General features: G+C 74.8%; 55 protein-coding genes (2 of these 55 only partly in view). 32 read left to right on the plus strand and 23 right to left on the minus strand.

Annotated elements, in window-relative coordinates:
- Nucleotides 1-161, plus strand: partial view of a LacI family DNA-binding transcriptional regulator gene (locus ACFYVJ_RS26365; protein ID WP_388896143.1) — the final stretch only. 901 nt of this gene lie to the left of the window's left edge; the window shows 161 of its 1,062 coding nt (coding positions 902-1,062); its start codon lies off the left edge, out of view; its stop codon occupies nt 159-161.
- A 48-nt stretch (nt 162-209) separates the two neighbouring features.
- Here ACFYVJ_RS26365 and ACFYVJ_RS26370 read toward each other — a convergent pair whose 3' ends face one another.
- The gene (locus ACFYVJ_RS26370; RefSeq protein ID WP_388896146.1) at nt 210-1,085 is read right to left on the minus strand and encodes a hypothetical protein; all 876 of its coding nucleotides are present in this window, start codon (nt 1,083-1,085) and stop codon (nt 210-212) included.
- A 258-nt stretch (nt 1,086-1,343) separates the two neighbouring features.
- Here ACFYVJ_RS26370 and ACFYVJ_RS26375 point away from each other — a divergent pair, with 258 nt between their 5' ends.
- A complete protein-coding gene (locus tag ACFYVJ_RS26375) occupies nt 1,344-1,526 on the plus strand; it encodes a hypothetical protein (RefSeq protein WP_388896149.1) in 183 nt (60 codons plus the stop codon).
- 23 nt (nt 1,527-1,549) lie between these two features.
- Here ACFYVJ_RS26375 and ACFYVJ_RS26380 read toward each other — a convergent pair whose 3' ends face one another.
- The 5 genes from ACFYVJ_RS26380 to ACFYVJ_RS26400 all read right to left on the minus strand — a co-directional run bounded on the left by ACFYVJ_RS26380 (nt 1,550) and on the right by ACFYVJ_RS26400 (nt 5,734).
- Nucleotides 1,550-1,720, minus strand: coding sequence for a hypothetical protein (locus ACFYVJ_RS26380; protein ID WP_281619878.1), 171 nt, complete (start codon nt 1,718-1,720; stop codon nt 1,550-1,552).
- Nucleotides 1,721-1,839: 119 nt separating this feature from the next.
- The gene (locus ACFYVJ_RS26385) at nt 1,840-2,775 is read right to left on the minus strand and encodes a cytochrome c oxidase assembly protein (RefSeq protein WP_388896153.1); all 936 of its coding nucleotides are present in this window, start codon (nt 2,773-2,775) and stop codon (nt 1,840-1,842) included.
- A gap of 108 nt (nt 2,776-2,883) precedes the next feature.
- Nucleotides 2,884-3,612, minus strand: a complete 729-nt coding sequence (locus ACFYVJ_RS26390) for a type 1 glutamine amidotransferase (RefSeq protein ID WP_388896156.1) — start codon at nt 3,610-3,612, stop codon at nt 2,884-2,886.
- A 28-nt stretch (nt 3,613-3,640) separates the two neighbouring features.
- On the minus strand, nt 3,641-4,879 hold the full coding sequence (locus ACFYVJ_RS26395; protein ID WP_388896159.1) for a MurT ligase domain-containing protein: 1,239 nt from the start codon (nt 4,877-4,879) through the stop codon (nt 3,641-3,643).
- Nucleotides 4,880-5,059: 180 nt separating this feature from the next.
- Nucleotides 5,060-5,734: a TetR family transcriptional regulator gene (locus tag ACFYVJ_RS26400; protein WP_388896161.1), complete on the minus strand. Its 675-nt coding sequence runs from the start codon at nt 5,732-5,734 to the stop codon at nt 5,060-5,062.
- Nucleotides 5,735-5,891: 157 nt separating this feature from the next.
- On the opposite strand from ACFYVJ_RS26400, the gene ACFYVJ_RS26405 reads away from it, so the two are divergent.
- The 3 genes from ACFYVJ_RS26405 to ACFYVJ_RS26415 all read left to right on the plus strand — a co-directional run bounded on the left by ACFYVJ_RS26405 (nt 5,892) and on the right by ACFYVJ_RS26415 (nt 8,876).
- Nucleotides 5,892-7,118 carry an acyl-CoA dehydrogenase family protein gene (locus ACFYVJ_RS26405; protein ID WP_388896163.1) on the plus strand — a complete coding sequence of 409 codons (1,227 nt, stop codon included), beginning with the start codon at nt 5,892-5,894 and terminating at the stop codon, nt 7,116-7,118.
- Nucleotides 7,119-7,205: 87 nt separating this feature from the next.
- Nucleotides 7,206-7,913, plus strand: a complete 708-nt coding sequence (locus tag ACFYVJ_RS26410; RefSeq protein WP_388896166.1) for a lysophospholipid acyltransferase family protein — start codon at nt 7,206-7,208, stop codon at nt 7,911-7,913.
- Nucleotides 7,914-7,934: 21 nt separating this feature from the next.
- Nucleotides 7,935-8,876, plus strand: a complete 942-nt coding sequence (locus tag ACFYVJ_RS26415; RefSeq protein ID WP_388896168.1) for a TIGR02452 family protein — start codon at nt 7,935-7,937, stop codon at nt 8,874-8,876.
- A 171-nt stretch (nt 8,877-9,047) separates the two neighbouring features.
- Here the strand turns inward: ACFYVJ_RS26415 and ACFYVJ_RS26420 are convergent, their stop codons facing one another.
- The 6 genes from ACFYVJ_RS26420 to ACFYVJ_RS26445 form a co-directional block, all read right to left on the minus strand.
- Nucleotides 9,048-9,740 carry a response regulator gene (locus ACFYVJ_RS26420; protein WP_388896171.1) on the minus strand — a complete coding sequence of 231 codons (693 nt, stop codon included), beginning with the start codon at nt 9,738-9,740 and terminating at the stop codon, nt 9,048-9,050.
- Entirely contained in the window at nt 9,737-11,032 is a 1,296-nt protein-coding gene (locus tag ACFYVJ_RS26425; RefSeq protein ID WP_388896173.1) for a sensor histidine kinase, read from the minus strand. Before ACFYVJ_RS26425 ends, ACFYVJ_RS26420 begins: the two co-directional genes overlap by 4 nt.
- A 5-nt stretch (nt 11,033-11,037) precedes the next feature.
- Entirely contained in the window at nt 11,038-13,272 is a 2,235-nt protein-coding gene (locus tag ACFYVJ_RS26430) for an MMPL family transporter (protein ID WP_388896176.1), read from the minus strand.
- 191 nt (nt 13,273-13,463) lie between these two features.
- On the minus strand, nt 13,464-13,982 hold the full coding sequence (locus ACFYVJ_RS26435) for a cupin domain-containing protein (RefSeq protein WP_388896179.1): 519 nt from the start codon (nt 13,980-13,982) through the stop codon (nt 13,464-13,466).
- Nucleotides 13,983-14,110: 128 nt separating this feature from the next.
- The gene (locus ACFYVJ_RS26440; RefSeq protein ID WP_388896182.1) at nt 14,111-15,337 is read right to left on the minus strand and encodes an RNA polymerase sigma factor; all 1,227 of its coding nucleotides are present in this window, start codon (nt 15,335-15,337) and stop codon (nt 14,111-14,113) included.
- 2 nt (nt 15,338-15,339) lie between these two features.
- A complete protein-coding gene (locus ACFYVJ_RS26445; RefSeq protein ID WP_388896184.1) occupies nt 15,340-15,708 on the minus strand; it encodes a YciI family protein in 369 nt (122 codons plus the stop codon).
- Between the two features lie 191 nt (nt 15,709-15,899).
- Here ACFYVJ_RS26445 and ACFYVJ_RS26450 point away from each other — a divergent pair, with 191 nt between their 5' ends.
- A complete protein-coding gene (locus ACFYVJ_RS26450; RefSeq protein WP_388896187.1) occupies nt 15,900-17,111 on the plus strand; it encodes an MFS transporter in 1,212 nt (403 codons plus the stop codon).
- Nucleotides 17,112-17,199: 88 nt separating this feature from the next.
- On the opposite strand, the gene ACFYVJ_RS26455 is transcribed toward ACFYVJ_RS26450, so the two are convergent.
- Nucleotides 17,200-17,508: a type II toxin-antitoxin system Phd/YefM family antitoxin gene (locus ACFYVJ_RS26455; protein ID WP_101425979.1), complete on the minus strand. Its 309-nt coding sequence runs from the start codon at nt 17,506-17,508 to the stop codon at nt 17,200-17,202.
- An 82-nt stretch (nt 17,509-17,590) separates the two neighbouring features.
- Here ACFYVJ_RS26455 and ACFYVJ_RS26460 point away from each other — a divergent pair, with 82 nt between their 5' ends.
- The 4 genes from ACFYVJ_RS26460 to ACFYVJ_RS26475 all read left to right on the plus strand — a co-directional run bounded on the left by ACFYVJ_RS26460 (nt 17,591) and on the right by ACFYVJ_RS26475 (nt 19,927).
- The gene (locus ACFYVJ_RS26460; RefSeq protein WP_388896190.1) at nt 17,591-18,226 is read left to right on the plus strand and encodes an ATP-dependent Clp protease proteolytic subunit; all 636 of its coding nucleotides are present in this window, start codon (nt 17,591-17,593) and stop codon (nt 18,224-18,226) included.
- A gap of 6 nt (nt 18,227-18,232) precedes the next feature.
- Nucleotides 18,233-18,556 carry a hypothetical protein gene (locus tag ACFYVJ_RS26465; protein ID WP_101425977.1) on the plus strand — a complete coding sequence of 108 codons (324 nt, stop codon included), beginning with the start codon at nt 18,233-18,235 and terminating at the stop codon, nt 18,554-18,556.
- A 103-nt stretch (nt 18,557-18,659) separates the two neighbouring features.
- The gene (locus tag ACFYVJ_RS26470; RefSeq protein WP_388896193.1) at nt 18,660-19,334 is read left to right on the plus strand and encodes a GNAT family N-acetyltransferase; all 675 of its coding nucleotides are present in this window, start codon (nt 18,660-18,662) and stop codon (nt 19,332-19,334) included.
- A gap of 29 nt (nt 19,335-19,363) precedes the next feature.
- Entirely contained in the window at nt 19,364-19,927 is a 564-nt protein-coding gene (locus ACFYVJ_RS26475) for a DUF6328 family protein (protein WP_388896196.1), read from the plus strand.
- A gap of 3 nt (nt 19,928-19,930) precedes the next feature.
- On the opposite strand, the gene ACFYVJ_RS26480 is transcribed toward ACFYVJ_RS26475, so the two are convergent.
- Both ACFYVJ_RS26480 and ACFYVJ_RS26485 read right to left on the minus strand, forming a co-directional pair.
- Nucleotides 19,931-20,881 (minus strand): serine/threonine dehydratase, encoded by a 951-nt coding sequence (locus ACFYVJ_RS26480; protein ID WP_388896199.1) that lies wholly within the window; start codon nt 20,879-20,881, stop codon nt 19,931-19,933.
- Nucleotides 20,882-20,933: 52 nt separating this feature from the next.
- A complete protein-coding gene (locus ACFYVJ_RS26485; RefSeq protein ID WP_388896202.1) occupies nt 20,934-21,362 on the minus strand; it encodes an ATP-binding protein in 429 nt (142 codons plus the stop codon).
- A 240-nt stretch (nt 21,363-21,602) separates the two neighbouring features.
- Between ACFYVJ_RS26485 and ACFYVJ_RS26490 the strand changes: the two genes are divergently transcribed.
- Nucleotides 21,603-22,475, plus strand: coding sequence for a helix-turn-helix domain-containing protein (locus ACFYVJ_RS26490; protein WP_388896205.1), 873 nt, complete (start codon nt 21,603-21,605; stop codon nt 22,473-22,475).
- On the plus strand, nt 22,472-22,735 hold the full coding sequence (locus ACFYVJ_RS26495; RefSeq protein ID WP_388896208.1) for a DUF397 domain-containing protein: 264 nt from the start codon (nt 22,472-22,474) through the stop codon (nt 22,733-22,735). Before ACFYVJ_RS26490 ends, ACFYVJ_RS26495 begins: the two co-directional genes overlap by 4 nt.
- Here the strand turns inward: ACFYVJ_RS26495 and ACFYVJ_RS26500 are convergent.
- Nucleotides 22,732-23,904, minus strand: a complete 1,173-nt coding sequence (locus tag ACFYVJ_RS26500) for an 8-amino-7-oxononanoate synthase (protein WP_388896211.1) — start codon at nt 23,902-23,904, stop codon at nt 22,732-22,734. The genes ACFYVJ_RS26495 and ACFYVJ_RS26500 overlap by 4 nt on opposite strands.
- A gap of 146 nt (nt 23,905-24,050) precedes the next feature.
- Between ACFYVJ_RS26500 and bioB the strand changes: the two genes are divergently transcribed.
- From bioB to purB, 11 genes are all read left to right on the plus strand, one after another.
- Nucleotides 24,051-25,190, plus strand: coding sequence for a biotin synthase BioB (gene bioB, locus ACFYVJ_RS26505; RefSeq protein WP_388896213.1), 1,140 nt, complete (start codon nt 24,051-24,053; stop codon nt 25,188-25,190).
- Complete coding sequence (locus tag ACFYVJ_RS26510) at nt 25,183-26,487, plus strand: adenosylmethionine--8-amino-7-oxononanoate transaminase (protein WP_388896216.1); 1,305 nt, start codon at nt 25,183-25,185, stop codon at nt 26,485-26,487. Before bioB ends, ACFYVJ_RS26510 begins: the two co-directional genes overlap by 8 nt.
- Nucleotides 26,488-26,506: 19 nt before the next feature.
- The gene (gene bioD, locus ACFYVJ_RS26515; RefSeq protein WP_388896219.1) at nt 26,507-27,253 is read left to right on the plus strand and encodes a dethiobiotin synthase; all 747 of its coding nucleotides are present in this window, start codon (nt 26,507-26,509) and stop codon (nt 27,251-27,253) included.
- Between the two features lie 22 nt (nt 27,254-27,275).
- Nucleotides 27,276-27,938: a class I SAM-dependent methyltransferase gene (locus tag ACFYVJ_RS26520; protein ID WP_388896221.1), complete on the plus strand. Its 663-nt coding sequence runs from the start codon at nt 27,276-27,278 to the stop codon at nt 27,936-27,938.
- Nucleotides 27,939-28,177: 239 nt separating this feature from the next.
- The gene (locus tag ACFYVJ_RS26525; RefSeq protein WP_388896224.1) at nt 28,178-28,960 is read left to right on the plus strand and encodes an ABC transporter ATP-binding protein; all 783 of its coding nucleotides are present in this window, start codon (nt 28,178-28,180) and stop codon (nt 28,958-28,960) included.
- A 7-nt stretch (nt 28,961-28,967) separates the two neighbouring features.
- Complete coding sequence (locus ACFYVJ_RS26530) at nt 28,968-31,568, plus strand: FtsX-like permease family protein (RefSeq protein WP_388896227.1); 2,601 nt, start codon at nt 28,968-28,970, stop codon at nt 31,566-31,568.
- A gap of 169 nt (nt 31,569-31,737) precedes the next feature.
- Nucleotides 31,738-32,166, plus strand: a complete 429-nt coding sequence (locus ACFYVJ_RS26535; RefSeq protein WP_388896229.1) for a GNAT family N-acetyltransferase — start codon at nt 31,738-31,740, stop codon at nt 32,164-32,166.
- Nucleotides 32,167-32,223: 57 nt separating this feature from the next.
- A complete protein-coding gene (locus ACFYVJ_RS26540; RefSeq protein WP_388896232.1) occupies nt 32,224-33,615 on the plus strand; it encodes a hemolysin family protein in 1,392 nt (463 codons plus the stop codon).
- Nucleotides 33,612-34,625, plus strand: a complete 1,014-nt coding sequence (locus ACFYVJ_RS26545) for a hemolysin family protein (RefSeq protein WP_388896235.1) — start codon at nt 33,612-33,614, stop codon at nt 34,623-34,625. The genes ACFYVJ_RS26540 and ACFYVJ_RS26545 overlap by 4 nt, the downstream gene beginning before the upstream one ends.
- 61 nt (nt 34,626-34,686) lie before the next feature.
- On the plus strand, nt 34,687-35,448 hold the full coding sequence (locus ACFYVJ_RS26550; RefSeq protein WP_388896382.1) for an SGNH/GDSL hydrolase family protein: 762 nt from the start codon (nt 34,687-34,689) through the stop codon (nt 35,446-35,448).
- Nucleotides 35,449-35,584: 136 nt separating this feature from the next.
- Nucleotides 35,585-37,024 (plus strand): adenylosuccinate lyase, encoded by a 1,440-nt coding sequence (purB, locus tag ACFYVJ_RS26555; RefSeq protein WP_388896238.1) that lies wholly within the window; start codon nt 35,585-35,587, stop codon nt 37,022-37,024.
- Nucleotides 37,025-37,061: 37 nt separating this feature from the next.
- Here the strand turns inward: purB and ACFYVJ_RS26560 are convergent, their stop codons facing one another.
- A complete protein-coding gene (locus ACFYVJ_RS26560) occupies nt 37,062-37,802 on the minus strand; it encodes an ABC transporter permease (RefSeq protein ID WP_388896241.1) in 741 nt (246 codons plus the stop codon).
- A gap of 3 nt (nt 37,803-37,805) precedes the next feature.
- A complete protein-coding gene (locus ACFYVJ_RS26565) occupies nt 37,806-38,552 on the minus strand; it encodes an ABC transporter ATP-binding protein (protein ID WP_388896243.1) in 747 nt (248 codons plus the stop codon).
- Between the two features lie 100 nt (nt 38,553-38,652).
- Between ACFYVJ_RS26565 and ACFYVJ_RS26570 the strand changes: the two genes are divergently transcribed.
- The 3 genes from ACFYVJ_RS26570 to ACFYVJ_RS26580 are packed head-to-tail and all read left to right on the plus strand — an operon-like array spanning nt 38,653 to nt 41,757.
- Nucleotides 38,653-39,891 carry a histidine kinase gene (locus ACFYVJ_RS26570; protein ID WP_388896245.1) on the plus strand — a complete coding sequence of 413 codons (1,239 nt, stop codon included), beginning with the start codon at nt 38,653-38,655 and terminating at the stop codon, nt 39,889-39,891.
- A 4-nt stretch (nt 39,892-39,895) separates the two neighbouring features.
- Nucleotides 39,896-40,555, plus strand: coding sequence for a response regulator transcription factor (locus tag ACFYVJ_RS26575; protein WP_326794399.1), 660 nt, complete (start codon nt 39,896-39,898; stop codon nt 40,553-40,555).
- Nucleotides 40,556-40,599: 44 nt separating this feature from the next.
- The gene (locus ACFYVJ_RS26580; protein ID WP_388896248.1) at nt 40,600-41,757 is read left to right on the plus strand and encodes an ROK family transcriptional regulator; all 1,158 of its coding nucleotides are present in this window, start codon (nt 40,600-40,602) and stop codon (nt 41,755-41,757) included.
- A 111-nt stretch (nt 41,758-41,868) separates the two neighbouring features.
- Here the strand turns inward: ACFYVJ_RS26580 and ACFYVJ_RS26585 are convergent, their stop codons facing one another.
- Complete coding sequence (locus ACFYVJ_RS26585) at nt 41,869-42,606, minus strand: GntR family transcriptional regulator (RefSeq protein ID WP_388896250.1); 738 nt, start codon at nt 42,604-42,606, stop codon at nt 41,869-41,871.
- Nucleotides 42,607-42,773: 167 nt separating this feature from the next.
- Between ACFYVJ_RS26585 and ACFYVJ_RS26590 the strand changes: the two genes are divergently transcribed.
- Entirely contained in the window at nt 42,774-43,520 is a 747-nt protein-coding gene (locus ACFYVJ_RS26590) for an SDR family oxidoreductase (protein ID WP_388896253.1), read from the plus strand.
- A gap of 46 nt (nt 43,521-43,566) precedes the next feature.
- Here the strand turns inward: ACFYVJ_RS26590 and sigJ are convergent, their stop codons facing one another.
- Nucleotides 43,567-44,457 carry an RNA polymerase sigma factor SigJ gene (gene sigJ / locus ACFYVJ_RS26595; RefSeq protein WP_388896256.1) on the minus strand — a complete coding sequence of 297 codons (891 nt, stop codon included), beginning with the start codon at nt 44,455-44,457 and terminating at the stop codon, nt 43,567-43,569.
- Nucleotides 44,458-44,680: 223 nt separating this feature from the next.
- Between sigJ and ACFYVJ_RS26600 the strand changes: the two genes are divergently transcribed.
- The 3 genes from ACFYVJ_RS26600 (at nt 44,681) to ACFYVJ_RS26610 (ending at nt 47,536) form a co-directional block, all read left to right on the plus strand.
- The gene (locus ACFYVJ_RS26600; RefSeq protein WP_388896385.1) at nt 44,681-46,210 is read left to right on the plus strand and encodes an alkaline phosphatase D family protein; all 1,530 of its coding nucleotides are present in this window, start codon (nt 44,681-44,683) and stop codon (nt 46,208-46,210) included.
- 61 nt (nt 46,211-46,271) lie between these two features.
- On the plus strand, nt 46,272-46,781 hold the full coding sequence (locus ACFYVJ_RS26605; RefSeq protein WP_388896259.1) for a DUF1990 family protein: 510 nt from the start codon (nt 46,272-46,274) through the stop codon (nt 46,779-46,781).
- Nucleotides 46,782-46,870: 89 nt separating this feature from the next.
- Entirely contained in the window at nt 46,871-47,536 is a 666-nt protein-coding gene (locus ACFYVJ_RS26610; protein WP_388896262.1) for a GNAT family N-acetyltransferase, read from the plus strand.
- On the opposite strand, the gene ACFYVJ_RS26615 is transcribed toward ACFYVJ_RS26610, so the two are convergent.
- Nucleotides 47,502-48,704, minus strand: a complete 1,203-nt coding sequence (locus ACFYVJ_RS26615; RefSeq protein WP_388896265.1) for a trans-sulfuration enzyme family protein — start codon at nt 48,702-48,704, stop codon at nt 47,502-47,504. The two genes, ACFYVJ_RS26610 and ACFYVJ_RS26615, sit on opposite strands and share 35 nt — an antisense overlap.
- 60 nt (nt 48,705-48,764) lie before the next feature.
- Here ACFYVJ_RS26615 and ACFYVJ_RS26620 point away from each other — a divergent pair, with 60 nt between their 5' ends.
- Nucleotides 48,765-49,235: an Lrp/AsnC family transcriptional regulator gene (locus ACFYVJ_RS26620; protein WP_388896268.1), complete on the plus strand. Its 471-nt coding sequence runs from the start codon at nt 48,765-48,767 to the stop codon at nt 49,233-49,235.
- A 56-nt stretch (nt 49,236-49,291) separates the two neighbouring features.
- Nucleotides 49,292-50,977, plus strand: a complete 1,686-nt coding sequence (locus tag ACFYVJ_RS26625) for a DUF885 domain-containing protein (RefSeq protein WP_388896271.1) — start codon at nt 49,292-49,294, stop codon at nt 50,975-50,977.
- A gap of 94 nt (nt 50,978-51,071) precedes the next feature.
- On the opposite strand, the gene ACFYVJ_RS26630 is transcribed toward ACFYVJ_RS26625, so the two are convergent.
- Together ACFYVJ_RS26630 and ACFYVJ_RS26635 are read right to left on the minus strand one after the other, a co-directional pair.
- Complete coding sequence (locus tag ACFYVJ_RS26630; protein WP_388896274.1) at nt 51,072-54,086, minus strand: AAA family ATPase; 3,015 nt, start codon at nt 54,084-54,086, stop codon at nt 51,072-51,074.
- Nucleotides 54,083-54,676, minus strand: the 3' portion of a protein-coding gene (locus tag ACFYVJ_RS26635; RefSeq protein WP_388896277.1) for an exonuclease SbcCD subunit D. Its footprint extends 576 nt past the window's final position; 594 of the gene's 1,170 nt are visible here — the last part of the coding sequence; the start codon falls outside the window, past its right edge — the gene reads right to left on this strand; it ends in the stop codon at nt 54,083-54,085. The genes ACFYVJ_RS26630 and ACFYVJ_RS26635 overlap by 4 nt, the downstream gene beginning before the upstream one ends.

Consider the following 54,676-nt stretch of genomic DNA (forward strand, 5'->3'; position numbering starts at 1 on the left):
CGCCGCTGACCACCGTGCGGCAGCCGCTGCTGGAGATGGCCGAGGCGGCGGCCCGGCTGGTGCTCGACATCGGCCGCGGCCACGAGCCGGTGACGCGGCGCGTGGAGCTGGCGACGAGCCTCGTCACCCGCAACAGCACGGCCCCGCCGCCCGAGGGCTGACAACGCCCCGAGGGAATCGAAACTTTCGAGCGGACGGCGCTACGGACCTCACCTCCGCGCGGCGGGCTTCGCGGCCTTCGGCCGGCGGGTGACACCGGGGTCGTGCAGGGCGGCCGGCACCGGGCCGGGGCGGATGACGGGCGCCGGCCTGCGGCGGCCCGGGCTCACCGCGAGCGTGTAGCCGACGAGCAGGCCGACCGACAGCACCGCGAGCCGCCCCGCGGCCGGCGGGCTGTCCGGCGGCGGGTCGTAGCCCCCGTCCTCCAGCCCCGCCGCCTGCTCGAAGTGGTTGTACGCGCCGGGGAAGAACACCTCGTCCGCCGCGTACAGCGCGGGAAACGCGGCCGGCCCAGCGAGCAGCGACCCCAGCGCCCACTGGTCGGAGTGGCGCGCCTCGTGCTCCGACAGCTTCCGCGTCCGCGGCGACTGCGTCTCGGCCCGCTGGTCGGTGAGGAAGACGGTGCCGTACATCGTGCCCGCGCGGGCGAACCCGTCGTCGAGGATGACCGCGGTCGTGCCGTTCGCCGCGCAGTGGTACATCTCGCCGCCCTCCCCCGCCGCGTACAGCAACGCGGCGCCGGAGACGGGGGCGTTGAGGACCGTACGGGCCGTCTGCCACAGCCCGCCGCCCTCCGCGCCCGCCGCGCACGGCCGCATCTGGCCGCCGAGCCCGAGCACGGCGAAGGCGCACGCGAGCACCGCCTGCACCACCGTGCCCCACACGACGATCAGCACCCGCCGCCGCGACGGCCGCGCGCCGCGCAGCGTGCCGACGACCGCGAGGAGCAGCCCCGTGAGCCCGCCGCAGATCAGGCAGGCCGCCCACCACACCACTCTGCGCTCGGCCGGTCTCGCCGGGGCCCGCCGCTCGGCGGGGACCGGCAGGGAGGTGGGTCGCTCCAGAGTCGCTGTGCCGGCCGCCATCCGTCACCCCTGTCTCACGCCGACGCACTGGGCTCTGCGCGCCGCCGCGGACCCGGCCACAGCCGAACCCCGCCGTGGCGCGGCGGGGTTCGGCAACCCGAGTCGTTGCATGCAGTCGCAGACAAGTTCTCAGATTACGGTACCGTAACGAATTGACGTCGAACTGGCCTCGAATTCCAGCCGCTTACGACGGGCGGGGTGTGAATGGCTGGGGGGCGGGATCAGCCAGGTGATCCCGTACGGAACGGAAGGGCGCTGATGGGCGACGAGGACGCGCAGGAGCCCGCGACGACGGACGGGCCCGCCGCCACCGGCGCGGCCGAACCCGAGGGCGGGGAATCGGTGTGCTGGCTGGAACGCGTCTGCCCGGAGTGCGGGCGGCTCGCCGACACCGCACCCCCGGTCCGCTGCACCCGCTGCGGCACCCTGCTCACCGGCTGAAGCAGGCCGCGGGAGCTACCCGGCTATCTCCAGGAGCCGCCGGTCAGCACCACACCGAGCGCGGCCAGCCCCAGGACGACCCAGCCGAACCAGAGCCATCCGCTGCTGCCCACCGACACCGTGTACGCCGTGATGACCACGAGACCGGCCACGGTACTCACGACCATGGCCTTCGCAGAACCGGGCTTGTCCATGCCGCCTCCACCAGCCGTCAGCCGACGGCCGTCCCCGCGCGACCGCACGCAACGTCGCCCCCATGGTCCCTCGCCCGGGGCCGGCGCGGTAGTCGGAAGAGCGGCGGGTGTCCGCGCGGCTACTGTTCGCGAGCCTGGAGCGAGGCCAGATAGGCGTTGTACGCCGCCAGCTCCTGGTCCCCGTCGCGGTCCGCGGTGCGGTCGCTGCGCTTGGCGCGGCGCTGCTCGGAGTTGTACCACTGGTAGACCAGCGCGATGAGGACGAGCACCGAGGGGATCTCGCTGAACGCCCAGGCGATGCCGCCCGCGGCCTGCTGGTCGTCCAGGGCGTCGATGCCGAGGGACGCGGGCGGGTTGCTGTAGACGTCCACCATGGGCTCGCTGCCCATCATCAGCGCGATGCCGAAGAAGGCGTGGAACGGCATGCCCGCGAACAGCGTCAGCATCCGCATCACGTGCGTGGGCCGGTTCGGGCCCGGGTCGACGCCCATGATCGGCCAGAAGAAGACCAGGCCCACGGCCAGGAAGTGGATCATCATCCCGACGTGCCCGGCCTTGCTCTCCATGAGCGTGTCGAAGAGCGGCGTGAAGTACAGCGCGTACAGGCTCGCGATGAACAGCGGGATCGTGAACACGGGGTGCGTGATCACCATCAGATAGCGGCTGTGCAGCACCGAGACCACCGCGGAGCGCGCCCGGCCGGTGGGCAGCGCGCGCAGCAGCAGCGTCACGGGGGCGCCGAGGAGCAGCAGGATCGGCGAGAGCATGCTGATCACCATGTGCTGCACCATGTGCACGCTGAACATGACCATGCCGTAGTCGTTCAGGCCCGTGCACATGACGAGGACGATGGTCAGCACGCCGATGGTGAAGGCAGCGGTCCGCCCGACCGGCCAGTCGTCACCGCGGCGGCGCAGCCGGAAGACCCCGTACCCGTAGAGGGCGAGGAGCACGAGGGAGCCGACGAGGAAGACCGGCTCGCCGGTCCACTCCAGCCCGCGCCCCAGGGTGAACGGCGGAAGGTCCAGGTGGCCGCCGTGCCCGCCGTGGTCCATGTCGGTGCCGCTCCTTGTGCCGGTGATGCCCTGACTCAGGCTAGACCCGGCCCTTTCGGCCGCTTCGCCGGGGTACCCCGGCGGGGTGGGCCGGGGTCCGCGGCGGCGTCAGCGGGAGGCGCTGGCGGCGGCGATGCGCTCGTTGCGCAGGGCCTCGTACCAGCGGTCGTCGACCGGCGGCAGGCCCTGGGACTCCAGTGCCAGCCGGATCAGCAGGTCGGCGATCTGCGGGTTGCGGGCGAGCACGGGGCCGTGCATGTACGTGCCGAAGACGTTGCCGTTCCAGGCGCCCTCGGTGCCGTCGCCGGTGCCGTTGCCGTGGCCGAAGCGGACCCGGGCGAGCGGCTTGGCGGTCGGGCCGAGGTGGGTGACGCCCTGGTGGTTCTCGAAGCCGGTGAGCTGGGGCAGGCCGAGCTGCGGGTCGATGTCGCCGAGCACGTCGCCGACGCAGCGGCCGGCCTGGCCGCGGCCGCTGGTGACGTCGAGCAGGCCGAGGCCCGGCTCCTGCCGGTCGAGGTCGTTGATGAACTCGTGGCCGAGGATCTGGTAGCCGGCGCAGACGGAGAAGATGATCGCGCCGTTGCCCGCGGCCCGGTTGAGGCCGCCGTCGCGGCGCAGCCGCTCGGCGGCGAGCCGCTGCGGGCGGTCCTCGCCGCCGCCGACGAGGTAGATGTCGGCGGAGGCGGGCACGGGCTGGTCGGAGCGGACGTCGACGCGCGTGACGTCGTAGCCGCGCTGCCGCGCGCGGCGCTCGACGACGAGGGCGTTGCCCTGGTCGCCGTAGGTGGACAGCAGGTCGGGGTAGACCCAGACGAGGCGCAGGCTGGTGTCGTTCATGCGGTGGCTCCTTGGCGTCTCGTACGGGTCAGTTGCCGACGCGGCGGCGCAGGTCCTGGAACGCGGTGTAGTTGGCGATGACCTCGATCCGGCCGGGCGGCGCGGCGGCGACGGCCTCGTCGACGTGCTCGCAGACGCGGAAGCTCTGGTTCGCCACCTCGAGACGGACGGCGAGGTCGAGCTTGCGGTCGCCGATGACGTACAGCGGGTGTCCGGTCAGCCGGGTGTAGTCGACGTCCCACAGCCAGGAGGTGTCGGTGCCGTCGGCGCCGCGGGCGTTGACGGAGAGCACCACGGGGGTGGGCGGGGGGTCGATGAGGGAGAAGGTCTCCAGCCAGCCGGCCGGGTTCTTCGCCAGCAGCAGCCGCAGGTCGCGGCCGCCGAACTGCACCGTGTCGTACCGCCCGGCGACGGCGGTGACCTCGAACATCCGCTCCAGCGCCGTCTGCGGGTGCACGCCGAAGGCGGCGGCCACGGCGGCGGCGGTGGTGGCGTTGGCCCGGTTGGCCCGGCCGGGGAGCTGGAGGCGGATCGGCCAGGCGGCGCCGTGCGGGTCGAGCACGTGCTCGCCGGAGAGCGCCCAACTGGGTACGGGGCGGCGGAAGCCGCACTCGGCGCACAGCCAGTCCTCGCCGGGGCGCTGGAGCACGCCGCCGCAGGAGGGGCAGGACCAGGCGTCGTCCTTCCACTCCTGGCCGACGGCCACCCAGACGACGTTCGGGCTGGAGGAGGCGGCCCAGACCACGAGGGGGTCGTCGGCGTTGGCGACGACGAGGGCCTTGTTCCCGGCCAGGCCCTCGCGCCAGCGCTCGGCGAGCATGCGGGTCTCGGCGGCGCGGTCGAGCTGGTCGCGGGAGAGGTTGAGCAGGGCGATGGCCTTGGGGGTGACGTCGCGGGCGACGCCGGAGAGGTACTTCTCGTCGACCTCGATGACGCCGTAGCGCGCGTCGGAGCCGCCGGCGAGCGCCGAGGTGATGCCGGCGGGCATGTTGGCGCCGAGGGCGTTGGAGACGACGGGACCGGAGGCGCGCAGGGCCTCGGCGATCAGCCGGGTGGTGGTCGTCTTGCCGTTGGTGGCGGAGACGAGGACGACGTCGAGGTGGCCGGCGAGCCGGCCGAGCAGGTCGGGGTCCAGCCTGAGCGCGACCTTGCCGCCGATCACGGAGCCACTGCCCTTGCCCGCGGCGCGGGACACCGCTGCTGCCGCTTTGCCCGCCGTGACGGCCAGCTTGGACCGTGGCGACAGCGGTTCCGTGTTGCCTGCCATCGTCGTAGCTCCTCCTCGCGTGCCCGTGCGTGGTACGCCGCGGTGCTCCGGTGTCCTTCGTCCGCTGCCCGGCCTGCGGCGCGGCGCGGTAGCGGCCAGCCTACCGAGATCCGCGCCCGGCCCCGAATCGCGGCACGTCGCGGCGCTCGCGGGCGGGTCCCGTAGCGGCCCCGGAGGCCCCTAGAGGCCGGGTCCGCCGGCCTTGTCCGCGGCGGCGGCGAGCCGGCCCCAGAGCAGATCGGCGAGGCTCTGCACCAATTCCGCGCGGGTGCAGGGCCGTTCGTGCAGCCACCAGTCGCCCGCGGCGTGCATCATGCCGACGATGCCGTGGCCCCAGGCGCGGGCGATCACCGCGCCGCCGGGGCCGAAGTCGATGCGGTCGGCTATGACCTGGGCCAGTTCCTCGCCCAGCCGGCGGAGCAGCGGCGCGGAGTGGCGGCCGACCTCGAAGCCGCGCTCGCCCGCCTCGGGGGACGCGGCCGGCCCCGGAACCTCGGCGGCGCCGCCGTCGGCGGGGTGCATGAGGAACCGGTAGACCTGCGGGCGCGCCTCGATGGCCGAGAGGTACGTGTCGAGGGTGGCCTCGACGCGCTCGCGGCGGCCGGTGGGGGCGTCGAGCGCGGCGCGCAGTGCGGCGAGGAGGGCGTCGGTGTGGCGTACGGCGAGCGCGCGGTAGAGGCCGCCCTTGTCGCCGAAGTGGCGGTAGAGGATCGGCTTGGTGATGCCGGCCTCGGCGGCGATCGCGTTCATCGAGGCACCGGGTCCTTCGCGCAGGACCACCCGGTCCGCGGCTTCGAGCAGTTCGCGGCGCCGGTCCTCGGTCGCCTGCTCCCTCTCGCCGCGCCGGTTGTCCATGGAGACCGCTCCCCTGCTGGTCGATGCCCGAATGCCTGCGCAACCTAGCACCCCCGTGGCGGGGCCCCCGCGGGCGTACGGGAGTTGACATCGTCTACTCACGGGTAACAGACTTACGTTACCGACGGTAACGAATTGCGAAGGCTGCGGAGGCGCCATGTCTGAGTTCACGTTCGAGCTCAACGAGGACCAGAGGTCCGTCCAGGAGTGGGTGCACGGCTTCGCCGCCGACGTCATCCGCCCCGCCGCCGCCGAGTGGGACGAGCGCGAGGAGACCCCCTGGCCGGTGATCCAGGAGGCGGCCAAGATCGGCCTGTACTCCCTGGACTTCTACGCCCAGCAGTACTTCGACCCCACCGGGCTGAGCATCCCGATGGTCATGGAAGAGCTGTTCTGGGGCGACGCGGGCATCGCCCTGTCGATCGTCGGTACGGGCCTCGCCGCCGTCGGCGTGCTGGCCAACGGCACCGAGGAGCAGATCGGCACCTGGATCCCGCAGATGTACGGCGACGTCGACAACGTGCGACTGGCCGCCTTCTGCTCCTCCGAGCCGGACGCGGGCTCCGACGTCTCCGCGATGCGCACCCGCGCCGTCTACGACGAGGCCAAGGACGAGTGGGTGCTCAACGGCACCAAGACCTGGGCGACCAACGGCGGCATCGCCGCCGTGCACGTCGTCGTCGCCGTCGTCGACCCGGAGCTGGGCAGCAAGGGGCACGCCTCGTTCATCGTCCCGCCGGGCACGCCGGGGCTTTCGCAGGGCCAGAAGTTCAAGAAGCACGGCATCCGCGCCTCGCACACCGCCGAGGTGGTGCTGGAGGACGTGCGCGTGCCGGGCTCGTGTCTGCTCGGCGGCCGGGAGAAGCTCCAGGAGCGGCTCGCCAGGTCGCGCGAGCGGGCGAAGTCCGGCGGCGAGCGGGTCAAGAACGCCGCGATGGCGACCTTCGAGGCGTCCCGCCCGGCGGTGGGCGCGCAGGCGGTGGGCATCGCGCGCGCGGCGTACGAGACGGCGCTGGAGTACGCCAAGACGCGGGTCCAGTTCGGCCGCCCGATCATCGACAACCAGGGCGTCGCCTTCCAGCTCGCCGACATGCGCACCCACATCGACGCCGCCCGGCTGCTGGTCTGGCGGGCGTCCTGGATGGCCAGCGCGGGCAAGGGGTTCACCTCGGCGGAGGGCTCGATGTCGAAGCTGTACGCGGGCGAGGTGGCCAAGGACGTCACCGCGCGGGCGATGCAGATCCTCGGCGGCAACGGCTTCACCCGCGAGTACCCGGTGGAGCGGATGCACCGCGACGCCGCCATCTACACGATCTTCGAGGGCACGAGCGAGATCCAGCGGCTGGTGATCGCCAGGACCCTGGCCGGCGTCCCGATCCGCTGACTTCGGCCGCCCCTCTCCCCCCGGCGGGCGGCGCGCGGCTACTCTGCGAGCGCACGAGGACCGACCGGGGGGAAAGGCGAGGCCGCGGTGTTCTACCACCTGCTGAAGTACCTGTTCTTCGGGCCGCTGCTGCGGCCGCTGTTCCGGCCGCGGATCGAGGGCCTGGAGCACATACCGGAGGAGGGGGCGGCGATCGTCGCGGGCAACCACCTGTCGTTCGCCGACCACTTCCTCATGCCGGTGATGCTCAAGCGGCGCATCACGTTCCTCGCCAAGGCCGAGTACTTCAACGGCCCCGGCCTCAAGGGGCGGCTGACCGCCGGGTTCTTCCACAGCATCGGGCAGATCCCGGTCGACCGCCGGGGCCGCAAGGCGGCGCAGGCCGCCATCGAAGAGGGCCTGGGCGTGCTGGCCAAGGGCGAGTTGCTGGGCATCTACCCGGAGGGCACGCGCTCGCACGACGGCCGGCTGTACAAGGGCCGGGTCGGAGTGGCGGCGATGGCGCTGCGGGCGGGCGTGCCCGTCATCCCGTGCGCGATGCTCGGCACCCGCGAAGTCCAGCCGCCCGGGCAGAAGATCCCCAGCCTCGGCCGGGTCACCATCCGCTTCGGCGAGCCGCTGGAGTTCTCCCGGTACGAGGGGATGGAGGACCACAAGGCCGTGCTGCGGGCCGTCACCGACGAGATCATGTACGCGATCCTCAGCATGTCGGACCAGGAGTACGTCGACCGCTACGCCCAGGAAGTCAAGGCCGAGCAGGATGCCGCGAAGAAGAACCCGCCGGCCGCGGCCTGAGGCACCCGGCGCGGAAACCCGGTGGTCGCGGCGCGGCCCCGGTGCGTACGGTCCTGGCATGACGAGGACAGCGGACCGCGCCGCCCCGGCGCCCCGCGGCACGGTACGGACCGGCCGCGGCGGTGCCCGGTGAGCGCGCGGCTGCGCGAAGTGGCGCGCGACAACGAGCGGATCCTCGCCGCCGGCGGGTACGAGGCCGCGGGCCGGTGGGTGCCGCTGGGCGAGGCGGCCGCGCGGGCGGCGGACGCCACGCGGTCGTACGGTCCCGGACCGGTCGCCGGCGCCGGGAGCGCCCCCGCGGACGGGCCGCGGGACACGCCCGCGGAGGTCACCGCCGAGACCTCGCTGGCCGCCGCCCGGCGGCTGGCCGGGGACGGGGCCGGCCGCGTCGGCGTGCTCAACTTCTCCTCCGCCCGCAGCCCCGGCGGCGGCTACGTCAACGGCGCCCGCGCGCAGGAGGAGGAGCTGTGCCGGGCCTCCGCGCTCTACCCGGCGCTGCTGCGGGCCCCGGAGTTCTACGCCGCCCACCGCGCCGACCGCAGTCCCTTCTACACCCACCGCGTCATCCACTCCCCCGCCGTCCCGGTCTTCCGCGACGACGCGGGCGCGCTCCTCCCCGAGCCGTACGCCGTGGACTTCCTCACCTCGCCCGCGCCCAACGCGGGCGTCATCGCGCAGCGCATGCCGGAGGAGACGGACCGGATCCCCGCCGCGCTGGCCGGGCGCGCGGAGCGGGTGCTGGAGGTGGCGGCCGTCGCGGGGGTGACGGCGCTCGTGCTGGGCGCGTGGGGCTGCGGGGTGTTCCGCAACGACCCGGCGCAGGTGGCGGCGGCGTTCCGCACCCATCTGGAGCCCGGCGGACGCTTCGCCGGGCGGTTCCCGCGGCTGGTGTTCGCCGTCTGGGACCGGCAGCCGCGGTCGGCCAACAGGGCCGCGTTCGAGGCGGAGTTCGGCGCCGGCTGAAGCGACCGGGCCGTGGTGCACGGGGACCAGGACGGGTGACGGGCTGGTCCGGGGGCACCAGGGGCAACCGGTGACGCCGGACGATGCCCCGCGAGGCGCCGGCCCGCCGCGCCCTCGCGTCCCGCCCATTCGGCGCTGGCGCTGCCGGAGTTCGCCGCCCGGGCGTGACACTCACGCCGGGCGGTCGCCGTCGCCCCCGGGCGTGGCCCGCACCAGGCCCGTGCGGTAGGCGATGACGACGAGCTGGGCCCGGTCGCGGGCCTCCAGCTTCGTCATCGCGCGCTGCACGTGGGCGCGGACGGTGAAGGGGCTGAGGAACATCCGCTCGGCGATCTCCTGGTTGGACAGGCCGGTGGCGACCAGCGCGACCATCTCGCGCTCGCGCGGGGTGAGCACGGCGAGCCGTTCCGGGTGGTGCCGCGGGGCGTCGTCCGGGGTGGCGAGGAAGCGGGCGACCAGCGAGCGGGTCGCGGCGGGCGACAGCAGGGTGTCGCCCGCGGCGATCGTACGGACGGCGTCCACCAGTTCCTCGGCCCCGATCCCCTTGCCGATGAAGCCGCCGGCCCCCGCGCGCAGCGCCTGCGCGACGTACTCGTCGGTCTCGTACGTCGTGAGGATCAGGATGCGGCTGGCGCGGAGCTCCGGATCCGCGGCGATCTCCGACGTGGCGGTGAGGCCGTCGACGCCGGGCATGCGGATGTCCATCACCACGACGTCCGGGCGCAGTTCGCGGGTGAGGTGCACCGCCTCCCTGCCGTCGGCGGCCTCGCCGACCACGGTGATGTCGTCGGCGGTGTCGAGGAGCATCCGGAACGCACCGCGCAGCAGCGCCTGGTCGTCGGCGAGCAGTACCCGTAGCGTCACCACGCTTCTCCCGTCTCTGCCGTCTCTGCCGTCTCTTCTGGGTCGTCTGTCGCGTCGCCCGACTCGTCCCCGCCCGTGCCGCGCGCCGTGTCCCTGGCCGCGGGGAGGGGCAGTTCGGTGGAGACGAGGAAGCCGCCCTCGGGGCGGCTGCCCGCGGTGAGGCGGCCGCCGACCGCGGTGGCGCGCTCGCGCATCCCGATCAGACCGTAGCCGGGCTGGCGTTCGGACGCGGCGGCGTCCGGCGCCGTGCGGGCGCCGCGGCCGTCGTCGGCGACGGTGAGGGTCACGCGGTCGCGGTTCCAGACGAGGCGCACCCGCGCGCTGCCGGTGCCGGCGTGCTTGGTCACGTTGGTCAGGGCCTCCTGGACGATGCGGTACGCGGTGAGGTCCACCCCCGGCGGCAGCGGCCTGGCCGTGCCCTCCTGCTCCAGTGACACCTCCAGACCCGCGCGGCCGAAGGAGTCGAGGAGCGTGGGCAGCCCGGACAGCCCGGGCGCCGGCTCCGCGGGCTCGGCCGCGTCCCCGGACTGACGCAGCAGCCCGACCGTGGCGCGCAGGTCGTCGAGCGCGTCGCTGGTGGTCCTGACGAGTTCGGTGAGGCTCTTGCGGGTCTGCTCGGGGCGGGAGTCGAAGAGGTGGGCCGCGACCGTAGCCTGCGCGTTGGCCAGGGTGATCTGGTGGGCGACGAGGTCGTGCAACTCGCGGGCGATCCGCAGCCGCTCCTCGGCCACCCGGCGGCGCGCCTCGCTCTCCCGGCTCTTCTCCGCCCGCCTGGCCCGCTCCTCCACGGCCGCCAGATAGGCCCGCCGGTTGTGCGCCGAGCGCCCGAGCACGCCGGCCACCATCGGGAACGCCGCCACCGAACCCATGCGGCTCGCGTCCTGCCAGGACAGGTCCTCGAACCAGGGGGTGGCGGCGAGCAGCAGCGCGGCGGACGCGAGCGACACCACGGCCGCGGCACGCCGTTCGGTACGGGCGTGGAGCGCGTAGGCGTAGGCGGCGATCACGGCGGGGGCCATGATCGGCGGGCTCAGCAGGAGGCCCAGCGGCGGCACCAGCAGCCCGGCCGCGGTGGTGGCCGCCAGGACGGCCGCCGGCGCCCGGTGCCGTACGGGCAGCGCGGCACAGGACGCCACGGCGATGAGGTAGGCGGCGGCGGGCGGCGCGGTCAGCGTGTCGTCGACCTGGACCACGCCGCCGAGCAGGCAGAGCGTGAACGCCGTCGCCGTGACCGCCGCCTCCCGCCACCACGCGCGGCGCGGTCGGCGGCCGCCGTCGCCCGGGTTCGTCATGCCGGTCAGTACCGGCCTGCGGGAAGCCGCGGCACCGACCCGCTCACGGGGGCGGGGGCCCGCCTGCTCAGCGCCTCGCCCTCGATGTCCACGTTCGGCAGCACACGGTTCAGGATACGAGGCAGCCACCAGGCCCGGTGGCCGAGCAGCGCGAGGACCGCGGGCACGATCGCCATCCGGACCACGAAGGCGTCGAAGGCGACGGCGGCGGCCAGGCCCACGCCCATCGTCTGGATGGTCGGGCTGCTCATCCCGACGAACCCGGCGAACACGCTGATCATGATGATCGCCGCCGCGGCCACCACCCGGCCGCTGTGCCGGAACCCGTGGACGATCGCCTCGCCGGGCGAGGCGCCGTGGACGTAGGTCTCCCGCATCCGGGTGAGGAGGAAGACCTCGTAGTCCATGGCGAGGCCGAAGACGATGCCGATGATGAGGATCGGCATCAGCGACATGACGGGCCCGGTCTGCTCGATGCCGAGCAGGTCCGCTCCCCAGCCCCACTGGAAGACGGCGACGAGGACGCCGAAGGCGGCGCCGACCGACAGCAGGAAGCCGAGGGCGGCCTTGAGCGGCACCAGGATCGAGCGGAAGACCACCGTCAGCAGCAGCACCGCCAGGCCGATGACCACGGTCAGATACGGCAGCAGCGCGTCCGACATGGCCGCCGAGATGTCGATGTTCATCGCGGTGGTACCGGTGACCAGGACGTCCGCGCCCGTGTCGGCCTCGACGCCTGCGGCCTGGTCCCGGATCGAGTTCACCAGGTCCTTGGTCTCGCCGCTGTTCGGCGCGGTCTCCGGGACGGCGGTGAAGAGGGCCGTCTCCCCGGCCTCGTCGAGTACCGGGGCGCCGACCGACGCGACGCCGTCGAGGTCCCGTACGGTCTCGGCGACCCGCTCGGTGGCGGCCTCGGTGTCCGCGGCCGCCGAGGTGTCGACGACCACGGTCAACGGGCCGTTGAAGCCGGGTCCGAAGCCCTCAGACAGCAGGTCGTAGGCGCGCCGCTGGGTGGTCTCGACCGACTTCGACTCGTCTCCCGGCAGCCCGAGTTCGAGGCCCAGCGCCGGTACGGCGACGGCGCCGAGGCCGAGTCCCGCGACCAGCAGCACGGCCACCGGCCGCCGCAGCACGAAGCGCGCCCAGCGGACCCCGAGACCGGGCCGGCCGGAGGTGGCGGGCACCGCGTGCGGGCGCTCGCCGGCCCGCCGGGCGGCCTTGCGGGCGGCCCGGGACAGCACCCGCCGGCCGGCGAAGCCGAGCATCGCGGGCACCAGGGTGAGCGCGACGAGCACGGCGAGCGCCACGGCGCCCGCGCCGCCCATGCCCATCTTGGTGAGTTCGGGGATCCCGACGACGCCGAGTCCGACGAGGGCGATGCAGACCGTCGCGCCGGCGAAGACCACGGCGGACCCGGCCGTGCCCACCGCCCGGCCGGCGGCCTCCTCGGGCTCGCTGCCGCGGGCGAGTTCGTCGCGGAACCGGGAGGTGATGAAGAGCGCGTAGTCGATGCCGACCGCCAGCCCCAGCATCAGCGCCAGGATGGCGACGGTGGACGTCAGGCCCAGCGGCACGGCCAGCGCGGAGACCAGCCCGAAGGCGATGGCCACCCCCGCGAAGGCGGTCAGCAGGGACAGCCCGGCGGCGACCAGCGACCCGAGGGCGAGGACCAGCACCACCGCGGCCACCGCCACGCCGACGATCTCCGTCGTCCCGCCCGGCTCCTCCTCCGCGTCCAGCGCGGAACCGCCGATCTCCACGGTCAGCCCGGCGTCCCCGGCCTGGTCCGCGGCATCCTCAAGGGCGCTCTTCGTCGGCCCGGTCAGGTCCACGGCGTCCGCGGTGTAGGTGATCGTGGAGTAGGCGATGGTGCCGTCCTCGCTGACGTCACCGGCCTCGTAGGGGTCGGTGGCAGAGGCGACCTGACCGCCGCCCGCCAGCGAGTCGAGCGCGTCCGCGACGGCCGCCTTGTGCTCCTGCGCCGTCACCCGCTGCCCCTCCGGCGCCTGGAACACCAGGCGGGCCTCGGCGCCCTGCGCGTTGCTCTCGGGGAAGCGGTCGTCGAGCAGGTCGAACGCCTTCTGCGACTCGGTGCCGGGCATGGAGAGGTCCTCTTCCTCCCCCGCCGGCGCCGCCGCGGCTGCGACCCCGGCCAGTACCAGGGCGACCAGCCAGGTGCCGCCGACGAGCCGGCGCCGCCGGAACGCCCACCGCCCGATCCGGTACAGAAAAGTGGCCACTTCTCGATCACTCCAGACACCCGTAGGGAGGGGAACGCGCGGGGATCCCGCGCCCTGTCCACACTCCCGTCCGCGGCCCGCCGGGGCATCGTCTGCCGTGGCCGTTCCCTTCTGGTGCGCCCGGACCAGACGGCGGCGTCACCTGGTGCCCGCGCACCACGGACCGCGCCCGGACCGGGGCCACCCGCCGGTTACTCCCCGTCGTCCCCGAAGTCCTCCACGAAGAAGCTGTCGTGCCGGATACGGAACTGCTTCAGCTCCTCGCCGCCGCGCCGCGACATCTCCGCGACCCGCTCGAAGTACTCCTCGCGCGGCGCGCCCGGGGAGAAGAGCATGAGCACGCGGACGGGGTCGTCGGTGGCGTTCCTGAAGGCGTGCAGCCCGCCGACGGGCACGTACAGGAAGTCCCCGCCGCGCCCCGTCACCCATCTGTCGCCGTCGTACAGCTCCAGCTCGCCGGAGACCACGTAGAAGGACTCCGACATGGCCTTGTGGAAGTGCGTCTTCGCCCCGGGCGAGCGCGGGCCGAGCTGCACGTCGTAAAGACCGAACTCACCGCCCGTCGACTCCTCGGTGGCGAGGTAGCGGGTGAAGCCGCCGGGCGAGGTCAGGTCCGGCGGGCTGCCGGCCGGCCGGAACGTGGCGTTCACCTCGCCTCTCTCACCGTGGTAGCGGGGCTCGGGGTAGACGAGGTCTTCGGGGTACGACATGGGTGCGCTCCTTCCGGCGGGTCCTCCGGCATCGTTTCCCGGCCGCCGCCCGCGCGGCATCGGGCAACCGGATGATCTTCGCCGGCGCCTGGCCGAGGCCCGCGGACCTACGCCGCGGGCGCGGCACGTCAGCTCTGATCCGCAGCGAGCCGGTCGGCGCGGCGGGTCAGGTAGTCGCGCTCGGGCAGGCTCGCGGTGCGCTGAGCCGCCTCGCGGTAGGCGCGGACGGCGGCCCGTGGCTGGCCGGAGTCCTCCAGCAGGTGGGCGCGTACGGCGAACCACCGGTGATGACCGCCCGACTCGCCTGCCAGTGCCTCGCAGGCGGCCAGGCCGGCCCGGGGGCCCGCGACCATGGCGAGGGCGACCACGCGGCCGAGCCGCGCCATCGGGCCGGGGTCGAGCCGCTCCAGGAGGTCGTAGAGCCCGAGGATCTGCGGCCAGTCGGTGTCCTGCGCGAGCCGTGCCTCGTCGTGGACGGCGGCGATCGCCGCCTGGAGCCGGTACGGCCCGATCGGCGGGTGCGGCAGGACGTCGGTGAGGATCGCGGTGCCCTCGTCGATCAGCTCGCGCCGCCACAGCCCGCGGTCCTGGTCAACCAGGGCCACCAGCCTGCCGTCGGAGTCGAGCCGCGCCGGGCGGCGGGCGTCGGTGAGCAGCATCAGGGCGAGGAGCCCCCCGAGTTCGGCCTGTTCCGGCAGGCTCTCCCTGAGCTGGCGGGTCAGCCTGATCGCCTCGCCGGAGAGCTCCACCCGCGCCAGCTCCGCCCCGGTGGCGGCCGAGTAGCCCTCGTTGAAGATCAGGTAGAGCACCCGCAGCACGCTCGGCAGCCGCGCCGACCTGGTCGCGGCGTCGAGGACCCCGAACCCGCCGCCCGCCGCCGCGACCGCCCGCTTGGCGCGGGAGACGCGCCGCGTCATCGTGTCGGCCGGCACCAGGAACGCCGCGGCGATCTCGGCGGTGGTCAGCCCGCCGACCGCCCGCAGGGTCAGCGCGACCTGGGAGGCGGGCGACAGATCGGGATGGCAGCACAGGAAGAGGAGGTCGGCGGTGTCGTCCGCGGCGTACTCCACCGGAGCGGTCAGCCGCGCCTGGGCCTCTGCGGTCCGTAGCTCCCGTCTACGGCGGGCGGCCTCCGAGCGCCACATGTCCGTCAGCCGGCGGCTCGCGACCGTGACCAGCCAGGCGCGGGGGTCGGCCGGCACGCCCTCGGCCCGCCATTGCTGCGCGGCCGCCAGCATCGCCTCGCTGACCGCGTCCTCGGCCCGGTCGAAGTCGCCGGTACGCCGGGTGAGCGCGCCCAGCACCTGCGGGAGCAGCTCCCGCAGGTGCGCCTCCAGCCGGGCGTCGGTCACCACGGCTACAGTTCGCCGGCCGGGCCGCCGGGGCCGAGCAGCGGCCTGACCTCGACGCCCCAGTGCCGGGCGTCGGGGAACCTGGCGGCGATCTCCACGGCGCGGTCCATGGACTCGCAGTCGACGAGCCAGTACCCGGCCATGTGCTCCTTGAGTTCGAGGTAGGGACCGTCCGTGGCGAGCGTCCGCCCGTCCCGCACCCGGACCGCCCGGCCGGCCGGCGGTCCCGCCAGCGGATCTCCGGCCAGCCACTCGCCGGACGCCGTGCAGTCCGCAAGCAACTGCTCGTACTCCGCGCCCATCCGCGCGTGCTCGCTCTCGCTCAGCGCCTCCCACTCCTCGGTCGAGGCGTAGATCATCAGCAGGTACTTCACGGTGTGCTCCTCGTCGTCGGGCGGGACCCCTCGTCCCGCCGCTCGCCCCCTGGTCGAAGCCACCGCGCCGGACCGGACACGCCGCCTCCCACCGATTCCTACCAGGCACCCGTGTCCGGTTCCCGGATCCGCCGCCGACCACGGCGCAGCCCGGCGGCGCACCCGGTGCCGCCACGCCCGAAGGAGGACTCGTGAGTACCCAGGCAGACGCCCGCGGCACGACGGGGTCGAACCCCGTGCTCGGCACGCTGTTCCTCGGCATGTTCGTCATGGGCGGCGCGGAGCTGCTGGTGGTCGGCGTACTCGACGTCATGGCGCGCGACCTCGGTGTCGCGGTCTCGTCGGCGGGGGCGCTGGTCACGACGTACGCGCTCGGCCTCGCCTTCGGCGGGCCGCTCCTGACCGCGCTGACGATGCGGCTGGACAAGCGCACCGTCCTGGCCGGCGCGCTCGTCCTGTTCGTCCTGGGCACCGTGGTCGCGGTGACCACGACCAGCTTCGGCCTGCTGCTCGCGTGCCGGGCCCTGACCGGTGCGGCGGCCGGGCTCTACGACGCCACCGCGTTCGCGGTGGCCCTCGCGAGCGTCCCGCCGGAGCGGGCAGGACGCGCGATCGCGGTGGTCATCTCCGGTGTCTCCGTGTCGGCCGCCCTCGGCGTGCCGCTGGGCACCGTCGTGGGCAACCTGCTCGGGTGGCGCGGCACGTTCGCGGCCGTGATCGTGCTCGCCTGCGCCGCCCTGGCAGCGGCCATGACGCTGGTCCCGTCCGTGCCGGCGGCGGAGGGGAGCGCTGCCTCCCAGGCCAGGCACGCGTTCGCGCCGCGGGTCCTGGCCGTGCTGGGCCTGTGCTTCCTGGTGTTCGCGTCCACCTACGCCGCGCTGACCTACATCGTGCCGTTCCTCGCGGAGACGACCGGCGTCTCCGGCGCGGCGGCCGGGGCGTTCCTGCTGGCGTACGGCGCCGCCACGGCCATCGGCTCCTTCGGGGGCGGCCGGTTCGCGGACCGGAACGCCGGGGGAACGCTGGTGGCCGGAACCGCGGGCTGTGCCCTCACCCTGCTGGCCCTCTGCGTCCTCGGGGCGAACCCGGTCGTCGTGGCCGTGGCGATGCTGGCCTGGGGCCTCTGCGTCTTCGGCATGGCGCCTGCACTGCAGTACCGCGTCGTGAGCCTGGCGGGGCCAGGCGGCGGTCTCGCGCAGTCGCTGCCGGCGTCCGCGATCAACACCGGCGTCGCCGCCGGCTCGTTCGCGGGCGGCGCGGCGATCGACCGGTTCTCGGTCCAGGCGGCGTTCCTGACCGCGCTGGGCATCGCCGTGGCGGCCTTCGCGGTGGCCGCGGCCACCCGCCGCCTCGCCCCGTCCCCGGCCGGAGAACCCATGCCGGCCTCGCAGCAGGTGGGTTGACGCGTGCGATCCCCCGGCGGCGCGGTGACGCGGGCGGCCGGTTGCCGCACGGCTGCGCACCGTTGCGCGACGTCCGGCGCTCCTGCGGTCAGGCGGGGCCCTCGCCGCTCGCACGGGTGTCGGGGGCGCGGTGCTCGGCGGCGATGCCGAAGCGGCGTTCGCCCGTGGCAGATCCGGCGGGGCGGGCGGTGTGGACGCCGGAGACGGTGGTGATGATCTGCTCCTCGGCGGGCGGGTTCTCCAACTCGTCGAGTTTTTCCAGGTCGGCGGCAGAGACGAGGGCCACGAGGGGCTTGCCGTGCCGCGTGACCACGACCCGCTCACCGCCGTAGACCACGCGGTTGATCAAGTCGGCCAATTCTGCGCGGGCTTGCGTCACCGGAATTTCGTACGCCATGCTCCCAGCATAACTGGATGTACGTCCTGTACATTTTGCACCGAGGATCATGAAACCGAGAGAGGGAGAGGTGCCGACGGCCATGGACAGCCCCACGGCGCGCTACGTGCTGCCGGAGTTCACCGAGCGGACGAGCAGCGGGGTGCGCACGCAGGATCCGTACTCGAAACTGCTGGAGGAGCGGATCGTCTTCCTCGGCACACAGGTCGACGACACGTCTGCGAACGACGTGATGGCCCAGCTCATGCATCTGGAGCACGCCGCCCCCGACCAGGACATCTCGCTGTACATCAACTCCCCGGGCGGCTCGTTCACGGCGATGACCGCGATCTACGACACGATGCAGTTCGTCACCAGCGACATCGAGACCGTCTGCCTCGGGCAGGCCGCCTCCGCCGCCGCCGTGCTGCTGGCCGCCGGCACCCCCGGCAAGCGGTACGTGCTGCCCGGCGCGCGCGTGCTCATCCACCAGCCGTCGTTCGCCGAGCCGGTGCAGGGGCAGGCGAGCGACCTGGAGATCTACGCGCGGGAGCTGCTGCGGCACCGTGCCCTGCTGGAGGAGTTGCTCGCCAGGCACTCCAGCACGCCGATCGAGCAGATCCGCGAGGACATCGAGCGCGACAAGATCCTCGACGCCGAGCAGGCGATCGCGTACGGGCTGGCCGACCGGATGACCGAGAGCCGCAAGGGCACGCGCACCGCGCACTACGGGAGGTGACGGACCGTGCTGCCGCCAGAACTGCCGCCGCTGCCCGCGCTCACGCGCGCGGAGTCGGAGGTGATCGACCGCTACCTGGACGCCGTCGACCAGTTGGGCCGGATCAACCCGGCGCGCGGCACGGACACCTACGCGGGCTTGCGCGCCGCGCAGGCGCTGGTGCGCACAGCGGTCGGGCTGCGGGACGCGCTGGCGCTGATGCACGAGCGGCGCGAGACGCAGATCCACGCGGCGACCATGGCGCGTGCGCTGCGGGTGCTCGACGGGGAGCGCCGCACCCGGCTGGTGGCGGTGCCGCCCGGGCCGCAGGAGCCCGACGGGGCGCCGTGACGGGCGGGCGGGGGCGGGCGGCGTACGGCCGGATAGGTTGGCCGCGTTCCGCCCGCCGCGCTTCGAGGAGCCAGCCGCCATGTGTCCGCAGCCCGTTGACCCCGTGCCCCTGACGACGCCCGGGTACGGAGCCGGCGGACCCGACGGCGGCCGGCTCGCCGCGCTGCTGGCCGCGGCCGCCCGCGGCGACTTCCCGCCGCCGGACGGCGCGGTCACCGTGCTCCCGCAGCCGTCGCCCCGGGACGCGGGCGTCCTCGCCCTCACCGGCAGCCACGTCGTCTTCGCCGACGCCGACCCGGCGTGGATACGCGGCCTGCTGCCCGCGGACGACCTGTCCGCGCCGCTCAACCCGCCGTTCCTCGGCGCCCTCACCGCCCGCCTGGGCCGCACCGTGAACAACATCGACGCCCTGCTGGTCGCCGACCCCCTGCCGGGCCCGCCGCCGGCCCTCGCGCCCGACACCGACGGCGGCCACCCCCGGATCCGCCGCGCCCTGCGCCACCGCGACGGCGTACGCGCCTGGACCGTCCCCGGCGCCACCGTGCTGCTGGGCCGCGGCGTCGCCGGGCGCTGGGAGACCGCCGTGGAGGTCGAGCCGGGAGCCCGGGGGCGCGGGCTGGGGCGGCGGCTGGCGACGGCGGCCCGGCACCTGGTGCCGCCGGGCGAGCCGCTGTGGGCGCAGGTGGCGCCGGGGAACGCGGCGAGCGTGCGGGCGTTCCTCGCCGCCGGGTTCCGGCCGGTGGGCGCGGAGGCGCTGCTGGTGGTAGACGAGGAGTAGGACGGGCGGAGCGGGCAACCGGGAAGGGCATGGACCGACACCGGAACGAGGACGAGCACGGCACGACGGCGCCTGCCGCGGATGCCGCATCCGATGCGGCGTACGCGCGCCACGAGACCGCGCTGGAGCGGGACGACCGCAACTTCGTGGAACTGCTCCAGGAGCTGCGGGTGACGCAGACGGGCGTACAGATCCTCTTCGCTTTCCTGCTGACCCTCGCCTTCACCCAGCGCTTCACCGAACTGGACTCGCTGCAGCGCGGCACGTACGTGACGACCCTGCTGCTCTCCGTGGCCGCCGCGGTGCTGCTCACCGCGCCCGCGGCCGTGCACCGGGGGCTGTTCCGGCGGCACGCGAAGCGCCGCATCGTCGACGTCTCCTCGCGGCTGGCGGCGGCGGGTCTCGGCGTGCTGGCGCTCGCGCTGTCCGGGGCCGTCCTGCTCGTGGTGGACGTCGTCCTGGGGCGCCCGGCCGGGGTCGCGGCGGGCGCGTCGGTGCTGGCGTTCATCGCGGCCCTGTGGGCGCTGCTGCCGTGGGGGCTGAGCAGGAGCCTCGCCGCGCGGGCGGCGAGGCAGGACCGCGGCCGGGGCTGAGCCTCAGAGCGTGCCGGGGTCGGTGTTCGCGCCGCAGAGCACGACGGCCACCCGCTCCCCCGCACGGGGCTTGTACGCGCCCGTGGTCAGCGCCGCGAGCGCCGTACCGGCGGCGTGCTCGACGACGAGCCGGTGCTCGTCCCACAGCCGCCGCCGGGCCGCCGCGATGTCGGCGTCCGCGACGAGCACCGAGGTGCTGCCGGGGCGCTGCGCCCAGGCCAGCGCGGCACCCGACGCACGGGAGGCGCCGAGGGAGTCCGCGGCGATCGAGTCGACCGGTACGTCCACCACCTCGCCTGCCGCGAGCGCGGCGTTGAGAGCGCGGCAGTTCTCCGGCTCGACGGCGACGACGCCGATCCCGTGCTGCGCCGCGGCCGCCGCCACGCCCGCGTACAGCCCGCCGCCGCCGACCGCGACGACGACGGTGTCGACGCCGCCGGGCACCGCCGCGGCGATCTCCGGCAGCAGCGTCCCGGCACCCGCGGAGATCAGCGGGTGGTCGTAGGCGTGCGAGACGAGGGCGCCGGTCTCCGCCGCCATCGCGCGCGAGGCGGCCAGCGCCTCGCCGTACGTGCGGCCCGTCAGCCGTACGTCGGCGCCCAGGCCGCGTAGCCGCTCGACCTTGAACTCCGGCGCGGTGGCGGGCACGAAGACGTGCGCGGGGACGCCGTGCCGCGCGGCGGCCCAGGCGCAGGCCAGACCGGCGTTGCCGCCGGAGGCGATGAGCACGCCGGCGTCCGGCATGGTGCCGGCTGCGGCGTGGGCGGCGGTGAAGTTCAGCGCGCCGCGCGCCTTGAAGGAGCCGGTGTGCTGGAGGAACTCGAGCGCGAACCACACCTCGGCGTCCGGCGCCACCCCGGCGCCCGCGGGCGCGACGGCGACCGGGCGGATCCCTCCCGCGATGCGCCGCGCGGCGGCCTGGACGTCCTCGTGGCTGATGGGCTGGTCGGTCATGTCTCCAGGGTGGACCAGCGGAGCGCGCGGAGGGCGTCCGGGGGCGTGTGCGTCAGGCCACAGAGGCCGGCCGCCAGGGCAGCGCGATCCACACCGTCTTGCCGCCGTCGTCCGTCGGCGTCACGGACAGCCGGCCGCCGGACTCCGCGACGAGGCAGCGGATGATGACCATGCCGCGCCCGTTGTCCTGCTGGACGGCGGCCGGGAGCCGGCGCGGCCAGCGCGGGTGGCTGTCGCTGACGCCGACGCGCAACTGCTCGCGTACGAGCATCATCCGCACGGTGAACGTCGGCGACTGCCCGCGGGTGTGCTGTACGGCGTTCGTGGCCAGTTCGGAGACGACGAGCCGGACGGTGTCCGTCGCATCCGTGCCTTCCGGGAGGCCCCATTTCCCGAGAATGTCAGTGACATATTTACGCGCCTGCGTGACAGAGGCAGCCTCACTCGGCAGCGTGACGGATGCATCCTGCTGGTCTGCCATTGCGACGCCGTCCCTTTCGCACGCGTGTGCCGGACTCCGACGCGTGCCCGGTGAAGTCGAGGACCGCTTCAGGTTGTTGTTCGCGCCACGGTGCCATCGATCGTGCCCGGCGCGCGAGCCCTCCACCAAGTTATGCATATATCTGTCGCTCGAAGCGGTGAACTCTGCGGCGAGAGACTGTATTTGGGCGGCACACTGGCCAGTTGTCACGCGTTCGGCCGAGCGGCCGGGAGGGGCGTCATGCGCAATGAGCCGGCGGTACGCCGCGTCAAGCTGGGCGCGGAGCTGCGCAGGCTGCGCGGCAGAGCGGGGCTGACCAGCGGGAAGGCGGCGGCGCTGGTCGGCTGGCACCAGTCGAAGATCAGCCGGATAGAGACCGGCACGTCGGCGGCCAAGGCCGCGGACGTCGCCCGGCTGCTCGACGCCTACGGGGTCACCGACCCGGAGCTGCGCACGCTGCTGGAGACGCTGGCCACGGCGCCGCGCGAGGGGCGCGAGGACCGCTGGTGGAGCGAGTACCGCGAGCTGCTGCCGGCCGCGTACCGCGACTTCATCAGCCTGGAGGCGGAGGCGGCCACGGTGCGCACGCTGGAGACGTCGGTGGTCCCGGGGCTGCTCCAGACGCGGCGGTACGCGCTGGCGGTGACCCGGGCGGCCGTCGCGGGCGCGGCGCCGCGGGAGGTGGAGTCGCTGGTGGAGGTGCGGATAGCGCGGCAGGCGGTGCTGCGCGGACCGCGCCCGCCGCACCTGCACGCGGTGCTCGACGAGGCGGTGCTGCGGCGGCACGTGGGCGGTCCCGGGGTGATGGCCGAGCAGTTGCGGCACTTGGGGCGGATGGGGGCGCTTCCGCACGTACGCGTCCAGATTCTGCCCTTTTCCGCCGGCGAGCACGTGGGTCTCACCGGCCCTTTCGTTATCTTCTCTTATTCGCGCAGTTCTGATCTCGACGTGGTCGTTGTCGACCATTTGATGAGTAGCCTTCACCTCGAAAGGAAAGAAGACTTACGGGCGTATGAGACCGCCTTTGCTTCGCTGCAGGCAGGCGCCCTTTCGCACGAGGAATCCCTGTCGTTCATAGCCGCGCTCGGCGCGGGCGCAAAGGAGGCACCATGACCGCAATGCCTCGGTACGTCTCCTCCAGTACGGCACTCGACGACCTCCGCTGGCGGCGCAGTTCGCACAGTACGGGGGCGAACAACTGCGTCGAGGCCGCCTATCCCGTGGGACCGGAATCCGCAGGACTGCTCGCCGTGCGGGACTCCACCCATGTGGAGGGGCCGGCGCTGCTGTTCCGGGCCGAGGCGTGGCGGGCGTTCGTCGCGGCGGTCAAGGACGGCGAGTTCGCCGGGGGCGCGCGGGTCGCGTACGCCTAGGGAGCGGGCGCCGTGCGCTCCGGGGGCGGGGGCGCGGGCGCGGTGCGTACGACTGTTTCGACCGCGGTGTCCACCTGCTCCTCCGTGAGGTCCGCGCGGGCGGTCAGGCGCAGCCGCGAGATGCCGTCGGGGACCGACGGGGGGCGGAAGCAGCCGACCGCCACGCCGGCCTCGCGGCACGCCGCCGCCCACGCCACGGCGGCCCCGGGCGCCGGGGCCCGTACCGACACCACCGCCGCGGCGGGGCGCACGGCCGTCAGCCCGGCGGCCGTCAGCCCGCCGTGCAGCGCCGCCGCCACCCGCCGGGCCGCCGCGGCCCGCTCCGGCTCGCGGCGCAGCAGCCGCAGCGCGGCGAGGGCGGCGCCCGCGGCGGCGGGGGCGAGGCCGGTGTCGAAGATGAACGTGCGGGCGGTGTTGACCAGGTGCTCGATCACCCGCGCGGGACCCAGCACCGCGCCGCCCTGGCTGCCCAGCGCCTTGGACAGGGTGACGGTGGCGACGACGTCGGCCGCGCCCGCCAGCCCCGCCGCGTGCGGGGCGCCGCGCCCGCCGGACCCGAGGACGCCGAGCCCGTGGGCGTCGTCCACCAGCAGCCCGGCACCGTACGAGCGGCAGACCGCCGCCAGCGCCGGCAGATCGGCCGCGTCGCCGTCGACGGAGAAGACCCCGTCGGAGACCGCAAGCGCGCGCCCGGCGAAGCCGTCGAGGGCCTTGGCGACCGCGTCGGTGTCGGCGTGCGGGACGACGGCGACGTCGGCCCGGGAGAGCCGGCAGCCGTCGATGAGCGAGGCGTGGTTGCCCGCGTCCGAGACCACCAGGGTGCCGCGGTCGCTCAAGGCGGTGACGGCGGCGAGGTTTGCCGCGTACCCCGAGGAGAAGACGAGCGCGGCCTCGAAGCCGCAGAAGGCGGCGAGTTCCGCCTCCAGCTCCGCGTGCAGCGCGGTGGTGCCGCTGACGAGCCGGGAGCCGGTGGCGCCCGCGCCCCAGCGGCGGGCCGCGGCGGCCGCGGCGGCGGTGACCTCGGGGTGGCGGGCGAGGCCGAGGTAGTCGTTGCCGCACAGGTCGAGCAGCCGGGCGTCGTGCGCGCGGGGGCGCAGGGCGCGTACGAGACCGGCGCGCCGCCGCTCCTCGGCCTGCGCGTCGATCCAGTCGAAGGCGTGACGGGGCATGCGGTTCCTCGGCTCGGGCGGGCTGTTTCTGCACCGTAGTGCGCGCGGGGGCGCGCGGTGGTGTGGCGATGAGCACAGAAGACGGGGGCGGCCGTTGTGCGGTGCCCCATTGGCCCGGGCCGGTGCGGTGGGCGAGGATCTGCGCCATGGACCTGCTTTCGACGCTGGTGGACAAGGGGCTGCGGCGCGAGGCGCCCACCCGGGACGAGGCGCTGGCCGTGCTGCGCACCCCGGACGAGGACGTGCTCGACGTCGTCGCCGCGGCCGGGAAGGTGCGCCGGACCTTCTTCGGCCGCCGGGTGAAGCTCAACTACCTGGTCAACCTCAAGTCGGGGCTGTGCCCCGAGGACTGCTCGTACTGCTCGCAGCGGCTGGGTTCCGAGGCGGGGATCCTCAAGTACACGTGGCTGAAGGCCGACCAGGCGGCCGAGGCCGCGGCGGCGGGGGTGGCGGGCGGCGCCAAGCGGGTCTGCCTGGTCGCCAGCGGGCGCGGGCCGACGGACCGGGACGTCGACCGGGTCTCGGAGACCATCGCCGCCATCAAGGAGCAGAACGGCGACGTGGAGGTGTGCGCCTGCCTCGGGCTGCTCTCCGACGGCCAGGCGGAGCGGCTGAAGGCGGCCGGGGCGGATGCGTACAACCACAACCTCAACACGTCCGAGGCGACGTACGCGGACATCTGCACCACGCACGGCTACGAGGACCGGGTGCAGACCGTGCAGCAGGCGCAGGCGGCCGGGATGTCGGCCTGCTCCGGGCTGATCGCGGGGATGGGCGAGAGCGACGAGGACCTGGTGGACGTGGTCTTCGCGCTGCGCGCGCTGGACCCGGACTCGGTGCCGGTGAACTTCCTGATCCCGTTCGAGGGCACGCCGCTGGCCGGGGAGTGGGATCTCTCGCCGCAGCGCTGTCTGAAGATCCTCGCCATGGTGCGATTCGTCTGCCCGGACGTGGAGGTGCGGCTGGCGGCCGGCCGGGAGATCCACCTGCGGACCCTCCAGCCGCTTGCGCTGCACCTGGCCAACTCGGTCTTCCTGGGCGACTACCTGACCAGCGAGGGGCAGGCGGGCAAGACGGACCTGGAGATGATCGCGGACGCCGGGTTCGAGGTGGAGGAGGCGGGGACGACGACGCTGCCGCCGCACCGGGCGGCGGACGGGGCGGCTCCGGAGCCCGGGCCCGCCGGCGGTCCCGCGACCGCGGACGAGCAGGCGCGGGAGGCGCGTACGGACCTCGTGGCCGTACGCCGCCGCGGTGCCGGTACGGAACTGCCGCCCAATGCCTGAGCCGTTGCCGCCGCGGCGGCTGCTCGACCTGGACCGCGAGCACGTCTGGCACCCCTACGGACCCATGCCCGGACGGCAGGAGCCGCTGGTCGTCGACTCCGCCGAGGGCGTACGCCTGCGGCTGGCACAGCCCGCGTGGGGCGTGGACGAGCTGGTCGACGGGATGTCGTCGTGGTGGTCCGCGATCCACGGCTACCGCCACCCGGCGCTCGACGCCGCCGCGCGCGGGCAGTTGGAGCGGATGAGCCACGTGATGTTCGGCGGACTCACCCACGAGCCGGCGGTGCGGCTCGCGGCGCGGCTGGTGGAGGTCACGCCGGAGCCGCTGGCGCACGTGTTCCTCAGCGACTCGGGCTCGGTGTCGGTCGAGGTCGCGGTCAAGATGTGCCTGCAGTACTGGCGTTCGCGCGGCCTGCCGGGCAAGCGCAGGCTGATGACCTGGCGGGGCGGCTACCACGGTGATACCTGGCAGCCGATGTCCGTCTGCGACCCGGACGGCGGCATGCACGACCTGTGGTCCGGGGTGCTGCCGCGGCAGTTGTTCGCCGGCGTGCCGCCCGCCGGCTTCGACGCGCCGGTGGACGGGGCGTACGAGCGCGAGCTGCGCGACCTGGTGGCGCGGCACGCGGACGAGCTGGCCGCGGTGATCGTGGAGCCGGTCGTGCAGGGCGCGGGCGGGATGCGCTTCACCGCGCCCGGCTATCTGCGGGTGCTGCGCGAGGCGTGCGACGCACACGGCGTGCTGCTGGTGTTCGACGAGATCGCCACCGGCTTCGGTCGCACCGGCGCGTTCTTCGCCGCGGACCACGCGGGCGTCACCCCGGATGTGATGTGCGTCGGCAAGGCGCTGACCGGCGGCTATCTGTCGATGGCCGCGACGCTGTGCACACCGGAGGTGGCCGAGGGCATCTCGCGGGGCGAGGTTCCGGTGCTCGCCCACGGGCCGACGTTCATGGGCAATCCGCTCGCCTCCGCCGTCGCGCTGGCCTCGCTCGACCTGCTGGCCGACGGCGGCTGGCGGCAGGACGTCAAGCGCATCGAGAGCGGGCTGCGGGAGGGGCTGGCCGGGGCGGCGGAGCTGCCGGGGGTGCGGGACGTACGGGTGCTGGGCGCCGTCGGCGTCGTGCAACTGGACCACGACGTGGACATGGCCGCCGCCACCCGGGCCGCGGTCGGGGCGGGGGTGTGGCTGCGCCCGTTCCGGGACCTGATCTACACCATGCCGCCGTACGTGACAGGGGACGCCGACCTCGCCCGGATCTGCGCCGCCGTGCGCGCCGCGGCTGCGGCCGGCTGACGGGCGGGGGGACGACGCGATGGGCAGCGTGCTCGTGGTCACCGGCACCTCGACCGGTGTGGGCAAGACGGTCGTCACCGCCGCGGTGGCCGCCGCGGCGCTGGCGCGGGGCCGCTCGGTGGCCGTGCTCAAGCCGGCCCAGACCGGCGTGGCGGAAGGCGAGCCGGGGGACGCCGACGAGGCGGCACGCCTCGTCCCGGGCATACGGGCCGTGGAGCTGGCCCGCTTCCCCGAGCCGCTGGCCCCGGCGACGGCCGCGCGGCGCGCGGGGCTGCCGCCGCTGACGGCGGCGGACGCGGCGGGGATGGTGGAGAAGCTGGGGCACGACCACGACCTGGTGCTGGTGGAGGGCGCGGGCGGGCTGCTGGTGCGGCTGGACGACGCGGGCGGCACGCTGGCGGAGGTAGCGCGGCTGGTGGCGGCGCCGGTGCTGGTCGTGGCCGCCGCCGGGCTCGGCACGCTGAACGCCACCGAGCTGACCACGGAGGCGCTGCGCCGCCGCGGTCTGGCGTGCCCGGGTGCGGTGGTGGGCAGTTGGCCGGCGGCGCCGGACCTGGCGGCCCGGTGCAATCTGGCGGACCTGCCGGCCACGGCGCGGGTGCCGCTGCTGGGCGCGGTGCCGGAGGGGGCCGGCGGGTACGGCCCGGAGACCTTCCGCGCCGCCGCCCCGGGGTGGCTGGCGCCGGCGCTCGGCGGGCACTGGGACGCGGACGGCTTCCGCGCCCGGCAGGCCCCGGGCGGGTCCGGGAGGGGACAATCGCAGTGAGCCCGCACGCCAGGAGGCCCCCATGCCCTCACCGACGCGCGCGGCGCGGGACGCCGTGTACCACCCGTACTTCGCGCGCCTCTACGCCCGCCTCAGCGTCGCCGCCGACGAGCACGGCGGGGTCGCCGAGCTGCGCAAGGAGCTGCTGACCGGCCTGTCCGGCCGGGTGGTGGAGATCGGCGCGGGCAACGGGCTGAACTTCGCGCACTACCCGCCCGCCGTCTCCGAGGTGGTCGCGGTCGAGCCGGAGCGGCACCTGCGGCAGCTCGCCGCGGAGGCGGCGCTGCGCGCGGCCGTACGGGTGGACGTGCTGCCGGGGACCGCGGAGGAACTGCCGGTCGAGAGCGGGTCGTGCGACGCCGCCGTCGCCTCGCTGGTGCTCTGCTCGGTCGCGGACGTGCCGCGGTCGCTCGGCGAGCTGCGCCGGGTGCTGCGGCCCGGTGGCGAGCTGCGGTTCTACGAGCACGGGCGGGCCGGCGGGCGGGCGATGCGGGCGGTGCAGCGGGCGGCGGACCGCACGGTGTGGCCGCTGCTGCTCGGCGGCTGCCACTCCGGTCGCGACGTGCTCGGCGAGCTGACCGCCGCCGGGTTCACGCTGGGCCCGTACCGGCGGGTGCGGATGCCGGAGAAGGGACCGCCGACCCCGGCCTCTTATCACGTCCTGGGAACTGCGCTCCGCGGCTGACGGCGACTGCGCCGGACACAGGAGAGGCCGGTCCTCCCGCGGGAGTAGTGGGTTATCCACAGGTGCCACCCGGGAGGGATGCGCGGGATTCCACGGCCGCCTAGTCTCGCTGGCAGGCGGCGCGGATCCGATCGATCACGCAGCCCCGCAGCACGTCCCCGCCGGGCACCCACGGCGTACGGCGGGGGGACAGGAACGCGCCACCGGCGCCCGGCTCACAGCCCGATGGGGGAACGGCATTGTCCACACCGGCGGCACTCGACAGACGCGAAGCGGGACGGCCCGCCGGGGTCGCGGCCCGCGCCGGCGGGCTGACGAAGACGTACGGCAGCGGCGAGACGGCGGTCGTGGCGCTGGACGCGGTGGACGTGGAGATCCACCGGGCCCGCTTCACCGCGGTCATGGGCCCGTCCGGCTCCGGGAAGTCCACGCTGATGCACTGCCTCGCCGGGCTCGACACGGTGACGTCCGGGCGGATCTGGCTGGGTGACGAGGAGATCACGGGGCTGGGCGAGCGGGAGCTGACGCGGCTGCGCCGCGACCGGATCGGCTTCATGTTCCAGTCGTTCAACCTGCTGCCCACGCTGAACGCCCTGGAGAACATCACGCTGCCGATGGACATCGCGGGCCGCAGACCCGACCCCGAGTGGCTGGACCGGGTGGTCGACACGCTCGGTCTGCGCGACCGGCTGGACCACCGGCCCTCGCAGCTCTCCGGCGGCCAGCAGCAGCGGGTGGCGTGCGCGCGGGCGCTGGCCTCCCGGCCCGAGCTGATCTTCGCCGACGAGCCGACGGGCAACCTCGACTCGCGCTCCGGGTCCGAGGTGCTGGGCTTCCTGCGGGAGGCGGTGGACCGGTTGGCGCAGACGGTGGTGATGGTGACCCACGACCCGGGCGCCGCCGCCCACTCCGACCTGGTGCTCTTCCTGGCCGACGGGCGGATCGTGGACGAGATGCCGGAGCCGACGGCCGAGGCGGTGCTGGAGCGCATGAAGCGCTTCGACGGCATCAGGAAGAGCTGAGGCGGCCGTGCTCAAGGCGACTCTGCGCAGCTTCTTCGCGCACAAGGGGCGGCTGCTGCTGTCGGCGCTGGCCGTCCTGCTGTCGGTGGCGTTCGTCTCCGGCAGCCTCATCTTCTCCGACACCGTCAGCCGCACGTTCGACCGGCTCTTCGCCTCCACGGCCGCCGACGTGGCGGTCTCGCCGAAGGAGGCGTTCGAGCAGAACCGCGGGTTCGGCTCCGGGCTGGTGCCGACGCTGCCTGCGTCGGTGGCCGACGAGGTGGCGAAGGTGCCGGGGGTGCAGGCCGTCCACCTCGACGTCGAGGTGGAGAACCTCACCGTCACCGACGCGGAGAACGAGCCGATCGGCCGGACCACGGGCCCTCCGACGATCGCCACCAACTGGTACGTCAGCGATCGCAGCCCGGTGGAGCTGTCGGACGGCCGCGAGCCGGGCGGGGCCGGTGAGGCGCTGCTCGACAAGGACACCGCCGACCGCAAGAACATCGGGATCGGCGACACGCTCAACGTCCTGGCGCAGCCCGGCAGGTTCGAGGTCGAGGTCGTCGGCATCGCGAAGTTCACCACCACCAACCCGGGCGCCACGGTGGTCTACCTCGACACGGCGGCCGCGCAGCGCCAGTTGCTCGACAACCCGGATCTCGGGGACGGGGAGGCCGCGGGCCCGCCGCTGGCCACGTCGGTCTCCGTGGACGCGGCGCCGGGGGTGTCGGACGCGGCGCTGAAGAAGCGCGTCAAGACGGCGCTCGACGGCAACTACGCCGTGCAGACCGCCGACGAGCAGGCGAAGTCGGCGGCGGAGGAGCTGGGCACGTTCCTCGACATCATCAAGTACGTGATGCTGGGCTTCGCCGGGATCGCGGTGCTGGTCGGGATCTTCCTGATCGTCAACACGTTCTCGATGCTCATCGCGCAGCGCACCCGCGAGCTGGGGCTGATGCGTGCGCTGGGCGCCGACCGGCGGCAGGTCCGCCGCTCGGTGCTCACCGAGGCGCTGCTGCTCGGGCTGGCGGGCTCGACGCTCGGGCTGCTCAGCGGCATCGGCCTGGCCGTCGGGCTCATCGAGACGATGGGCCTGCTGGGGATGAACCTGGACGCGGCGGAGATGGTCGTGAGCTGGGTCACGCCGGTCTTCGCCTACGCGGTGGGCGTGGGCGTCACGTTCGTCGCGGCGTATCTGCCGGCCCGGCGCGCGGCGCGGGTCTCGCCCATGGCGGCGCTCGCCGACCTGGAGATCGCGGAGGTCGGCCGGCCGATGCGGGTGCGGGCGGCGCTCGGCTCCGTCCTCGGTGCCGCCGGGGCGCTGTCGTTCTACCTCTGCGCCACCGCGGACAGGACCCGGGACTCCGCGGTGTGGCTGGTGGGCGGCGTGGTGCTGACGATGCTCGCCGTGGTCGCGGCCGGGCCGCTGCTGGTGCGGCCGGTGATCCGGGTCCTCGGCGGCTGGTTCCCGCGGATCTTCGGCTCCGTCGGTGCCCTCAGCCAGCGCAACGCGCTGCGCAACCCGCGGCGCACGGGCGCCACGGCCGTGGCGCTGATGGTGGGCCTGGCCCTGGTAGGCGGCATGTCGGTGGCCGCCGCGTCGATGACGAAGTCCTTCGACGAGGAGATCGACCGGACCCTGGGCGCCGACTTCCTCGTGCAGAGCGACAGCTTCGGCCCGTTCCCCCGCGAGGTCACCGAGCGGGTCGAGGAGGCGGACGGCGTGGGCCTCGTCGTGCGCCAGCGGTTCGCGCCGCTGCGGGTGACGCTGCCCGACGGCGAGAAGACCAGCACCAGCGCCGGTGCCTTCGACAAGGAGCTGGACCAGGTCAGCCGGCTGGAGTACGCGGCGGGGAGCACCGGCGACGCGCTCGCGCCCGGGCACGTGGGCCTGCAGCGGCAGTTCGCCCGCGACCACGGCATACGCATGGGCAGCACGCTCCGGGTCGAGTTCCCCAACGGCAAGAAGGCGGACCTGACGGTCGGGGCGCTGACCAAGCAGGAGACGAGCGGCGGGTTCGGTGCGGCGGGCGGCTTCTTCCTCGGCATGGAGACCCTGGAGAAGTACCTGCCCGGCGGGCAGGAGGCGGTCGTCTTCGTCAACGCCGCGAGCGGCACCGACGTCGACAAGCTGCGGGCGTCGCTGGAGAGCGGGCTCGAAGCCTTCCCGCAGGTGAAGGTGCGGGACCAGGCCGACTTCAAGGAGCTGATCCGGGAGCAGATCATCGTGCTGCTCTATCTGGTCTTCGCGCTGCTGGGGCTGGCGATCGTCATCGCGGTGCTGGGCGTGGTGAACACGCTGGCGCTGTCGGTGGTCGAGCGGACCCGGGAGATAGGCATGCTGCGGGCCATCGGGCTGTCCAGACGTCAGACGCGCCGGATGATCCGGCTGGAGTCCGTCGTGATCGCCGTGTTCGGCGCGCTGCTCGGCCTGGTGCTGGGCCTGGCGTGGGGCGCCGGGGTGCACGAGGTGCTGGCGCTGGAGGGCATGCGGGCCTTCGCGATCGACTGGACGGTGCAGCTCGCCGTGGTGATCGGATCGGTGCTGGTCGGCCTGCTGGCGGCGCTGCTGCCGGCGCTGCGGGCGTCCCGGCTCAACGTGCTGGCGGCCATCGCCCACGAGTGACCGCCGCCCGGGCCGGGGCGCGCTCGTACGGGCCGGGGCGGGGCGTACGACCGGGACCCCCCGCCCGGCCGGACGGCCCGTCAGGGACCGGCCCGCCGGGCGGCCCGTGGCCCGGCCGTGCGCCGAATACGGTCGACGCGGGCGGGCCGCCGGTGATGGGATGCCGGGCATGGACGATCTCCACATCCGGGCCGCGGAGCCCGCGGACGTGTCGGCGGTGCTCGCGTTCTGGAAGGCGGCGGCCGAGGGCACGTCCGTCAGCGACGACGAGGCGGGCGTCGCCGGGCTGCTGGAGCGCGACCCGGGCGCGCTGCTGCTGGCCGAGCGCGGCGGGGAGCTGGCGGGCACCGTCATCGCCGGGTTCGACGGCTGGCGCTGCCACCTGTACCGGCTCGCCGTGCACCCCGGCCACCGGCGCCGCGGCGTCGGGACGGCGCTGCTGGCCGCGGCGGAGCGGCGGTTCGCCGCCTTCGGCGGCCGGCGCGCGGACGCCATGGTGCTGAACCGCAACAAGCGGGCGCACCACGCCTGGCAGGCGGGGGGCTACGTCCGCCAGGAGCAGTGGAGCCGCTGGGTCAAGCCGCTTGCCGCCGGCTGACCGCGGTCGCCGCGCGACCCTCGCGACCCTGCGTGATCATGAGACGGAGGTGACCCGATGACCGAGGTGCTGCTGCTGGCCCTGGCCCTGGCGCTCTGCCTGGCCTGCGGCCTGTTCGTGGCGGCCGAGTTCTCGCTGACGACCGTGGAGCGAGCCGAGCTGGAGCGGGCCGTGGACCGCGGCGAGCGCGGCGCGGCCGGTGCGCTCCAGGCCGTACGCGGCCTGACGTTCCAGTTGTCGGGCGCACAGCTCGGCATCACGGTCACCAACCTCGTCGTCGGCATGCTCGCCGAGCCCTCCGTCGCCTCGCTGCTGCACAGCCCGCTGCGCGCGGCGGGCGTACCCGGCTCGGCCACCTCCAGCGTCGCGCTCGTGCTGGGCACGGCGCTGTCGACCATCGTGCTGATGGTCGTCGGCGAGCTCGTGCCCAAGAACTGGGCCATCTCCCGCCCGCTGGCCATGGCCAAGCGCGTCGCGGCCTTCCAGCGCACGTTCAGCGGCGTCTTCCGCCCCTTCATCCGCCATCTGAACAACACCGCCAACCGGGTGCTGCGGCTGATGGGCCTGGAGCCGGCCGAGGAGCTGGCCTCGGCGCGCAGCCCGCAGGAACTCGCCGCGCTGGCCCGGCACTCGGCGAAGAAGGGCTCGCTGGAAGCCGACACCGCCGAACTGTTCGTCCGCACCCTGGGGCTCGCGGAGCTGACCGCGGAGAACGTGATGACGCCCCGGATGCAGGTCGTCGCGCTGGAGGACGACGCCACCGTCGGGGACGTCGTCGACGCCTCCCGCGCCACCGGCCTGTCCCGCTTCCCCGTCTACCGCGGCAGCCTGGACACCGTCCTGGGCTACGTGCACGTCAAGGACGTCCTCGGCATCCCCGCCGACCGCCGCGCCCGCCACCCGCTGACCCGGCTGCTGCGCGAACCGGTGCTGGTGCCCGAGACCCTGCCCGTCGACCATCTGATGGACCGGCTGACGGAGAAGCGCACCATGGCGGTGGTGATCGACGAGTACGGCGGCACCGCCGGCGTCGTCACCATGGAGGACGTCGTGGAGGAGGTCATCGGCCAGGTGCGGGACGAGCACGACCCGCTGGAGACGCCGGACCTGCTGCCCAGCGGCGCGGACCCGGACGGCCGGATGCTCTTCGACGCCGACGGCGGGGTGCGCCCCGACCAGCTCGCGGAGATCGGCCTGCGGGTGCCGGAGGGCCCGTACGAGACGCTGGCCGGGCTGGTCGCCACCGAGCTGGGCCGCATCCCGGTCGACGGGGACGCCCTGGAGGTCGGGGGCTGGCGGCTGGACGTCGTGGACGCGGGCGGGCGCCGCGCCGCGCGCGTGCTGCTGCACGCCCCGCCGCCCGGCGCGGAGCCGGACGACGGCGAAGACGAAGGCACGGGCGGCGGTAGCACCGGCCGTACGGCCGCCGGCAGGGGGGAGCGCGGATGACCGTCGTCCAGTTGATCATCGGCCTGCTGACGCTGGTGCTCAACGCCTTCTTCGTGGGCGCGGAGTTCGCACTCATCTCCGTACGGCGCAGCCAGATCGAGCCGTACGCCCAGGAGGGCGACCGCCGTGCGCGCCGGGTGATCTGGGGTCTTGAGCACGTCTCCACGCTGATGGCGGCGGCCCAGCTCGGCATCACCCTGTGCACGCTGGTCCTCGGTGTCGTCGCCGAGCCGGCCATCGCCCATCTGCTGGAGCCGGTGTTCAACGCGGTGGGCGTGCCCCACGGGCTGGTGCACCCGATCTCGTTCGCGATCGCGCTGGCCGTGGCGACGTACCTGCACATGCTGCTCGGCGAGATGGTGCCGAAGAACGTGGCGCTGGCCGACCCCGTGCGCTCCGCCCTGCTGCTCGGCCCGCCGCTGGTCGCGCTCACCCACGCGCTGCGCCCCGTCGTCTTCACCGTCAACGCCTTCGCCAACGCGCTGCTCCGGCTGCTGCGCGTGCAGACCCGCGACGAGGTCGCCGCGTCGTTCTCCGACGCCGACCTGGCCCGCATGGTGGCGGACTCCGCGGAGGCCGCGCTGCTCGACGACCGCTCCGCCGAGCGGCTGCGCGACACGCTGGAGCTGGGCCGCCGCCCCGTGGGCGACGTGGTGGTGCCCACCGGGCACGTGGTCACCGCGCCCGTCGGCGTCACCCCGGAGGCGCTGGAGGCGCTGTCCGTCGCCTCCGGCTTCTCCCGCTTCCCCGTGGTGGACGACAGCCGCAGGATCCTCGGCTATCTGCACGTCAAGGACGCCCTCGGCGCCACCGACCGCGAGGCGCCGTTCCCGCGTACGGCGATGCGCCGGATCGCCCGGGTGCGCGCGAGCGCGCCGCTGGACGACGTGCTGACCGCCATGCGCCGCAGCCGCACCCACCTGGCCGCGGTGACCGGCGAGGAGGGCCGGGTGACAGGTCTGGTGACCATGGAGGACGTGCTCCGCGAGCTGGTCGGCCGGGAGTCGTGACCCGCGGTACGGGCGCTGGGAGCGGCGCCCGCGGCGGCGAGTAGGATCGGCGGACGTGAACATGCGCTACACCAGTTTCGTCGCGGTCGGCGACTCCTTCACGGAGGGCATGTCCGACCTGCAGCCCGACGGCTCCTACCGTGGCTGGGCAGACCTCCTCGCGGCCCGCTTCGCTGCGGCGGAGCCCGGCTTCCGGTACGCGAACCTGGCCGTCCGCGGCAAGCTCATCCGCCAGATCCTCGACGAGCAGGTCGACCGGGCCGCCGCCATGGAGGCCGACGTCATCACCCTCGTCGGGGGCCTCAACGACGCCATCCGGCCCCGCTGCGACATGGACCGGGTGTGCGGCGTGCTGGAAGAGGCGGTGGCGAAGCTGGCGCCGAGCTGCAAGCAGCTCGTGCTGATGCGCAGCCCCGGGCGCGACGGCCGCGTGCTGGAGCGGGTCAGGCCGCGCATGGAGCAGCTCTTCGCGCACGTCGACGACCTGGCCGCGCGGCACGGGGCGCTGGTCGTCGACCTTTACGGCGCCGGCGTGCTGAGCGACGTACGGATGTGGGACGAGGACCGGCTGCATCTGACGCCCGAGGGCCACCGCCGCGTCGGCGAGGCCGTCTGGCAGACGCTCGGCGGCACTCCCGGGTACGACTGGACGGGCCCGCTGCCGCCCCCGGCGCTGCGGCCGCCGTGGCTCACCCGCCGCACCGCGGACGCCCGCTTCGCCCGCACGCACCTGCTGCCGTGGGTGCACCGCCGGCTCACCGGCCGCTCCTCCGGCGACGGCCGCGCGCCGAAGCGCCCGGAGCTGCTGCCGTACGACGCCTGACGCCGGCACCGCGCGGCCGGCACCGCGCGGACACCGCCCCCTGCCGCCCGCCCCGCGCGGACACCGCGCAGGCCCCCGTACGCCGCCACCGGCCGCCCTCCGCACCCCGTCCGGCGGGCCCGTAGAATCTCCCCACGTGAACAAGCCGCGCATCTCCAACGTCCTGGCCGCCCGCTACGCCTCCGCGGAGCTGGCCGCCCTCTGGTCCCCCGAGCACAAGGTCGTCCTGGAGCGGCAGCTCTGGCTCGCCGTGCTGCGCGCCCAGCGGGATCTGGGGATCGAGGTGCCCGAGGGCGCCGTCGCCGACTACGAGCGGGTGCTGGAGGACGTCGACCTCGCCTCGATCGCCGAACGCGAGAAGGTCACGCGGCACGATGTGAAGGCCCGCATCGAGGAGTTCAACGCGCTCGCCGGGCACGAGCAGATCCACAAGGGCATGACCTCCCGCGACCTGACGGAGAACGTGGAGCAGCTCCAGGTGCGGCAGTCCCTGGAGCTGGTGCGCGACCGCGCGGTCGCGGTGCTGGCGCGGCTGGGCGGGCTGGCCGGCGAGCACGCCGGTCTCGTGCTGGCCGGCCGCTCGCACAACGTCGCCGCGCAGGCCACCACGCTGGGCAAGCGGTTCGCCACCGCCGCCGACGAGTTGCTGACCGCGTACGGCCGGGTGGAGGACCTGCTCGCGCGCTATCCGCTGCGCGGCATCAAGGGCCCCGTCGGCACCGCGCAGGACATGCTCGACCTGCTCGGCGGCGGCAAGGAGGGCGCCGCGAAGCTGGCCGAGCTGGAGGGCCGGGTCGCCGGCCACCTCGGCTTCGCCCGCGCCTTCACCTCCGTCGGCCAGGTCTACCCGCGCTCGCTCGACTACGACGTGGTCGCGGCGCTGGTGCAGGTCGCCGCCGCGCCGTCGTCGCTGGCGAAGACGATCCGGCTGATGGCCGGGCACGAGCTGGTCACCGAGGGCTTCAAGCCGGGCCAGGTCGGCTCGTCCGCGATGCCGCACAAGATGAACACCCGCTCCTGCGAGCGCGTGAACGGCCTCATGGTAATTCTGCGCGGGTACGCCTCGATGACCGCGGAGCTGGCCGGCGACACCTGGAACGAGGGCGACGTGTCCTGCTCGGTGGTGCGCCGCGTGGCGCTGCCGGACGCGTTCTTCGCGCTCGACGGGCTGCTGGAGACGTTCCTGACGGTGCTGGACGAGTTCGGCGCCTTCCCGGCCGTGATCGCCCGCGAGCTGGACCGCTATCTGCCGTTCCTGGCCACCACCAAGGTGCTGATGGCGGCGGTACGGGCCGGGGTCGGCCGGGAGGAGGCGCACGAGGTCGTCAAGGAGCACGCGGTCGCCGCGGCCCTGGCGATGCGCGAGCGCGGCGCCGAGCGCAACGAACTCCTCGACCGGCTCGCCGCCGACGACCGCATCCCGCTGGACCGGGACCGGCTGGAGGCGCTGATGGCCGACCGGCTGTCGTTCACCGGCGCGGCCGAGGAGCAGGTGGCGGCGGTGGCGGCGCGGGTCGAGGACGTCGTCAAGCGGCACCCGGAGGCGGCGGGGTACGCGCCCGGCGCGATCCTGTGACGCCGCCCGCCCCGGCCCCGTAGCGGACCGCGCTGCGCTACGCGTCCCGCCGCCGCATCGTCCACCAGCCGGCCAGCACCGCCGCCCCCGTCCAGAGCGCGGTGACGGCCAGCCCGGCGAGCGGCGCGAGGCCGGCCGGCGGTTCCGCGAAGAGCACCTGCTGCCCGGCCCGGTCCGGCAGGTAGTCCGCGACTCCCGCCGACGAGCCGACGCCGAGCACCATCGAGACCACCAGCACGAACGGGATCAGGATGCCCAGCACCGCGATGCCGCTCCGCAGCACGGCGGCGAGCCCCGCGGCGAGCAGCGCCATGAGCGCGAGGTAGACGGCGCTCCCCACGACGCCGAGCAGCGCGCCGTCGTCGCCGAGGCCCAGCGCCCGGTCGCCGAGCGCCGCGCCGCCGGCCAGGAAGGACAGCAGCGTCGTGGGCAGCGCGACGGCGAACGTGAGCCCTCCGACGTGGGCGAGCTTGGCCGCGTAGAGCAGCCCGCGCCGGGGCACGGCGGCCAGCGTGGCGCGGATCAGCCCGCTCTGGTACTCGGACGACACGGCGAGCGTGCCGAAGACGATCGCGGCGATCTGACCGGGGCCCACCCCGGTGAGGACGGAGAACAGCGGGTCGAAGTCGCCGTCGACGGTCTCGGCGCCGCCGAGGGCGGCGCTGGCGAGGATTCCGAAGCCGGCGGTGACGAGCAGCACGCACGCCAGCGACCACACGGTGCCGCGCAGCGTCGTGATCTTGATCCACTCGGCGCGGAGCACGGCGGTGGCAGTCATCGTTCAGACCTCCCGGGTCTCGCTGGTGAACTCCGCGGCGGAGGCGGTCAGCCGGAGGTACGCCTCCTCCAGACCGCCCGCGCTGCCCGCGACGAACTCCGCGAGTGGCGCGTCGGCGAGGAGCCTCCCGCGGCCGAGCACCACGAGGTGGTCGGCGTACGCGGCGGTCTCCCCCATCAGATGGCTGGAGACGAGCACGGTGCGGCCCTCGTCGGCCAGTCGGCGCAGCAGCCGCCGGATCCACACGATGCCCTCGGGGTCGAGCCCGTTGGACGGCTCGTCCAGCAGCAGCACGGGCGGGTCGCCGAGCAGCGCGGCGGCGATGCCGAGCCGCTGGCGCATGCCGAGGGAGTACGTCCGTACCCGCCGGCCCGCGGCGGATTCGATCCCGGTCAGCCGCAGCACCTCGGCGACACGGGCGTCCGGCAGGCCGTTGCTCGCGGCCAGCGCGCGCAGATGGGCGCGGCCGGTGCGGGAGCCGTGGGCGGCCTGCGCGTCGAGCAGGGCGCCGACGTGCCGGAGCGGTTCCGCCAGCTCCGGGTACGGCCGGCCGCCGACGGTGGCGGTGCCGGAGGTGGCCCGGTCCAGGCCGAGGACGAGGCGCATGGCGGTGGACTTGCCCGCGCCGTTCGGGCCGAGGAAGCCGGTGACCCGGCCCGGACGGACGGTGAAGGTCACGGCGTCGAGCGCCCGGACGTCCCCGTAGTCCTTGGTCAGTTCGCGGACCTCGATGGCTGTTGCTGCTGTCATACGGGCCACGCTGCCGGTCGGGAGGGCTCCGGGGCCTCCCCCGCGCGTGGGTCCGGCCTCCCCCGCGCGGGGGAGCCGCGGGCCGGCGGGCGCTGGCACGATGAACGGCATGCCGCGCCTTCTCCGAACCCTCTCCCGCCCGCTGCGGCCGGTGCTGCGGGCGGTGACGTACACCCGCTGGCTGCACTTGTTCATCGCGGCGACACTGGCCCTGCTGGGCGCCTTCATCTGGGGCGTGGAGGACGTGCCGTCGGTGGTCAGCTATGCCGTCCTCGCCCTCGGCCCGGTGCCACTGCTGGCCGTCGCGGCGGCCATCCCCGCCACCCGGCTCCTGGAGACGATGCAGGCCCGGCTCCTGCTGTTCCCTGGTCCGCACGGCACAGAGGCGCAGCCGGATCCGGGACTCGCCCGCACGCCGGCCGTCTCGTGGGCCGACCGCGGCCGGGTGTTCGTCTGGCTGGTGCTGCGGATGTGGGTGGGGCTGCTGGCCTCCGTGGTCGGTATCCAGGGCATCTTCCTGGCCGTCGCGCTGACCTCCGCGCATCACTGGTCCTCCTTCGAAGAGGAGGTCCTGCTGCTGCCGGGCTCGTGGCACGGGTCGTACCCGCTGCTCATCCCGGTCGTGGTGCCGGTTCTGCTGGCGGCCGGCTGGGGGTTCGGCGTGCTGATCGCGGCGCTGGCGCCGCGGCTGCTCGGGCCCTCGGCCGCCGAGCGGCTGGCCGTGCTGGAGGAGCGCACCGAACGGCTGCTGGAGCACAACCGGCTCGCGCGCGAGCTGCACGACACCATCGGGCACGCGCTGACCGTCGCCGTGGTGCAGGCAGGCGCGGCGCGGGCGGCGGGGTCGCCGGAGTTCACGGAGCGGGCGCTGGGTGCGATCGAGGACACCGGCCGGGAGGCGCTGGAGGACCTGGAGCGGGTGCTGCGGCTGCTGCGGCAGGAGGGTGCGCCGCCGTCCCGGCGGCCCGGGCTGGCCGAGGCGGAACGGCTGGTGGCCTCCGCGCGCGGCGCCGGCGCGGAGATCAGCGCGGAGATCGAGGGGCCGCTGGAGTCGGTGCCGGGGCCGGTGTCGCGGGAGGGCTACCGCATCGTGCAGGAGTGCCTGACGAACGTCCTGCGGCACGCGGGCCCGGTGCCGGTCAGGGTCCGTATCGCGGCCTCGGCGGGCGGTCTCGAACTGCACGTGCGCAACCGGCTGCCCGCGGCGGCGGCACCTCCAGGGACCGGCGGCAGCGGCCTGCGCGGCATCCGCGAGCGTGCCGCGCTGCTCGGCGGCGAAGCGGTCGCCGGCCCCTCCGACGGCGAGTGGCGGGTGCGCGTCACGCTGCCGATACAGTGACGCCGTGCCCGTCTCCGTCCTCCTCGTCGACGACGACGCCCTGGTCCGCGCCGGGCTGCGGGCGATCCTCGAGGCGCAGCCGGACATCGAGGTGGCCGGCGAGGCCGCCGACGGCGCGGCCGTGATCCCCCTCGTACGGCAACTGGCGCCGGACGTGATCGCGATGGACGTACGGATGCCGCTCATGGACGGCATCGAGGCCACCCGCGCCGTGCTCCGCGCCTTCCCGGAACCGCCGAAGATCCTCGTCGTGACCACCTTCGAGGAGGACCGGTACGTGTACGGGGCGCTGCGCGCGGGCGCCGACGGGTTCCTGCTCAAGCGGGCCCGGCCGGCGGAGATCGTGCACGCCGTGCGGCTGGTCGCCGAGGGCGAGTCGCTGCTCTTCCCGGCCGCGCTGCGGTCGCTGGCCGCCGGGCACGGCAACGACGAGGCGCGCGCGGCGCTGGCGGCGGCGCGGCTGACCGAACGGGAGGGCGAGGTGCTGCGGCTCATCGCCCGCGGGCTGACGAACGCCGAGATCGCCGCGGAGCTCGTGCTGGGCACCGAGACGGTCAAATCGCACGTCAGTGCGCTCCTGGCGAAGCTGGGGGCCCGGGACCGCACGCAGGCGGTGATCACCGCGTACGAGTCGGGGTTCGTCGCTCCCGGCGCGGCCGGATAGCGGATACGATCCGCTATCCGGAAGCACGCTCAGGGAGGCTGACGTTGGCGCAGCTCACCGGCGGGGATCCGTCCCTGCTGCGGCGGATCAACTCCGCCGTCGTCCTGCGCGCGCTGCGCGACGCGGGCTCGGCGACGCTGACCGAACTGGTGCGGACCACCGGGCTCTCGCGGCCCACCCTGGACGGCGTGCTGGAGGGCCTGGCCGCCAGCGGCCTGGTGGTGGAGGCCCCGGCAGACGAGGGCACGACCCGGCGCCAGGGCCGGCCCGCCCGCAAGTTCCGCTTCCACGCCGAGTCCGGCCATCTGCTGGGCATCGAGATCGGCCCGCACCGGGTCTCCGTCCTGCTCTCCGACCTCGACGGCCGGCTGCGCGGCTCGGCGCTGCGCCCGGTGGACGAGACCGCGGAGGCCGACGACCGGCTGGCGAGCGTACGGACCGTGGTGCAGGAGGTGCTGCGCAGGACAGGCGTGGCGCGCAGCACGCTGCGTGCGGTGGGCGTCGGCAGCCCCGGCATCGTCGAGGCGGACGGCATGGTGCGGCTGAGCACGGCGCTGCCGGGCTGGACGGGCCTCAACCTCGCGGAGCGGCTGGGGCGTTCGTTCCGCTGCCCGGTGCTGGTGGAGAACGACGCGAACACCGCCGCGGTCGCCGAGCACTGGAAGGGCGCCGCGCGGCACTCGGCGGACGTGGTCTTCGTCCGCGCCGGGCTGAGCCCCGGCGCCGGGTCGCTGATCGGCGGGCGGCTGCACCGCGGCTTCGGCGGGGCGGCTGGAGAGATCGGGGCGCTGCACCTGCTGGGCCGGGAGGCGACGCCGGAGAAGCTCCTCAGCGTCACCGGGGAGCCGCTGCACCCGCTGGACGAGCCGGCGGTGGCGGAGGTCTTCTCGCTGGCCCAGAACGGCGACAAGCGGGCGCGCCGGGCCGTGGACCGCTTCATGCAGCGGCTGGTCCACGACGTGGCCGCGCTGGTGCTGGCGCTGGACCCGGAGCTGGTGGTGATCGGCGGCTGGGCGGCGGGCGTGGACGACGTGCTGGAGCCGCTCCACGCCGAGCTGGCCCGCTACTGCCTCCGGCCCCCGGAGGTCGTGCTGTCGCTGCTGGGCGAGGCGGCGGTGGCCACGGGCGCGTTGCGGCTGGCCCTCGACCACCTGGACGAGGAGTTGTTCGCCGTGGAGAGCACGGTCACCGCGCGGCGGTGAGCCGGCGGGCCGACGGCCGGACGGGGTGTGCGCTCCCGGCCCGGCCGTCTCGCTGCGGCATCGTGCTCCGCGCGGGGTGTCCCGCCGGGTCCGTACGATCCCGGCGGCGGCTCAGCTCGCCAGCACCGCCGCGTCCGCGTCGAGGGTGAGCCGGCAGGTGTCCGCGCGGTACGTCGAGACCGCGACGGCGGCGGTGCGCCCCCGGGAGACGTAGCGCGTGGTGACCACCAGCACCGGGGCGCCCGGCAGCCGGTCCAGCTCGCGAGCGTCCTCCGCGCGCGCCGAGCCCAGCTCGACGGTGCGGTCCTGGCCCTCCAGCGGCAGCCGGTGCAGCTCGTGCAGCACGTTGCGGGCGCGGACGGCGCCGGCGGAGGAGTCGCCGCGGCTGAAGCCGGGTGCGGAGACGCCCGGCACGTAGATCAGCTCGGCGGCGACCGGCTGCCCGTTGCGGCTGCGGGAGCGGTGCACCCGGTGCACCGGCTCCGTCGCGTCGGTGCCGAGCATGCGCGCGACGGCCGCGGGAGCCGCGACCGCGGCGGCGTCGACGGCCTCCCAGCCGTCGTCGGCCTCGCCCGGCCACATCTCGCGCGGGGAGCCCACCGGCACGCCGACGCGCGGCGGCGCGACGGTCGTGCCCACGCCCCGCCTCCGTTGCAGCCGGCCCTCCAGCTCCAACTGGTCGAGCGCCTGCCGCAGAGTCGCGCGGGCGACGCCGAATCGGGCCGCCAGCTCGCGCTCGTTGGGCAGGATCTCCCCTACCGAGAACTCCGACTCCAGCGCCTCGCTGATCACACCTTTGAGATGCCAGTACTTCAGCTCGGTCACGGTGTCCGGCTGCGTGGTCCCCACCTGATCCTCGCAATCCCCGTCGGCCTGGCCGCCTTTATGCGCGGTTGTTTATGAAAGGTTGTTGCAGTATCTCTCGCCGACAGTAGGACGCGACCCGGACTTGGTCAAGACCAATGCCCCTGGGGTACGGTCCGTCCGGCGATCGGACGGACGGCGGGAAGGCAGCGATGGACCAGGTCACGGTGGTCACGGGAGGCAGCCGCGGCATCGGCGCGGCGATCGTGCGGAGACTGGCCCGCGCCGGTCACGGCGTGGCGCTCGCGTACGAGCGGGCGGAGGCCGCCGCGGAGGGGGTGGCGGCGGAGGCGCGGGCCGAGGGGGTGGCGTGCGTGGCCGTACGGGCCGACGTGAGCGACCCCGAGCAGGTCGACGCCCTGTTCGACACCGCCCGCGAGCGGCTGGGGCCGGTCACCGCGCTGGTGAACAACGCCGCGATCACCGGGCCGCTGGGCCGCTTCGACGAGACGTCCCTCGACGTGATGCGCCGGGTGCTGGACGTCAACGTCATGGGCACCTTCATCTGCACCCGGCGCGCGGTGCGCGAGATGTCCACCCGGCACGGGGGCGGCGGCGGCGCGATCGTCACCATCTCCTCCGGCGCGGCCACCCTCGGCAGCCCCGGCGAGTACGTGCACTACGCGGCGAGCAAGGCCGCCGTGGACACCATGACGCTCGGCCTGGCCAAGGAGCTGGGGCCCGAGGGCGTACGGGTCAACTCCGTGCAGCCCGGGATGACCGTCACCGACATGCATGCGGCGATGGGCGACCCCGAGCGGCCGTGGCGCAACCCGGAGCGGGTGCCGATGCGCCGCCCCGGCGAGCCCGAGGAGATCGCCGGCGCGGTGGCGTGGCTGCTGTCCGCGGAGGCGTCGTACACCACGGGCGCGGTGCTGCGGGTCTCCGGCGGGCTCTAGCCGTCCGCCGCGGCGGCCGGAGCCGCCACGTGCGCCGCGGGGCCCGTTACGCGCGGACGCCGCGGAGCTTGTCCGGGTTGCGGATGACGAAGATGCGGGCGATCACGCCGTCCCGGAGCTGCGGCACCATGACCGTGTCCGGCTCGCCCTTCGACAGGAGCAGCAGCCCGGGCTGGCCGTTGATCTCGCGGAACACCAGCTCCGGCTCCGGCACCTCGTGGATGCCGCTCGCCCTGCCGATGAAGATGCGGGCCGTCTTGTCGGCGCCCTCGATGACGCGGCGCGGCGCCTTCGCCTTGCCGCCGGAGTCCGAGATCACGTCCACGTCCGGGGCCAGCAGCGCCATCAGCCCCTCCAGGTCGCCGCCGGCGGCGGCTTCGAGGAACCGTTCGGTGATGTCGCGCTGCGCGGCGGTGTCCACGTCATAGCGCGGCTTGCGCTGCGTGACGTGCCGGCGGGCGCGGCCGGCGAGCTGGCGCACGGCGTCCTCGGAGCGTTCGAGCATCGCGCCGATCTCCGCGTACGGGAAGCCGAACGCCTCCCGGAGCACGAAGACGGCCCGCTCCAGCGGCGACAGCGACTCCATCACCACGAGCATCGCCAGCGTCACCGACTCGGCGAGCAGCGCCCGCTCCGAGCTGTCCGGCGGCGTGTCCCCCAGCAGGTCGGTGGCCAGCGGCTCCGGGAGCCAGGAGCCGACGTACGCCTCGCGCCGCGCCTGCGTCTGACGCAGCCGGTCGAGGGAGAGGCGGGTGGTGATGCGCACGAGGTAGCCCCGCGCGTCGCGGACCTGCTCCCGGTCCGCGGCCGACCAGCGCAGCCAGGTGTCCTGCACCACGTCCTCGGCGTCGGCGAAACCGCCGAGCATGCGGTACGCCACGCCCATCAGGACGGATCGGTGCTCCTCGAAGACGTCAAGATCGGTGCCGTATGCCACCCCTCCATATCACCTGACGAGACACCCGCCTGTCCAATCCGGCCGCTCCCGGAGCCCTCCGCCGCGCGGCGCACTTCCCGCATTGCAGGGGCAGTTGTTCACTTGTCGTTCGTGCCACGGGCAACACACGCCGGTAGGTCTGACGGCGCACGAGATCCGCACGTCGACGGGAGACCAGGTGAACACGGGAGACAGAGCGAGCGGCGGCCCCGCGCGCCGGTCGGTGCTGCGCGGCGGCCTCGCGGCGTCCGCAGCGCTGGCGGTGCCCACGCTGTCCGGCGGCGCGCCCGCGCAGGCGCTCGCCGGCCGGCCGGGGGCGGCGTGGGGCGTACAGGTGGGCGACGTGACGGCCCAGGGCGGCACCGTGTGGGTGCGCGCCGACCGCCCGGCGCGGATGGTCGTGGAGACCTCCGCGACGGACTCGTTCCGCAAGGTGCAGCGCCGCCGCGGCCCGTTGCTCGGTCCTGGCACCGACTACACCGGCACCGTACGGCTGCACGGGCTGCCGCCCGGTGAGCAGGTTTACTACCGGGTGGTGCTGGAGGACGCGGACGACCCGCGCCGCTCCGGCGAGCCGGTCGCGGGCACGTTCCGTACGGCCCCCGGGCGCCGCCAGGACGTGCGCTTCGTCTGGTCGGGCGACGTCGCGGGCCAGGGCTGGGGCATCAACCCCGACCGCGGCGGCTACCGGGTGTACGCGGAGATGCAGGGGCTCGATCCCGACTTCTTCCTGCACAGCGGCGACACCGTATACGCGGATGGGCCGCTGAGCGCCGAAGTTCCGCTGCCCGACGGCACGGTGTGGCGCAATCTGGTCACCGAGGAGAAGTCGAAGGTCGCCGAGACGCTCGCCGAGTACCGCGGCAACTTCCGCTACAACCTGCTCGACGAGAACGTGCGCCGCTTCAACGCGCAGGTGCCGATCGTCGTGCAGTGGGACGACCACGAGGTGGTCAACAACTGGTACCCGGGCGAGATCCTGACGGACGAGCGGTACACGGAGCGCCGCGCCGACGTGCTCGCGGCCCGCGCGCGGCAGGCGTTCGCCGAGTACTTCCCGGTGCCCACGCTGGGCGCCGACGGCGCCGGGCGGGTCTACCGCAAGGTCTCGTACGGGCCGCTGCTCGACGTCTTCGTGCTGGACATGCGCACGTACCGCAACGCCAACTCCGACGGGCTCGCCCCCGACGACGTCCACGGCATCCTCGGGCGCGACCAACTGGCCTGGCTCAAGCGGGAGCTCCAGCGCTCCCGCGCGGAGTGGAAGGTCATCGCCTCCGACATGCCGCTGGGCCTGGTCGTGCCGGACGGCACGAACATCGAGGCCGTGGCGCAAGGCGACCCGGGCGCGCCGCTGGGGCGTGAGCTGCAGGTCGCCGAGTTGCTGCGGCACATCAAGCAGCGGCGGATCACCGGCACCGTGTGGCTGACCGCGGACGTGCACCACACCTCCGCGCAGCACTACGACCCGGCGCGGGCGGGGTTCAAGGACTTCGCCCCGTTCTGGGAGTTCGTCACCGGGCCGCTGCACGCGGGCGCGTTCCCCGGCAGCGCGCTGGACGGCACGTTCGGCCCCGAGCGGGTGTTCCTCAAGGCGCCGCAGACGGGCAACGTGGCGCCGAGCCAGGGCTTCCAGTTCTACGGCGAGGTGCAGATCGACGGCGGCAGCCGCGAGCTGACGGTGCGGCTGCGCGAGGAGGGCGGCGCGGTGCTGTTCACGAAGGTGCTGCAGCCGGGGCTCGTCGGGCAGTAGCCGGAACGTCCGCGGACGCCCCGCGGCGGCGCGTCGCCGGCCGGCGCGTACGCTGCGGGGCGTGGACGACCTCACGTACGCCCCGGTCGGCGCCACCCGCGAGGGCCGCAGTCCCGCGGGCTTCGACTCCTTCGCCGTACGCACCCGCATAGGCGCGGGACCGGCGGCGTACCGGGCGGCGACCGAGGCGGTGCTGACGTTCCGGATGCACCGGGCGGTCGGGGTCACCATCGACGCGGAGGGGCCGCGCGCCGCGCCCGGCGTGCGGCTCGTCGTCGGCCTGGGCCGGCGGCCGCTGCGCATCCTCGCGCCCTGCCGCGTGGTGTGGGCGGAACAGGGCGAGCGGCGCGGCGGGTTCGGGTACGGAACCCTCGCGGGCCACCCGGAGACGGGTGAGGAGGCGTTCGTCGTGGAGTGGGCGGACGACGGTGCCGTCTGGCTGACCGTCACGGCGTACAGCCGCCCGGCCGCGCGGTGGGTGGCAACCATGGGACCGCTCCTCGGCGTCTTCCAGCGGGGGTACGCGCGGCGCTGCGGCCGGGTGCTGCGGCGGCTCGCGAACGTCGGCTGAAAACCGCCCTCATAGGTCCGATTCACCCTTTACCATCCGGTCACAGCTCGTTCTTGATCACGCAATACCCGTCCGGAAAGCTGGAGTTCATGGCCGATCACACCGCACCGAGGGGGCAGGGCCCGCGGCGCGCGTCCGCGGCGCCCGGTCCGTACACGATCGCCGCCGTCCTCCGGGCGGGTGGCAGGGCCCACCCCGTGACGGACCGCCGTCCGGGGGCGCGCCCGCCGCGCCGCCGGGACGCATCGGGGCCGAGGGCCGCCAGCCCCCTCACGGTCCGCGACGCCGGGCCCGAGGACCACGACGCCGCGCTGGCACTGCACCGGCGCTGCTCCCGGCGGACCCTGGCGATGCGCTACCAGGGCCCGCCCGACGAGGCCGACGGCTATCTGCCCCACCTGCTGAGCCCGCACTTCGGCCGGACGCTGGCGGTGCAGACGGCCGGCGGCCGGCTGGTGGCCCTCGGGCACCTGCTGTGGGACGACGACGAGGCCGAGCTGGCGCTGCTGGTGGAGGACGCCTGGCAGCGCCGCGGCCTGGGCACCGACCTGGTGCGCCGGCTGCTGACGACGGCCGCCGGGATGGGCTACGGCAGCGTGTACGTGGTGACGCGGTCGCTGGACGCCGCCATGGACGCCACCCTGCGCAAGGCGGGCGTCCCACTGGAGTACCAGGTGGAGGGCGCCACCCTCGTCGTCACCGCGCACCTGGACGAACGGCTCACCCCCGCGACGGGTCCCGCCGGACCCCGCTGACCGCGGCGCCGCTCGCCCCTGCGGCCGGGGGCGGCCCGCCGGCCGCGTCGAGCGCCGCGCTCAGGTCCGCCCACAGGTCGTCCACGTCCTCCAGGCCGACCGACATCCGCAGCAGCCCCTCGCCGATGCCGCCCGAGCGGCGGTCGGCCGGGTCGACGATGCGGTGGCTGATCGAACCCGGGTGCTGGATGAGGGTGTCGACGCTGCCGAGGCTCACCGCCGGGGTGATCAGCCGCACGGCGCCGATGACCGCGTGCGGGTCGCCGCGCACCTCGAAGGCGACCATCGCGCCGCCGAGCCGCGGGTAGCGCACCCGGGTCACCGCGGGGTGGCCGGCGAGCCGGCGTGCGAGTTCCGCGGCGGTGCCGGACTGGGCCCGTACCCGCACCGGAAGGGTCGACAGGCCGCGCAGCAGGAGATAGCCGGCGAGCGGGTGGAGCACGCCGCCGGTGGCGAAGCGGATCCGGCGCAGCGCGCCGGCCAGTTCCTCGTCGCAGGCGATGACGCCGCCCATCACGTCGCCGTGGCCGCCGAGGTACTTGGTGGCGCTGTGCAGCACGAGCCGGGCGCCGTGCTCGGCGGGGCGCTGCAGGACGGGGGTGGCGAAGGTGTTGTCGACCAGCAGCGGGACCGAGCCGCAGGAGTACGCGACGGCCCGCAGGTCCGTCTCGGCGAGCGTGGGGTTGGCGGGGGTCTCGACGAGCACCAGCCCGGTGTCCGGGCGGAGGGCGTCGGCGATGCCTGCCGGGTCGGTCCAGGTCACCTCGGTGCCGAGGAGCCCGCTGTCGAGCAGGTGGTCGCTGCACCCGTAGAGCGGCCGGACGGCGACGACGTGCCGCAGGCCGAGGCTGCCGCGCACCAGCAGGCAGGCGCTGAGCGCGGCCATCCCGCTGGCGAACGCGACGGCCGACTCGGTGCCTTCCAGCCGGGCCAGGGCCTGTTCGAAGCGGGCGACGGTGGGGTTGCCGATCCTGCCGTAGACCTGTGGTCCTTCGAGCGGGGCGCCGGTGGCGGCGAACTGGTCGATACGGGCGGCCTCGCCCCTGCTGTCCGGGGACGGGTAGGTCGTGGACAGGTCGAGCGGGGCGGCGTGCAGGCCGAGGGCGGCGAGGTCTTCGCGCCCTGCGTGCACGGCCTCGGTGGCGAGTGAACGCGTCGGGGTCTCCATGCCCCCGATGCTGAAGCTCGTACGGGCTCGGGCGGGCAGCGCCCGTGCTATGTTCGGCCGATGCCCGATTCACCCGCTCTCGATCCGGTGGACCTGGAGATTCTGCGGGTGCTGCAGAACGACGCCCGGACCACCAACCGCGATCTGGCCGCCGCCGTCGGCGTCGCGCCCTCCACCTGCCTGGACCGCGTGGCCCGGCTGCGCCGCGCCGGCGTGATCACCGGCCACCGGCTCGGGATCGATCCCGCGCGGCTCGGCCGCGGGCTGGAGGCCCTGCTGTCGGTGCAGGTGCGCCCGCACCGCCGCGACCTGATCGGCCCGTTCGTCGAGCGGGTCCGCTCGCTGCCCGAGTCCCGCGCGCTGTTCCACCTCACCGGGCCCGACGACTACCTCCTGCACGTCGCCGTACGCGACGCAGCGGACCTGCAGCGGCTGGTGCTGGACGAGTTCACCTCGCGCCGGGAGGTGGCGCGGGTGGAGACGCGGCTGGTCTTCCAGCACTGGGAGTGCGGGCCGCTGCTGCCTCCGTAGGGCGGAGGCCGTTTTGGTGATGACGGCGCCCGCCCCCGTGTACGAGGATGGCCCGCATGCCCGACTCCACGAACCAGCGAATGCCCCGGCAGGTGGCGGACGCCTATGTCGACGACCTGATCGACCTCGACCCCATCAGCGGCACGATGCTCGGCGTGCCGGAGAGCTCCCGGGCTCTCCCCGACTTCTCCCCCGACGGCCAACAGGCCGTGGCCGAGCTGGGCCGCGCCACCCTTGCGGCCCTGGACGAGGCGGAGCGGCAGCCCGGCGCGGACAGTGACGCGGAGCGGCGCTGCGCGCGGCTGCTGCGGGAGCGGCTGAGCGCCGAACTCGCCGTGCACGACGCCGAGGAGGGCCTGCGGGCCGTCAGCAACATCCACTCCCCCGTGCACCTGATGCGCGAGTGCTTCACGCTGATGCCGACCGCGGGCGAGGACGACTGGTCGGACATCGCCGCCCGGCTGCGCGCGGTCCCGGCGGCGCTCGACGGCTACCGGCGGTCGCTGGCCGCGGGCGTGGACAAGGGCCTGTTCGGCGGGCCGCGGGCGACGACGACGTTCGTCGGCCAGCTCACCGAGTGGGCGGGCGAGGGGCGCGGCTGGTTCGGCGACCTGACCGCCGCGGGGCCCGAGTCGCTCCGCGGGGAGCTGGACGCCGCCGCGGGCGAGGCCACCGCCGCCGTGAGCGCGCTACGCGACTGGATGCGCGACGTGTACGCGCCCGCCGCGGCCGGCTCGCCCGACGTCGTCGGGCGCGAGCGCTACGCCCGCTGGTCGCGCTTCTTCAACGGCGCCGACCTCGACCTGGACGAGTCGTACGCGTACGGCTGGTCGGAATACCACCGGCTGCTCGGCGAGATGAAGACCGAGGCCGCGAAGATCCTGCCCGGCGCCGCCACCCCCTGGGAGGCGCTGAAGCACCTGGACGAGCACGGCACCCACATCGAGGGCGAGGACGCCGTCCGCGAGTGGCTGCAGGGAATCATGGACGAGGCCATCGAGGCGCTCGACGGCACCCACTTCGACCTGGCCGGTCCTGTGCGGCGGGTGGAGTCGCGGATCGCCCCGCCCGGCGGCGCCGCCGCGCCGTACTACACGCCGCCCGCCGAGGACTTCTCCCGCCCCGGGCGCACCTGGCTGCCGACGATGGGCGAGACCCGCTTCCCGGTCTACGACCTGGTCTCGACCTGGTACCACGAGGGCGTCCCCGGACACCATCTGCAACTCGCGCAGTGGGTGTACGTCAAGGACCAGCTCTCCCGCTACCAGTCGACGCTCGGCTGGGTCAGCGCCAACTGCGAGGGCTGGGCGCTCTACGCGGAGCGGCTCATGGACGAGCTGGGCTTCCTCACCGACGCGGAACAGCGCCTCGGCTACCTGGACGCGCAGATGATGCGCTCCACTCGCGTGATCGTCGACATCGGCATGCATCTGGAGCTGCCGATCCCGGACCACTCCCCCTTCCACCCGGGCGAGCGGTGGACACCGGCGCTGGCGCAGGAGTTCTTCGGGATGCACAGCGGGCGGCCCGCGGACTTCGTGGAGAGCGAGCTGACGCGCTACCTGTCGATGCCGGGACAGGCGATCGGCTACAAGATCGGCGAACGCGCCTGGCTGCGCGGCCGGGACGCGGCGCGCAAGGCGCGCGGCGCGGACTTCGACGCGAAGGCGTGGCACATGGCCGCGCTGTCGCAGGGCTCACTCGGCCTCGACGACCTGGAGGCCGAGCTGTCGGCGCTGTGACCCGGCGGTAAGACGGGCGTACGGCCGCGGCCTCCGGGGTCGCGGCCGTACGCGTTGGCAGGGCGCGCCGGGCGCGGGCCCGGGCGGGGGGCGGTCAGCGGTCGGCGGCCGTGCGGTGCCGTACGTACGAACCGGAGCGGCCCTTGACGACCTCCAACTGCGCCGGGATCCGGCGGCGCAGCTCCGGCACGTGGCTGACGATGCCGACCGTGCGGTCCCGCTCGCGCAGCGCGTCGAGGACGTCCAGCACCTCGTCCAGGGTCTGTTCGTCCAGGCTGCCGAAGCCCTCGTCGATGAAGAGCGTGTCGAGCCGGACGCCGCCCGCCTCCTCCGCCACCACGTCGGACAGGCCGAGGGCCAGGGCGAGGGAGGCGAAGAACGACTCGCCGCCGGAGAGCGTGGCGGTGTCCCGCTCGGTGCCGGTCCAGGCGTCCACGACGTGCAGCCCGAGGCCGTGGCGCCCCCGGCCGTGGGCACGCTCGTCGGAGTGCACCAGCGTGAACCGTCCGGACGACATCCGCGCCAGCCGGGCCGTGGCGGCGGCGGCGACCTGTTCGAGCCGGGCGGCCAGCACGTACGACTCCAGCCGCATCTTCCGCTCGTTCTCCGCGGACGTGCCGGCCGTGAGCGAGGCGAGCCGCGCCACCCGGTGGTGCTCCGTACGCAACGGGGCCAGCCGGCGCACCCGGTCGGCGGCCTCGGCGGAGAGCCCGGCGAGCGCGTCGCACCGCTCGCGCGCATTGTCCCCGGCGGTGGCGGCGGTACGCAGCCGGGCGGCGGCAGCCGCGTACGCCTCCTCCGCGGCGCCGACGGCGGCGGGCGGCCGGGCGGCGGCCGCGGCGGCGCGCGGCTCGGCCAGCGCCTCGGCGACGGCCGCCTCCTCGGCCTGCCACGCCTCCAACCGCGCCTCCACGTCCCGCAGCGCGGCCGGGTCCAGCAGCGCCGCGGCGGCCTCCTCGGGGGTCTCGAAGCGGGCGCGGTACGCGGCGTCGGCGACGCGCGCGTCGGCGTCCTTGCTGCGCTCCGCGGCGGCCGCGGCCTCGCGGGCGGCGCGGGCGGCGACGGCGAGCCGGTCGGCCAGCGAGGTGAGTTGCCCGGCGCGCTCCTCGACGCCTGCGGCGCCACCGCGGGCGGCGCGCACGTCGGCGTCGCGCGCGGCCCGTTCCGCGGTGAGCGCGTCGGCGCGGGAGGCGCGGGCGGCGGCGCGGCTCTCGGCCTGCTGCCGGCCGCGCACCCGGCGGGCGTGCTCCTCGTGCGCCTGGTCCAGTCGCTCCCGTACGGCGAGCGCGCCGGCGGCCAGCTCGCGGGCCCGCCCCAGCTCCCCGGCCACCCGCGCGACGGCGGCGGCCAGCGCGTCCCTGCTCTCCTCGCCCGCCGCCTCGGCGGCGGCGTCGCGGGCCTGGCGCAGCGAGTCGAGCCGCAGCGCGGCCTCTTCGCGTACGCGCTCGGCGGCCCGGTACGCGGCCAGGGCCTCGTTCTCCTCGCGCTCGCCAACGTGGGCACCGTCCCCGGTGGCGGGGGCGGGGTGCGCGGCGGAGCCGCAGACGGGACAGGGCTCGCCGTCGGCCAGCCGGGCGGCCAGTTCGGCCGCCATGCCGTCGAGGCGCCGCTCCTTCAGCTCCAGCCAGGTCTCGTGTGCCTGCCCGGCGCGTTCGCCCGCGTCGAGGTGCGCGTGCCGGGCCTCGTCTGTCCTGCCGGCCAGCTCGTCGCGGCGCTCGGCGGCATCGAGACGGCGGCGCGCGCCCTCGTGTTCCGCGGCGAGCTGCTCCGCGCGCGTGGCCGCGCCCTGGGCCTCGTCGACGCGGCGCTGGAGGCCGCCGCGCAGGGCGTCCCAGTCGTCGAGCCAGCCGGCGGCCTCGCGCAGCACCTCCTCGTCGGCGCGGGACTCCTCGTCCAGCGTGGCGAGTTCGCGGGCGATCCCGGCGCTGCGGGCGGCGGCGGCGCGGGCGGCGTCGAGGGCGCCCAGCTCCTGCCGGGTGCGGGCCTCGTGCGCGTCGAGCTGATCCGGGCCGCCGCCGGCGACGGTGCCGGGCAGCGCGGCGCGGGCCGCCTCCTCGGCCGCGGCGGCGTGGCGGGCCGCGGCGGCGGTCCGGTCGCGCAGCTCCAGGGCGGGCGCCACGGCGGCGGCGTCGCGGGCGCGGCGCAGCATCTCGCCGAGCGCGGCGCGCTCCTGCCGCCGTTCGGCGAGGGCCTGCTGCCGCTGCCGGGCGTCGGCGTGCAGCCGCTGCAGCCTGGCGAGTTCGCGTACGTCCTGAAGATTGCCCTCCGCCGCCGTGTGGGCGGACTCAGCGGTGCGCAGCCGCAGCTCCGCAGCGTCCGCCAGCTCGCGGGCGGTGGCGCGGGCGACCGCGGCGTAGCCGAGAACGCCGGCGGCGAGGTCGGCCTCGCCCGGCTTGGCCGCGTCGGGCGACCAGCCGTCCGCGTCTCCGTCAGCGGCGGGGCCGCCGGCCTGCCGGATGCGCTGGGCGAGGTGCAGCAGCCGCTCGTCGCCGTCGCGTACGGCCTCCTGGGAGCGGCGGCGCAGCTCGGCGAGGTGGTCCTCGACGGCGGCGAAGCGGCCGGTGTCGAAGAGGCGGCCGAGCAGCTTGGCGCGGGCTTCCGCGTCGGCGCGCAGGAACCGCGCGAAGTCGCCCTGCGGGAGGAGGACGACCTGGCAGAACTGCTCGCGCGTCATGCCCAGCAGGCCGCCGATCTCCTCGCCGATCTCCTGGTGCGAGCGGCTGAGGCCGCGCCACTCGCCGGCCGCCGGGTCGTGCTCGCGCAGCAGGCTGGTGGCCCGCTCGGTGGTGACGCCGGTGCCGTTGCGCTTGGGGCGGGGCTGGGCGGGCCTGCGGGTGACCTCCAGGCGGCGGCCGGCGAGGGTGAAGTCGAGCGCGACCTCGGTCGGGGTGTGCGGCTCGGCGTGGTGGCTGCGCAGGGTGCCGCCCTGGCGGACGCCCGGCACGCCGCCGTACAGCGCGTAGCAGACGGCGTCGAGGATGGAGGTCTTGCCGGCGCCGGTGGCGCCCTGGAGCAGGAAGATGCCGGCCCCTGACAGGGCGTCGAAGTCGACTTCCTGCGTGCCGGCGAAGGGGCCGAAGGCGGCGACGGCGAGCCGGTGGAGCCTCACCGGGCGGTCTCCTCGCGCGCGTCGGCGGCGCGCACGGCGTCGAACGCGGCGTGCAGCACGGCCCGTTCGTCGGCCGTCGCGGTCGCGCCGGGTCTGACGTGCGCCACGAAGTCCTCCGCGACCTGGCGGTCGTCGCGGCCCCTGAGCCGGTCGGCGTACGACGCGGCGGCGGCCGTACCGTCCGCGGGCCCGGGGGCGAAGGCGAGGCTGACGACGTGCGGGAAGCGCTCCGCGAGGCGGGCCATCGGCTCGTGCGGGCGGGCGGTGTCGGTGAGCGTGGCCTCGACCCAGGCGCCTTCGACGGGCGTGAGGGCGGGGTCGGCGAGCAGGTCGGCCAGCCGGCCGTGCAGCCGCGCCAGCGGCCGGGGCACGGGGGCGTCGATGCGCTCGGCGGTGACGGCGCCGGCGGCGTCGAGGTCCACCAGCCAGGTCGACTTGCGGTGGGTGGCTTCGGAGAAGGAGTACGCGAGCGGGGAGCCCGAGTAGCGCACGCGCTCGGCGAGGGTCTGGCAGCCGTGCAGATGGCCCAGCGCGACGTAGTCGACGCCGGCGAAGACCGAGGTGGGCACGGAGGCGACGCCGCCGACGGT

Source organism: Streptomyces sp. NPDC004134, assembly GCF_042874195.1.
Taxonomy (GTDB): domain Bacteria; phylum Actinomycetota; class Actinomycetes; order Streptomycetales; family Streptomycetaceae; genus Streptomyces.

Bases quoted from the DNA above. Each gene is read 5' to 3' on its own strand.
- ACFYVJ_RS26370 (WP_388896146.1), bottom strand. From the start codon at position 1,085: ATGGCGGCCGGCACAGCGACTCTGGAGCGACCCACCTCCCTGCCGGTC.
- ACFYVJ_RS26375 (WP_388896149.1), top strand. From the start codon at position 1,344: ATGGGCGACGAGGACGCGCAGGAGCCCGCGACGACGGACGGGCCCGCC.
- ACFYVJ_RS26380 (WP_281619878.1), bottom strand. From the start codon at position 1,720: ATGGACAAGCCCGGTTCTGCGAAGGCCATGGTCGTGAGTACCGTGGCC.
- ACFYVJ_RS26385 (WP_388896153.1), bottom strand. From the start codon at position 2,775: ATGGACCACGGCGGGCACGGCGGCCACCTGGACCTTCCGCCGTTCACC.
- ACFYVJ_RS26390 (WP_388896156.1), bottom strand. From the start codon at position 3,612: ATGAACGACACCAGCCTGCGCCTCGTCTGGGTCTACCCCGACCTGCTG.
- ACFYVJ_RS26395 (WP_388896159.1), bottom strand. From the start codon at position 4,879: ATGGCAGGCAACACGGAACCGCTGTCGCCACGGTCCAAGCTGGCCGTC.
- ACFYVJ_RS26400 (WP_388896161.1), bottom strand. From the start codon at position 5,734: ATGGACAACCGGCGCGGCGAGAGGGAGCAGGCGACCGAGGACCGGCGC.
- ACFYVJ_RS26405 (WP_388896163.1), top strand. From the start codon at position 5,892: ATGTCTGAGTTCACGTTCGAGCTCAACGAGGACCAGAGGTCCGTCCAG.
- ACFYVJ_RS26425 (WP_388896173.1), bottom strand. From the start codon at position 11,032: ATGACGAACCCGGGCGACGGCGGCCGCCGACCGCGCCGCGCGTGGTGG.
- ACFYVJ_RS26435 (WP_388896179.1), bottom strand. From the start codon at position 13,982: ATGTCGTACCCCGAAGACCTCGTCTACCCCGAGCCCCGCTACCACGGT.
- ACFYVJ_RS26455 (WP_101425979.1), bottom strand. From the start codon at position 17,508: ATGGCGTACGAAATTCCGGTGACGCAAGCCCGCGCAGAATTGGCCGAC.
- ACFYVJ_RS26460 (WP_388896190.1), top strand. From the start codon at position 17,591: ATGGACAGCCCCACGGCGCGCTACGTGCTGCCGGAGTTCACCGAGCGG.
- ACFYVJ_RS26475 (WP_388896196.1), top strand. From the start codon at position 19,364: ATGGACCGACACCGGAACGAGGACGAGCACGGCACGACGGCGCCTGCC.
- ACFYVJ_RS26480 (WP_388896199.1), bottom strand. From the start codon at position 20,881: ATGACCGACCAGCCCATCAGCCACGAGGACGTCCAGGCCGCCGCGCGG.
- ACFYVJ_RS26485 (WP_388896202.1), bottom strand. From the start codon at position 21,362: ATGGCAGACCAGCAGGATGCATCCGTCACGCTGCCGAGTGAGGCTGCC.
- ACFYVJ_RS26490 (WP_388896205.1), top strand. From the start codon at position 21,603: ATGCGCAATGAGCCGGCGGTACGCCGCGTCAAGCTGGGCGCGGAGCTG.
- ACFYVJ_RS26495 (WP_388896208.1), top strand. From the start codon at position 22,472: ATGACCGCAATGCCTCGGTACGTCTCCTCCAGTACGGCACTCGACGAC.
- ACFYVJ_RS26500 (WP_388896211.1), bottom strand. From the start codon at position 23,904: ATGCCCCGTCACGCCTTCGACTGGATCGACGCGCAGGCCGAGGAGCGG.
- bioB (WP_388896213.1), top strand. From the start codon at position 24,051: ATGGACCTGCTTTCGACGCTGGTGGACAAGGGGCTGCGGCGCGAGGCG.
- ACFYVJ_RS26510 (WP_388896216.1), top strand. From the start codon at position 25,183: ATGCCTGAGCCGTTGCCGCCGCGGCGGCTGCTCGACCTGGACCGCGAG.
- bioD (WP_388896219.1), top strand. From the start codon at position 26,507: ATGGGCAGCGTGCTCGTGGTCACCGGCACCTCGACCGGTGTGGGCAAG.
- ACFYVJ_RS26520 (WP_388896221.1), top strand. From the start codon at position 27,276: ATGCCCTCACCGACGCGCGCGGCGCGGGACGCCGTGTACCACCCGTAC.
- ACFYVJ_RS26535 (WP_388896229.1), top strand. From the start codon at position 31,738: ATGGACGATCTCCACATCCGGGCCGCGGAGCCCGCGGACGTGTCGGCG.
- ACFYVJ_RS26540 (WP_388896232.1), top strand. From the start codon at position 32,224: ATGACCGAGGTGCTGCTGCTGGCCCTGGCCCTGGCGCTCTGCCTGGCC.
- ACFYVJ_RS26545 (WP_388896235.1), top strand. From the start codon at position 33,612: ATGACCGTCGTCCAGTTGATCATCGGCCTGCTGACGCTGGTGCTCAAC.
- ACFYVJ_RS26550 (WP_388896382.1), top strand. From the start codon at position 34,687: ATGCGCTACACCAGTTTCGTCGCGGTCGGCGACTCCTTCACGGAGGGC.
- ACFYVJ_RS26560 (WP_388896241.1), bottom strand. From the start codon at position 37,802: ATGACTGCCACCGCCGTGCTCCGCGCCGAGTGGATCAAGATCACGACG.
- ACFYVJ_RS26565 (WP_388896243.1), bottom strand. From the start codon at position 38,552: ATGACAGCAGCAACAGCCATCGAGGTCCGCGAACTGACCAAGGACTAC.
- ACFYVJ_RS26570 (WP_388896245.1), top strand. From the start codon at position 38,653: ATGAACGGCATGCCGCGCCTTCTCCGAACCCTCTCCCGCCCGCTGCGG.
- ACFYVJ_RS26590 (WP_388896253.1), top strand. From the start codon at position 42,774: ATGGACCAGGTCACGGTGGTCACGGGAGGCAGCCGCGGCATCGGCGCG.
- ACFYVJ_RS26610 (WP_388896262.1), top strand. From the start codon at position 46,871: ATGGCCGATCACACCGCACCGAGGGGGCAGGGCCCGCGGCGCGCGTCC.
- ACFYVJ_RS26615 (WP_388896265.1), bottom strand. From the start codon at position 48,704: ATGGAGACCCCGACGCGTTCACTCGCCACCGAGGCCGTGCACGCAGGG.
- ACFYVJ_RS26620 (WP_388896268.1), top strand. From the start codon at position 48,765: ATGCCCGATTCACCCGCTCTCGATCCGGTGGACCTGGAGATTCTGCGG.
- ACFYVJ_RS26625 (WP_388896271.1), top strand. From the start codon at position 49,292: ATGCCCGACTCCACGAACCAGCGAATGCCCCGGCAGGTGGCGGACGCC.